This window comes from Bacteroides faecis, assembly GCF_020091505.1.
Lineage (GTDB): Bacteria > Bacteroidota > Bacteroidia > Bacteroidales > Bacteroidaceae > Bacteroides > Bacteroides faecis.
In genome coordinates this window covers 4,324,270-4,381,940 of record NZ_CP081916.1, presented here as the reverse complement: position 1 = coordinate 4,381,940, position 57,671 = coordinate 4,324,270, and the positions used below count along the sequence as shown (strand labels likewise).

General features: G+C 42.0%; 29 protein-coding genes and 4 pseudogenes (2 of these 33 only partly in view). 24 read left to right on the top strand and 9 right to left on the bottom strand.

Going from position 1 to position 57,671, the window contains the following annotated elements; translation table 11 throughout:
- A protein-coding gene (locus K6V30_RS17255) for a right-handed parallel beta-helix repeat-containing protein (RefSeq protein WP_029425539.1) crosses the window boundary here: on the top strand, nucleotides 1-626 show its 3' end. It extends 1,204 nt beyond the left edge of the window; 626 of the gene's 1,830 nt are visible here — the last part of the coding sequence; its start codon lies beyond the left edge, outside the window; the stop codon is at nucleotides 624-626.
- Nucleotides 627-662: 36 nt separating this feature from the next.
- Complete coding sequence (locus K6V30_RS17250; protein ID WP_055270750.1) at nucleotides 663-2,873, top strand: alpha-L-rhamnosidase-related protein; 2,211 nt, start codon at nucleotides 663-665, stop codon at nucleotides 2,871-2,873.
- On the opposite strand, the gene K6V30_RS17245 is transcribed toward K6V30_RS17250, so the two are convergent.
- Nucleotides 2,855-3,388: a GNAT family N-acetyltransferase gene (locus K6V30_RS17245; RefSeq protein WP_022302044.1), complete on the bottom strand. Its 534-nt coding sequence runs from the start codon at nucleotides 3,386-3,388 to the stop codon at nucleotides 2,855-2,857. The genes K6V30_RS17250 and K6V30_RS17245 overlap by 19 nt on opposite strands.
- 230 nt (nucleotides 3,389-3,618) lie before the next feature.
- Between K6V30_RS17245 and K6V30_RS17240 the strand changes: the two genes are divergently transcribed.
- The 3 genes from K6V30_RS17240 to K6V30_RS17230 all read left to right on the top strand — a co-directional run bounded on the left by K6V30_RS17240 (nucleotide 3,619) and on the right by K6V30_RS17230 (nucleotide 11,783).
- Nucleotides 3,619-6,318 (top strand): alpha-d-galacturonidase, encoded by a 2,700-nt coding sequence (locus K6V30_RS17240; RefSeq protein ID WP_055270752.1) that lies wholly within the window; start codon nucleotides 3,619-3,621, stop codon nucleotides 6,316-6,318.
- A 151-nt stretch (nucleotides 6,319-6,469) separates the two neighbouring features.
- Entirely contained in the window at nucleotides 6,470-10,741 is a 4,272-nt protein-coding gene (locus K6V30_RS17235) for a beta-d-glucuronidase/beta-L-arabinofuranosidase (RefSeq protein WP_055270754.1), read from the top strand.
- Nucleotides 10,742-10,940: 199 nt separating this feature from the next.
- A complete protein-coding gene (locus K6V30_RS17230; protein ID WP_055270756.1) occupies nucleotides 10,941-11,783 on the top strand; it encodes an AraC family transcriptional regulator in 843 nt (280 codons plus the stop codon).
- Here K6V30_RS17230 and K6V30_RS17225 read toward each other — a convergent pair.
- Nucleotides 11,780-13,279 carry a sensor histidine kinase gene (locus K6V30_RS17225; protein WP_055270758.1) on the bottom strand — a complete coding sequence of 500 codons (1,500 nt, stop codon included), beginning with the start codon at nucleotides 13,277-13,279 and terminating at the stop codon, nucleotides 11,780-11,782. The genes K6V30_RS17230 and K6V30_RS17225 overlap by 4 nt on opposite strands.
- A 342-nt stretch (nucleotides 13,280-13,621) precedes the next feature.
- Nucleotides 13,622-15,136: a TlpA disulfide reductase family protein gene (locus K6V30_RS17220; RefSeq protein WP_055270760.1), complete on the bottom strand. Its 1,515-nt coding sequence runs from the start codon at nucleotides 15,134-15,136 to the stop codon at nucleotides 13,622-13,624.
- Nucleotides 15,137-15,286: 150 nt separating this feature from the next.
- On the opposite strand from K6V30_RS17220, the gene K6V30_RS17215 reads away from it, so the two are divergent.
- The gene (locus tag K6V30_RS17215; protein WP_010537937.1) at nucleotides 15,287-18,526 is read left to right on the top strand and encodes a glycoside hydrolase family 2 TIM barrel-domain containing protein; all 3,240 of its coding nucleotides are present in this window, start codon (nucleotides 15,287-15,289) and stop codon (nucleotides 18,524-18,526) included.
- A 51-nt stretch (nucleotides 18,527-18,577) separates the two neighbouring features.
- Complete coding sequence (locus tag K6V30_RS17210) at nucleotides 18,578-21,430, top strand: glycoside hydrolase family 2 TIM barrel-domain containing protein (protein WP_055270762.1); 2,853 nt, start codon at nucleotides 18,578-18,580, stop codon at nucleotides 21,428-21,430.
- 21 nt (nucleotides 21,431-21,451) lie between these two features.
- On the opposite strand, the gene K6V30_RS17205 is transcribed toward K6V30_RS17210, so the two are convergent.
- Entirely contained in the window at nucleotides 21,452-21,853 is a 402-nt protein-coding gene (locus tag K6V30_RS17205) for an ACT domain-containing protein (RefSeq protein WP_055270764.1), read from the bottom strand.
- 107 nt (nucleotides 21,854-21,960) lie between these two features.
- Between K6V30_RS17205 and K6V30_RS17200 the strand changes: the two genes are divergently transcribed.
- Together K6V30_RS17200 and K6V30_RS17195 are read left to right on the top strand one after the other, a co-directional pair.
- Nucleotides 21,961-22,647, top strand: coding sequence for a response regulator transcription factor (locus K6V30_RS17200; RefSeq protein WP_010537940.1), 687 nt, complete (start codon nucleotides 21,961-21,963; stop codon nucleotides 22,645-22,647).
- Nucleotides 22,644-23,732, top strand: a pseudogene (locus K6V30_RS17195) (histidine kinase dimerization/phospho-acceptor domain-containing protein); the annotation flags it as partial. The gene K6V30_RS17200 and the pseudogene K6V30_RS17195, both read left to right, overlap by 4 nt.
- Before the next feature lie 105 nt (nucleotides 23,733-23,837).
- Here the strand turns inward: K6V30_RS17195 and K6V30_RS17190 are convergent.
- Nucleotides 23,838-25,661 (bottom strand): reverse transcriptase domain-containing protein, encoded by a 1,824-nt coding sequence (locus tag K6V30_RS17190; RefSeq protein ID WP_055270625.1) that lies wholly within the window; start codon nucleotides 25,659-25,661, stop codon nucleotides 23,838-23,840.
- 582 nt (nucleotides 25,662-26,243) lie between these two features.
- Here K6V30_RS17190 and K6V30_RS17185 point away from each other — a divergent pair.
- Both K6V30_RS17185 and mgtA read left to right on the top strand, forming a co-directional pair.
- Nucleotides 26,244-26,519: pseudogene (locus K6V30_RS17185) on the top strand (sensor histidine kinase); the annotation flags it as partial.
- 119 nt (nucleotides 26,520-26,638) lie between these two features.
- On the top strand, nucleotides 26,639-29,290 hold the full coding sequence (mgtA, locus tag K6V30_RS17180; RefSeq protein WP_055270768.1) for a magnesium-translocating P-type ATPase: 2,652 nt from the start codon (nucleotides 26,639-26,641) through the stop codon (nucleotides 29,288-29,290).
- Between the two features lie 152 nt (nucleotides 29,291-29,442).
- Here the strand turns inward: mgtA and K6V30_RS17175 are convergent, their stop codons facing one another.
- Nucleotides 29,443-31,104, bottom strand: a complete 1,662-nt coding sequence (locus tag K6V30_RS17175; protein ID WP_224207174.1) for an IS1182-like element ISBthe2 family transposase — start codon at nucleotides 31,102-31,104, stop codon at nucleotides 29,443-29,445.
- A gap of 149 nt (nucleotides 31,105-31,253) precedes the next feature.
- Nucleotides 31,254-31,787 carry a hypothetical protein gene (locus tag K6V30_RS17170; protein ID WP_070101348.1) on the bottom strand — a complete coding sequence of 178 codons (534 nt, stop codon included), beginning with the start codon at nucleotides 31,785-31,787 and terminating at the stop codon, nucleotides 31,254-31,256.
- Nucleotides 31,788-32,103: 316 nt separating this feature from the next.
- On the opposite strand from K6V30_RS17170, the pseudogene K6V30_RS17165 reads away from it, so the two are divergent.
- From K6V30_RS17165 to K6V30_RS17125, 10 genes and pseudogenes are all read left to right on the top strand, one after another.
- A pseudogene (locus tag K6V30_RS17165) lies at nucleotides 32,104-34,867 on the top strand (glycosyl hydrolase); the annotation flags it as partial.
- A gap of 89 nt (nucleotides 34,868-34,956) precedes the next feature.
- Nucleotides 34,957-35,421: pseudogene (locus K6V30_RS25400) on the top strand (glycosylhydrolase-like jelly roll fold domain-containing protein); the annotation flags it as partial.
- A gap of 15 nt (nucleotides 35,422-35,436) precedes the next feature.
- On the top strand, nucleotides 35,437-36,894 hold the full coding sequence (locus K6V30_RS17160; RefSeq protein WP_022300939.1) for a sialate O-acetylesterase: 1,458 nt from the start codon (nucleotides 35,437-35,439) through the stop codon (nucleotides 36,892-36,894).
- Nucleotides 36,895-36,921: 27 nt separating this feature from the next.
- A complete protein-coding gene (locus K6V30_RS17155; RefSeq protein ID WP_055271735.1) occupies nucleotides 36,922-39,273 on the top strand; it encodes a DUF5703 domain-containing protein in 2,352 nt (783 codons plus the stop codon).
- Nucleotides 39,274-39,361: 88 nt separating this feature from the next.
- The gene (locus K6V30_RS17150; RefSeq protein WP_055271737.1) at nucleotides 39,362-42,016 is read left to right on the top strand and encodes a glycoside hydrolase family 2 protein; all 2,655 of its coding nucleotides are present in this window, start codon (nucleotides 39,362-39,364) and stop codon (nucleotides 42,014-42,016) included.
- A 159-nt stretch (nucleotides 42,017-42,175) separates the two neighbouring features.
- Nucleotides 42,176-46,594: a hybrid sensor histidine kinase/response regulator transcription factor gene (locus tag K6V30_RS17145; RefSeq protein ID WP_055271739.1), complete on the top strand. Its 4,419-nt coding sequence runs from the start codon at nucleotides 42,176-42,178 to the stop codon at nucleotides 46,592-46,594.
- A gap of 63 nt (nucleotides 46,595-46,657) precedes the next feature.
- On the top strand, nucleotides 46,658-48,340 hold the full coding sequence (locus tag K6V30_RS17140) for a hypothetical protein (RefSeq protein WP_055271741.1): 1,683 nt from the start codon (nucleotides 46,658-46,660) through the stop codon (nucleotides 48,338-48,340).
- 56 nt (nucleotides 48,341-48,396) lie between these two features.
- Nucleotides 48,397-51,495: a DUF6298 domain-containing protein gene (locus K6V30_RS17135; RefSeq protein ID WP_055271743.1), complete on the top strand. Its 3,099-nt coding sequence runs from the start codon at nucleotides 48,397-48,399 to the stop codon at nucleotides 51,493-51,495.
- Nucleotides 51,496-51,671: 176 nt separating this feature from the next.
- Complete coding sequence (locus tag K6V30_RS17130) at nucleotides 51,672-52,223, top strand: RNA polymerase sigma factor (RefSeq protein WP_010537951.1); 552 nt, start codon at nucleotides 51,672-51,674, stop codon at nucleotides 52,221-52,223.
- An 82-nt stretch (nucleotides 52,224-52,305) separates the two neighbouring features.
- The gene (locus tag K6V30_RS17125; protein ID WP_055271746.1) at nucleotides 52,306-52,557 is read left to right on the top strand and encodes a hypothetical protein; all 252 of its coding nucleotides are present in this window, start codon (nucleotides 52,306-52,308) and stop codon (nucleotides 52,555-52,557) included.
- 113 nt (nucleotides 52,558-52,670) lie between these two features.
- Here K6V30_RS17125 and K6V30_RS17120 read toward each other — a convergent pair whose 3' ends face one another.
- A complete protein-coding gene (locus K6V30_RS17120) occupies nucleotides 52,671-53,921 on the bottom strand; it encodes an MFS transporter (protein WP_010537953.1) in 1,251 nt (416 codons plus the stop codon).
- A 169-nt stretch (nucleotides 53,922-54,090) separates the two neighbouring features.
- Here K6V30_RS17120 and K6V30_RS17115 point away from each other — a divergent pair, with 169 nt between their 5' ends.
- The 3 genes from K6V30_RS17115 to K6V30_RS17105 are packed head-to-tail and all read left to right on the top strand — an operon-like array spanning nucleotide 54,091 to nucleotide 56,095.
- Nucleotides 54,091-54,858 (top strand): threonine/serine exporter family protein, encoded by a 768-nt coding sequence (locus tag K6V30_RS17115; RefSeq protein ID WP_010537954.1) that lies wholly within the window; start codon nucleotides 54,091-54,093, stop codon nucleotides 54,856-54,858.
- A gap of 1 nt (nucleotide 54,859) precedes the next feature.
- On the top strand, nucleotides 54,860-55,354 hold the full coding sequence (locus tag K6V30_RS17110; RefSeq protein WP_010537955.1) for a threonine/serine exporter family protein: 495 nt from the start codon (nucleotides 54,860-54,862) through the stop codon (nucleotides 55,352-55,354).
- Between the two features lie 12 nt (nucleotides 55,355-55,366).
- A complete protein-coding gene (locus K6V30_RS17105; protein WP_010537956.1) occupies nucleotides 55,367-56,095 on the top strand; it encodes a DUF6064 family protein in 729 nt (242 codons plus the stop codon).
- Nucleotides 56,096-56,189: 94 nt separating this feature from the next.
- Here the strand turns inward: K6V30_RS17105 and K6V30_RS17100 are convergent, their stop codons facing one another.
- Nucleotides 56,190-57,671, bottom strand: the 3' portion of a protein-coding gene (locus K6V30_RS17100; RefSeq protein WP_224207173.1) for an IS1182 family transposase. The gene runs 180 nt beyond the window's last position; only the last 1,482 of its 1,662 coding nucleotides appear in the window; its start codon lies off the right edge, out of view — the gene reads right to left on this strand; its stop codon occupies nucleotides 56,190-56,192.

Sequence of the window (57,671 nt, the reverse complement as noted above, 5' to 3'; positions counted from 1 at the left end):
GTGACATTGCCGGAAATGGATTGCTGGTCGGTAGCTTTTCTCCGGCTGCTCACGAAACGCATTTACCTTATGATCCTGCCGACCGTCGGGAAGTATGTACACATCAACAGATCGATAATTGCTATTTTACTGAAATTGGCAATGAAGATTGGGGATGCCTTGCCATCGCTGCGGGATATGTCAGCGATATCAATGTGGAACATAATGAGATCTGTGAAGTGCCGTATAGCGGTATCAGCCTCGGGTGGGGATGGACGCAGACGGTGAATTGTATGCGAAATAACAGAGTTCATGCGAATCTGATCCATCATTATGCCAAACATATGTATGATGTGGCAGGAATATATACACTTGGTTCCCAACCCAAAAGTTATGTAACTGAGAATTGTGTTCATAGCATCTATACACCCGGTTATGTGCACGATCCTAACCATTGGTTTTATCTTTATACGGATGAGGGTTCTTCTTTCATCACAGTCCGTGATAATTGGACGGAAGGAGAGAAGTACCTTCAAAATGCCAATGGTCCCGGCAATGTGTGGGAAAATAATGGTCCGAAAGTAGATACTGTTATTCGTGAGCGTGCAGGCCTGAAGGCGGAATACAGGGATTTACGGAATAATTAGAAGAAATATAAGAATCTGTTAGGAATAGAAAGAAAAATGAAAAATAGATGGATAATCTTATTGGGTGCATTGTCTTTGGCAAGTAGCACTTTTGCCCAAACCTGGATATGGTATCCCGGTGACTACGAAATTTGGTTGGGCAACCAGATGAACAACCGGCGTACAGAGCGTGGTGCCTTTTTTCCTCCCTTCTGGAAAACGGATAGTCACTATGTAGTCGTTGAATTCAGCAAGCAACTGAATCTTTCGGAACCGGAAGAGATTTTCATAGCTGCCGAAGGAAAGTACAATGTCAAACTCGACGGGAAACTTCAATTCGGTATGCCGGAAACGATGACTCTTCCTGCCGGAAAGCATAGTCTGAACATCAAAGTCTGGAATCAGGCTACTCCGCCCACCATTTATGTAAAAGGGAAGACTGTAAATTCTGATTCCTCCTGGCGTGTGACCTATGAAGATAAGGAATGGATTGATGAGAGCGGTAAAGCCAGCGATACCTCTGCTACCGTTTACATGGATGCCGGATGCTGGAATTTTGATGGTGCCACTCAGCGCCCTTCTCAATTCACTTTGCTTCGCGAACCTCATCAAGCTGTCTCTAAGACAGAGCAACCGGAGGGGGGAACTCTTTATGACTTTGGCAAAGAGACTTTTGGATATATCACTTTGAAGAATCTTTCCGGGAAGGGGCATATTGCTATATTTTATGGTGAAAGCCCGGAAGAAGCAAAGGATAAAGAGTTTTGTGAAACACTGGACAAGCTGTTCGTAGAATCGGGGCAAGTAACTGATCTTGCCATCCGTAGTACCTCTCCTTTAAACGATTCGGCTAATGCATATACGTTGGAAAACAGTAAAGCTTTCCGTTATGTTTATATCACTCATGAGCCCGGAGTACAGATAGGAGAAGTATCCATGCAATACGAGTATCTTCCTGAAGAATATCGCGGCAGTTTCCGTTGCAATGACGAGGAACTGAATCGTATCTGGAAAGTGGGTGCATATACCATGCATCTTACTACCCGTGAATTCTTTATCGATGGAATCAAACGTGACCGTTGGGTATGGAGTGGTGACGCCATCCAAAGCTATCTGATGAACTACTATCTTTTCTTCGATAATGAATCAGTGAAACGCACCATCTGGCTGCTTCGCGGCAAAGATCCGGTGACTAGTCATAGCAACACCATTATGGACTATACTTTCTATTGGTTTCTGAGTGTTTATGATTATTACATGTATAGCGGTGACCGACACTTTGTTAATCAGTTATATCCGCGCATGCAGACGATGATGGACTATGTATTGGGACGAACGAATAAAAATGGAATGGTAGAAGGACTGTCCGGCGATTGGGTATTTGTGGACTGGGCAGATGGTTATCTGGATAAAAAAGGAGAATTATCTTTTGAGCAAATACTCTTCTGCAGGAGTCTGGAGACGATGGCTTTATGCGCCGACTTAGTCGGAGATTCAGACGGAAAACAGAAATACGATAAACTGGCTTCTGCATTGAAGGCTAAACTGGAACCGACTTTCTGGAATACACAGAAACAGGCATTTGTACATAATAGTGTCAATGGCAAACAGAGTGATGCAGTCACTCGTTACGCTAATATGTTCTCTGTCTTTTTCCAGTATCTGGATGATAAGAAGCAACAGGCAATCAAGCATTCTGTCCTTTTGAACGACAGCATTCTGAAGATTACCACTCCTTATATGCGTTTCTATGAACTGGAAGCCCTCTGTGCTCTGGGCGAACAGGACGCTGTGATGAAAGAAATGAAAGCTTACTGGGGAGGTATGCTGAAAGAAGGAGCTACTTCTTTTTGGGAGAAGTATAATCCGGAAGAAAGCGGAACACAACATCTTGCAATGTACGGGCGCCCTTATGGAAAGAGCTTGTGCCACGCTTGGGGAGCAAGCCCTATTTATTTGCTGGGGAAATATTATCTGGGAGTGAAACCGGTAAAAGAAGGTTATAAAGAATTTAGCATTGCTCCGGCATTGGGAGGATTGAAATGGATGGAAGGCACTGTTCCTACTCCGAATGGTGATATCCAGGTCTATATGGATAGCAAAACAATCAAAGTAAAAGCAACGGAAGGCGAGGGATATCTGACAATCCGGAGTCGCCGCCAACCGAAAACAACTATTGGCAAGATGGAAAAGGTATCGGAAAATACCTGGCGCCTTTGGATTGATTCACCGGAAGAAAGAGTGATAAGCTATTTTAACTCGATATGATATACTACATGTCTGCAAAGTGCATGTCCCTGAGGAACAAGCGGATGGTTAAACTCTTTCATCCGCTCCATTCCTATTTTCTGCATTACCCGCTCCGAACGCAGATTGGGGAGGGAAGTAAACGAAAAGATTGTTTGGATATCTAAGTATTTGCGGGCATACTCCAAACAAGCCAATGCCGCTTCAGGAGCATAACCATGTCCCCAATACTCATGTGCCAGCCGCCAGCCGATTTCTACACCCGGAGCAAAGTCCACATCAAATGTAATCTGATGAAATCCCGTATAGCCTATAAAAGCATGATCTTCTTTACGCTCTACAGCGTACAAACCAAAGCCGCAAGTTTGGAACTCATTTTGGATACGATGATAAAAGGCCAATGATTCTTCGGGAGTCAGTGGGTTGAGAAAAAATTCCATCACATGAGGATCAGCATTCATGCGGGCAAAAGCTGAAATGTCTTCCTCTTTCCAATCGTGGAGAATCAATCGGGGTGTTTCTATGTAAATCTGCATAATGATAATGATAAATGGGGTACAAAGATATACTTTTGGATTTAAAAAGTTAAGATTTTATATTACTAAGCCGGAACTTTTTGAAATCATTATCTGTTTTATAAATATGACTGACATAAATAAACACCTTAATACATGCCTACTGATCTTATTATAATGAGTACAAACAGGGAGTTGCCTCGTCTTCTTATAGTATAGAAAGATCAAATTACACAATTTATATCAGAAGAATGAAAAATACCAAATTGTTCATGTTTGCGGCGTGCACACTTTTCTTAGCTGCATGTGGTAAGCAAACCGTGAAAATAATGACTCCGCCGGATGCATCAAACCGTGTCCAGTTCAGTGCGGAACAGTTACAGACTACCTTGGATAAAGCCGGTTATCAGGTAATGATGCAACAAGGGGATACCACATTCTCCGATCCGGAAATAAAGACCATATTGCTGACAGAAGTAAACGATACAACGCTAAAGAAAGAAGGTTTTCATATTACAACTACCGGTAATCTGACAAAGGTAAGTGGTAAGGACGGAAGCGGCGTTATCTACGGATGTCGTGAACTGATAGATCGTGTGAACGATTCCGACGGCAAACTCAACTTTCCGGAAGATCTGAAAGATGCCCCGGAAATGGTACTTCGTGGCGCTTGTGTCGGTTTGCAGAAGATGACTTATCTGCCGGGACACGGTGTGTATGAATATCCGTATACTCCGGAAAGTTTTCCTTGGTTTTATGACAAGGAACAATGGATTAAATACCTTGACATGCTGGTTGCCAACCGCATGAATTCCCTGTATCTCTGGAACGGTCATCCGTTTGCATCATTGGTCAAACTGGAAGATTATCCGTTTGCCTTGGAAGTAGACGAAGAGACGTTCAAGAAAAATGAGGAGATGTTTTCTTTTCTAACAGAAGAAGCGGATAAGCGTGGTATCTTTGTGATACAGATGTTTTATAATATTATCCTCTCTAAACCATTTGCAGAGCATTATGGACTGAAAACACAAGACCGTAACCGCCCGATTACCCCTTTGATTGCAGATTATACCCGCAAAAGTATTGCCGCATTTATAGAGAAATATCCGAATGTGGGACTGTTGGTTTGTCTGGGTGAAGCCATGTGCACAGTGGAAGACGATGTGGAATGGTTTACCGAGACCATTATTCCGGGTGTAAAAGACGGATTACAGGCTTTGGGGCGTACCGACGAACCGCCTCTTTTGCTGCGTGCACACGATACGGACTGCAAACTGGTAATGGATGCCGCATTGCCGATATACAAGAATCTCTATACGATGCATAAATATAATGGTGAATCATTAACAACTTATGAACCCCGTGGTCCATGGTCGAAGATTCATACGGATCTGAGTTCTTTAGGCTCCATTCATATCAGCAACGTACATATTCTGGCGAACCTGGAACCGTTCCGCTGGGGTTCTCCGGACTTCGTACAAAAGGCGGTACAAGCGATGCATAATGTACATGGTGCCAATGCGTTGCACCTTTACCCACAGGCTTCATACTGGGACTGGCCTTATACAGCCGACAAGTTGCCGAACGGTGAACGGGAATTTCAACTGGACCGTGACTGGATTTGGTATCAGACGTGGGGACGCTATGCATGGAACTGCCGTCGTGACCGTACAGATGAGATTGGTTACTGGAATCATCAGCTAGGTAAGTTCTACGGAACATCTGATGAGAATGCGGGCAATATTCGCATTGCTTATGAAGAAAGCGGAGAGATTGCTCCGAAGTTATTGCGCCGTTTCGGCATTACGGAGGGAAACCGTCAGACATTGTTACTGGGTATGTTTATGAGCCAGCTTGTCAATCCGTACAAATATACGATCTATCCGGGATTTTATGAAAGTTGCGGACCGGAAGGGGAGAAGTTGATCGAATTTGTAGAGAAAGAATGGAAGAATGAGCCTCATGTAGGTGAAATGCCTCTGGATATTGTTGCTCAGGTGATAGAACACGGTGACAAGGCAATAGCAGCGATCGATAAAGCAGCCACTTCCATCTCTTCCAATAAAGCCGAATTTGCACGTTTGCAGAATGATATGCACTGTTACCGTGAGTTTGCCTATGCGTTTAATCTGAAAGTGAAAGCTGCGAAACTGGTATTAGACTATCAGTGGGGAAAAGACATTAAGAAGCTGGAAGAAGCCATTCCTCTGATGGAACAAAGTCTGGAACACTATCGCAAGTTAGTGGAACTGACCGACGAGCATTATTTATACGCCAACAGTATGCAGACAGCCCAACGCCGTATTCCTATCGGCGGAGATGATGGTCATAATAAGACATGGAAAGAACTGCTGGTACACTACGAAAAAGAATTGGAGAACTTTAAAGCGAACCTTACCATGCTGAAAGAAAAGCAGAATGGCAATGCCGTGACTGAAACGGTAGAGATTGCAGCCTGGACTCCTGCGAATGTGAACTTAATATCGAATTATCCGACAGTTAAACTGGATGAAGGAACCTCTTTATTCACAGACCTTTCGGGTAAAATAGAAGCGATTGCTCCCGAACTGAAAGGAATGAAGGCATTCCGCTTCAATGGAAATGAACAACGGGAGAAAGGGACAAGCATTACTTTTGAAACGAATGATCCGGTCAAACTGCTGGTTGCTTATTTCAAAGACGATCAGAAGAAGTATGCAAAGGCTCCCAAACTGGAGATTGATGCTTCTGCTAACGATTACGGTCAGGCTGAACCGGTATTGACAAATGCCATTCATATTAGTGGAATGCCGTTGGCAAATGTACATGCATATAGCTTCCCGGCTGGAAAACATACGTTGATGTTGCCTAAAGGCTATCTTCAGGTCCTTGGATTTACAGCTGCGGAAATGAAAACTCGTAATGCCGGATTAGCCGGAGACGAAGAAACAATGGATTGGTTGTTTTACTAATGAGCACTTGTTGTAAGTCCATATTTAGTTTCAAGCAATGAAACTGTTTGTTTCTCGGTGTGAAACCATTAGTTTCATGCCTTGAAACCTTTTGTTTCGAGCAATGAAACTAATGGTCACAACTTAGATAAAGATGATAGATAAAAGTATAATGAAGAAGTTATTACTGACATTATTTAGTATAGTTACTGTATGCACTCTGCATGCGCAACGTGAAGAAGTTACGCAGGAACGGATGGAGCAGATTTATGAGGAGGTAAAGACGCCCTATAAGTACGGACTTGCCGTTGCCCCGACCGACAATTATCATAAGATTGATTGTCCCACAGTATTCCGTCAAGGAGACAAGTGGCTGATGACGTACGTCGTTTATAATGGCAAGACTGGAACGGATGGCCGTGGATACGAAACCTGGATAGCAGAAAGTGATAATCTGCTTGAATGGCGTACTCTTGGACGCGTACTTTCCTATCGGGAAGGAAAATGGGACTGTAATCAGCGTGGCGGATTTCCTGCGCTGCCGGATATGGAATGGGGAGGAAGCTACCAGCTCCAGACTTATAAAGGTCGTCACTGGATGACTTACATCGGTGGCGAAGGTACAGGGTATGAAGCCGTAAAAGCACCACTCTTTGTCGGACTGGCATCTACCAAAGGAGATATTTCCACGGCTCACGAATGGGAGTCTTTAGACAAACCTATTTTAAGCATTCATGATAAAGAGGCACAGTGGTGGGAAAAGCTGACCCAATATAAAAGTACTGTTTACTGGGATAAAGACAAAACCTTAGGGGCTCCGTTTGTGATGTTCTACAATGCGGGAGGGCGCCATCCGGAAACGGACTTAAAAGGAGAACGGGTAGGTATCGCACTCTCCAAGGATATGAAAACATGGAAACGCTATCCCGGCAATCCGGTCTTTGCGCACGAAGCGGACGGAACGATCACCGGAGATGCTCACATTCAGAAAATGGGCGACGTGTATGTGATGTTTTATTTCTCTGCTTTTGAACCCTCGCGCAAGTATAAAGCTTTTAATACGTTTGCTGCAAGTTATGATCTGGTCAACTGGACAGACTGGCATGGGGCTGATTTGATTATCCCGTCTAAGAATTATGACGAATTGTTTGCACATAAAAGTTATGTAATCAAACACGATGGAGTAGTTTATCATTTTTATTGTGCAGTGAATAATGCCGAACAGCGTGGTATCGCTGTTGCCACGAGCCAACCGATGGGACGTTCCGCAGTTCGCTTTCCGAAACCTGAAACAAAGAACCGTCGGATGATCACTGAACTGAATGAAGGCTGGAAAACTTGGTTAATTGACAATTCACAATTGACAATCGACAATTCAAAAGACCATTCAAAGGATAATCACCAATCACCGATTACCAACCGTCAATCATCAGTTATCGATTGTCGAATCCCCCATAACTGGGATGACTATTACGGTTATCGCCAACTAACTCATGGCAACCTGCATGGAACAGCCATGTACGTAAAAGACTTCTCTCTCGATAATTGTCAATTGTCAACTGTCAATAGTCAATTAAAAAGGTATTTCCTGCGTTTTGAAGGAGTGGGTACGTATGCTACTATTAAAGTGAACGGACATGACTTCGGACGTCATCCGGTAGGGCGTACTACGTTGACATTGGACGTGACCGATGCACTGAAACAAGGAACAAATCGTCTGGAAGTAAAAGCGGAGCATCCGGAAATGATAGCCGATATGCCGTGGGTATGTGGTGGATGTTCGTCAGAGTGGGGATTTAGTGAAGGCTCTCAGCCGTTAGGAATATTCCGTCCGGTAGTGCTGGAGGTAACAGATGAGATTCGTATTGAACCTTTCGGAGTACACATCTGGAATGATGAAAAGGCGGCTAATATATTTGTAGAAACAGAGGTGAAGAACTATGGTAAGACCGGGGAAACGATAGAGGTAGTTAATAAATTGAGTAATGAGGATGGAAAACAAGTATTCCGTCTGGTAGAGAAAGTGACATTGGCTCCGGGAGAAATGAAGGTAATTCGCCAACAGGCTCCTGTAGAAAATCCTGTTTTATGGGATACGGAGAATCCATATCTTTATAAACTGGCAAGTATGATTAAGCGTGATACTAAAACAACGGATGAGATTTCAACTCCGTTCGGTATCCGTACGATCAGTTGGCCGGTGAAGAGAAATGATGGAGATGGTCGCTTTTACCTGAATGGAAAGCCTGTCTTTATCAATGGCGTATGCGAGTATGAACATCAGTTCGGACAGAGTCATGCATTCAGTAAAGAACAGGTAGCTGCAAGAGTGAAGCAAATACGTGCGGCAGGTTTTAATGCCTTTCGTGATGCCCACCAGCCACATCATCTCGATTATCAGAAATATTGGGATGAAGAAGGAGTCTTGTTCTGGACACAGCTTTCTGCCCACGTGTGGTATGATACTCCGGAGTTTCGTGAGAATTTTAAAAAGCTGCTTCGTCAATGGGTGAAGGAACGTCGTAATTCTCCGTCAGTAGTGATATGGGGATTACAGAATGAGAGTACATTGCCTCGTGAATTTGCACAGGAGTGTAGTGAAATCATTCGTGAAATGGACCCCACAGCACGTACAATGCGTATCATTACCACTTGCAACGGAGGTGAAGGGACTGACTGGAATGTAATTCAGAATTGGAGCGGTACATATGGAGGAGATGTTACGAAGTATGGAAAGGAACTTTCGCAGAAGAACCAGTTACTGAATGGAGAATATGGTGCCTGGAGAAGCATTGATCTGCATACGGAACCTGCGGAATTCGACGCAAATGGTGTATGGAGTGAGAGCCGTATGTGCCGGTTGATGGAAACAAAGATTCGTCTGGCGGAACAGGTCAAAGACAGTGTTTGCGGACAGTTTCAATGGATTTTCAGCAGTCATGACAATCCCGGACGTCGTCAGCCGGATGAGGCATACCGGAAAATAGATAAGGTAGGCCCGTTCAACTATAAAGGACTGGTGACTCCGTGGGAAGAACCATTGGACGTATATTATATGTATCGTGCCAACTATGTTTCGGCAGCTAAGGACCCGATGGTATATCTGGTATCACATACTTGGGCGGACCGTTTTGAGAAAGGGCGCCGTCGGGCTACGATCGAAGCATACAGTAATTGTGATTCCGTATTGCTTTATAATGATATGTCCAATGAAAAAGTGACTTATCTGGGACGTAAAAAGAATAATGGCATAGGTACTCACTTTATGTGGGAGAATCGGGATATTCGTTATAATGTACTTCGTGCTGTAGGATATTATAAAGGAAAAGCAGTTGCCGAAGACATTCTTGTACTCAACGGTCTGGAACAATCTCCTCATTTCGGGATATTGTATCAGGACACAAAACCCCTATTGAAAGGTGAGGACGGATATAATTACCTGTATCGCATCAACTGTGGGGGAGATGATTTTACAGATAGTTTTGGTCAGTTATGGATGCAGGATAATACCAATTACTCCCGTTCATGGGCAGCAAGCTTCAACGAGTTGAATCCATACCTTGCAAGTCAGCGTACCACGAATGATCCGATTCGGGGAAGTCGTGACTGGAAGTTGTTTCAGCATTTCCGTTTTGGCCGCCATCAACTGGAATACAATTTCCCGGTAGCTGATGGAATGTATCGAATCGAATTTTACTTCACAGAACCTTGGCATGGAACAGGAGGCAGTGCTTCTACCGATTGTGAAGGATTGCGCATTTTTGATGTTGCAGTGAATGACTCTGTGGTATTGGATGATCTTGACATTTGGGCTGAAAGTGGTCACGATGGAGCTTGTAAAAAAGTAGTATACGCTATTATAAAAGGCGGATTATTGAAAATACATTTTCCGGAAGTGAAAGCGGGGCAGGCTTTGATTTCGGGTATTGCTATTGCTTCTGCCAATTCGGATTTGAAACCGACTCTATTTCCCGCATCAGACTGGAATTGGGAGAAGGCAAGTAAAGAAGTGATGGAGAAAACTCCGAAAGAATTGCTTCCCGAAGACAAAAATGCCCGTGTCAGCGTAGCTTACGAAGCGGAAGCTGCTGTATTGAAAGGAAAATTCCAGAAGAAAGAACACCGCAAACAGATGGGTGTTTTCTTTGGTAAAGGAAAAGGTAACAGTATTGAATGGAATGTTTCTACAGGATTGGCACAAGTCTATGCACTTCGTTTTAAATATATGAATACTACCGAAAAACCGATGCCTGTATTAATGAAGTTCATTGATTCGAAAGGAGTGGTATTGAAAGAGGATGTACTTACCTTCCCCGAAACACCGGACAAATGGAAGATGATGAGTACCACTACCGGTACATTTATTAATGCCGGACATTATAAGGTACTGCTTTCAGCAGAGAATATGGATGGTTTGGCGTTTGATGCGTTGGATATTCAGTAATTCCACTAATTTACAACACTAAAAGTAACGGGATACAAAGAAGTTTTATATAGCCTTCTGTATCCCGTTTCTTATTTTGTCCTTTTCTTATAAATAGAATATAAATGTTATTTTTTTAAGATTCGATGCTCGAATTTTAATTATCCTGAATGTGGATTTTAAATAATCTCTATATTTGGAATTAAAAACAAGATAGGCAATGGAAAGCGATATACCAAGGTACAATTTAACGGTTGATTATAAAGTGGGAGAAGGATTCGGGGAAAACTTGCTTGGGTATAAAAATATTCATTGTAAAATAGAGGCCGGTTTCTTTATTCTTTGTACGAAAGGGACAATACAAGCAACGATTAATGGGAATCACTATGATATTGTCGAAAACGATTTAATTACCTTACCACCTAATTATTTTATGGAAATTCATGAGTTTTCGTCTGATATTCATATTTATTACGCAGGCTTCTCTTTTCAGTTTATAGAAAATATTAATTTGATGAAGTCCACCCAACATCTGCTTCTGATAATCATGCAAAATCCGGTTATCAAATTATCTCCGCTGCAAGCCAATAGCTATAAGATGTTTTATGAATCATCGATTCTTGCATACACTTCGACCAGAACATTGGCTAACAAAGAGATTGTAAAAGCTGTTCTCACTATGTTTGTTGAGGGAGCGACCGAGGTTTACAAATTGCAGAATAAATGGTATATATCATCTCAATCGAGAAAATATGAGATATATCAGGAGTTCATACAACTGCTCATGAAGCATTATACTGTTCATCATAGCACCTCTTTCTATGCCAGTCACTTAGGACTTACTCTGCCTCATTTTTGTTCAACAATCAAGAAGGCAGCGGGGAATACTCCGTTAGAAATAATTGCTTCTGTTATCCTGATGGATGCCAAGTCTCGTTTAAAGTCAAGCAATGAGCCTGTGAAAAACATAGCTTTGTCCCTGGGATTCAATAATATCTCTTTCTTCAATAAGTACTTTAAGCAGCATACCGGTGTCACTCCACAAGAATATAGAGGACACTAATCCTCTGCTTGCCTTTTGAATGGCAGGGTTACACTAAAACAGCTGCCTTTCCCTACTTCTGATTCAACGAAAATTTCTCCTTGCAGATGTTCGACAATCGTTTTGCAGATAGAAAGCCCCAAACCGGTTCCCTGCTTAAATATATCTACCTTATAGAAACGGTCGAATATTTCTTTTTGGCATTCCTGCGGAATCCCCAAACCTGTATCTTCCACAAATATATGAACTGAGTCTGCACGAATAGAATCAACCGCATAACCGAAATGAATATACCCTTTTTCTGTAAACTTGCGGGCATTATTAATAAAATTACATACTACTTGTTTCAGACGTGTAGCATCTGTGTTGATATAGATATCTTCATCGGGTAATATTGCTCTAATATCGATTTCAGATGTAGATTTCACAGCCTGTTCTTTCTCTATATCCATCATTAAAGACTTTAGAGAACAGTCTGTGAAAGTAAATTTAATAGTATCTGATTCAATCTTGGATAAATCAAGTATGTCATCAATCAGCCTTAGTAAATGTTCGCTGTTGACACTGATTAACCTCACAAAATCAGCACGTTCTTCCTCACTTAATTCATCATAACTAGAACCGATTACATCAGAGAAGCCTACTATTGCATTCAATGGTGTACGAATCTCATGGCTCATATTTGCTAAAAAAGCCATTTTAAGGCGGTCACTTTCTTCTGCTTTCTTACGGGCCTCTATTAAAGTGTTTTCTATGTCTTTATATTCTTGAATACTCAGACAGATTCCCACCAATCGATAGGGATGTCCGGAGATGTTTGCAATATAAGTGGATTGGCCCTCAAACCATTCCCAGGTACCGTCTCCGCGGCGCAAACGGAATGGTACGGTTTTATCAAAAGTAGTATTGCCGCTAAGTTGCACAACAAAGGCATCGGTCATGGTTTGTCGGTCGTCCGGATGAATCATATTCACATATTCCTCCATTGTCAAAGTATTGTTTTCTCCTGCCGGAATACCTAAATGCTCAAAATAACGATCGTCAAGGGTAAATTCACTCCGGCTTATATCGTAATACCAGGGATATATTCTGGTTCTTTGTAAAGCGGTATTCAAGATATACTCTTGTGTTAGTTCTACTGTAATATTACGGAAAAAGAATAAGATCTTTTTTAATTTACTTTTTTCCCTAATTGTGGCAAATTCCCCCCTGATAGGAAATTGGGTACAATCAACCTGTTCTTGCATAAAAGTATGTTCAGGCAATGAATAAGTTTTTTCTCCTTGACGAATCTTTTGCAGGATAGTCGAGAGTATATCTTCCTTCTTGTTTAGTAGTTTAAATAAATGATTGGTAGGAAGAGGAAGTATCTCATTGACTGATGGGTGAACATGAAGCTCTGTTAGAGCTTGCCGATTAAGTTGAATGACTTCTCCACTAACATCAAATATGATAACTCCATCGGGTAAAATACTTAGTAATTCATCATAATAGAGCGTCTGTTTGTTCTCTTCCATTTCTTTTGGTTTTTAATGCAAATATATAGAATGACGTATATATTCATAACAAAGAAAGCTATTTCTTGGAATATAATGTCCTATTTATCAGATTTTTTGGAGCTAATTACAAGGCTATTTAAAATTGCAATACATTTAATGTTAATATGATATTCTCATTTTAATATTCAATGCTCCAATATTAATTGAGTGATTATTCGTATAGTGAATAATGCAGAAGAATAACAGAATGGAAACTTATAAAAAAGACGATTCTGCTTTGAGATAATTTTGGTTTTATAAGTAAGTTTACTGTGAAGGAATAAAAAAGAGGAAAACCATCCGTCTTCCTCTTTCCATTTATTATTTAGTGAGTTTTATACCATTTATTTGCCAGTCTTTTTCAGACGTTCCTTCCGTGAAGTTGAACCGTTTTGTATCGAAAGGCAGTGGCTCGAATGTGAGTGAGAACTCGGCTTCTCCGCTTTCGGGCAAAAAGAAATGTTCACCGGGAGTAAGCCCATCGGCCTTCTTTAGAGTGTATGATCCCCCTTTTTCATCTGTCAACTGGGCATTTGTACTTACTTGTATCCAATATTTAGGTATATAGTACGCATAGAAGTGGATGATTGTGGCCGTATCAGTTAGTTCTACTTGTTTCACTTCAAGAATATCAGTATTGGTTGATTCTGTAACCGGATGATTAACAATCTTTGCATTGGTCCCTTGAGTAATACTCATCTCGCGTTTGGGTACATCCAGATATCTGCGCATTTTAAGTTTTAGGCTACCCTTACCATATCCCGACCACATTCTCATGATTTTTCCTTCTGGAGAAATGAGAACATAATTGGGAATACCATTGACATCATATACCGCAGATAGTCCGGCATTCTGTTTCAGGTCGCTTAGGTTCTGCCAAGTCATCTCATGTTGTGCAGAAGCAGCCTTCCATCGGCTCTTGGTATCCGAGCTCAAACTGACAATAGTGAGCCGGTCTTTGTATTGTTCATGAATCTCTCTCATTTCGGGCAGAGCCATGATACAAGGTCCGCAACCGCTACTCCAAAAATCAAGAAGTATGAATTTCCCCTTAAAGTCAGCTAAATGGTGAACATTTCCGTCCAGATCGAAAAGATCGGAATCTGCCATTTCATCTCCTTCTTTTACTGTCTTTGGAGGAAAAAGATTGACTGTTATTTCTTGTCCTGTTATGGAAGCTTTCTGTTCTTCGTTCAATCTGTTATACAAAGCCAGTATTTCTTCTTTATCAGTAAACTTAGGATTGTACTTTACAGACATGCTTAAACCAAATAACTTATCCATCCAAATATTGGAAATAGGGAGTTCCTGCATCAGCTTCACTTCCCGTTTATCAATAATAGCCGATATGCTGTCCGATTTTGCCCGTATTGCTTTTCGTTCGGCTTCCGGAGCAGAACGCATATTGATAGCCAGGCGTTGGAATTCGTCCCATAAGTCACGTGAGTTTTCGATAAATCGATTATACTCTTGCTGTTCTTTCACCGGACTCTCTACTTTCCATGTGTAAATCAAAGTGTTTGTACCTGTTACTTTTATTTTGGCGTTGGGAGTTGCATAAATCTCCAGAGACATCGGAGGAAAATCCGCTTCACGGTTACACATAAGTGACAATTGATCCATACCACTTTCTCCTGCATTTCGCTTGAAAAAGAACGTTCCATTCCGTATTGTGTCCGAAGCAACGACACTTCCTACACGTCCATCCGTTAAAAACAAAGAAACCAGAGTTCCATCTTTCACTCCTTTTACATCGCCTTCAATTGTATACTCATTTTGTGCTTGCGAAGCGAGACTACTTAATAAAAGGAGGCTGCTGAATAGTAGTTTTTTCATAATAAAAATATTAGAATTAGTTATAAGTCACAAGGTAGAGCTTTTCATCATAGAGTGTTTCTTCTTTTATTATTCTTTAATATTTCTGTAAAAGAAAGGGGTACAAAATGCCCTTTCGTCCGTCTACTTGATATGAAGAAAAAAGAACGAATGAGAATATATACTTTACTGCTTGGCGCATTGATTGCTTGCCCGATGCAGGCACAAACAACGCATGACTGGGAGAATCATCATGTTCTCCAGATCAATCGTGAACCGGCACGAGCTGCTTTTATTCCTTTTTCCACGCAGAAAGGAGATTGTTCTATGTCTCTGGATGGAATCTGGAAGTTCCGTTGGACTCCTGTGCCTGATGAAAGAATCATAGATTTCTATCAGGCAAACTTCAATGATAAAAGCTGGAAAGATTTTCCTGTCCCTGCTAATTGGGAAGTGAATGGATATGGTACACCTATTTACGTATCTGCAGGTTACCCATTCAAAATAGATCCTCCGCGAGTGATGGGAGAGCCAAAGGCTGACTATACCACTTATAAAGAACGAAATCCGGTCGGACAGTATCGGCGTACATTCGTTTTGCCTGTCGGATGGGAAGCAGACGGACAGACTTTTCTGCGCTTTGAAGGAGTGATGAGTGCTTTTTATGTATGGATAAATGGCGAACGGGTGGGATATAGTCAGGGAAGTATGGAGCCTAGTGAATTTAATATTACCAGTTATTTGAAGACTGGTGAGAATCAGATTGCGCTGGAAGTTTACCGATATAGTGACGGATCATACCTTGAAGATCAGGACTTCTGGCGTTTTGGTGGTATTCATCGTAGCATTCATCTGATACATACACCTGATATTCGCATCCGTGATTATGCTATACGTACTCTTCCTGCATCTGCCGGTGAGTATAAAGACTTTATTTTGCAGATTGATCCTCAATTTAATATATACGGAGGTATGACCGGAAAAGGATATACAATACAAGGTATGTTGAAAGACGCGACCGGAAAAGTAATTGTAACGTTACAGGGAGAGGTTGAAGACATATTGGATTTAGAACATAAAGCCAGCCGGATGAATGAATGGTATCCGCAGCGTGGGCCACGTAAGATGGGACGTTTGTCAACTGTTATAAAATCCCCGGAGAGATGGACGGCAGAAACCCCTTATCTCTACAAGTTACACTTGGCTTTGTTAAATCCGGAAGGAAAAGTGATAGAGCAGACAGAACAGTCAGTAGGTTTCCGTTCTGTGGAAATTAAAAAAGGACAGCTACTGATTAATGGTAATCCGGTCCGCTTTAGAGGTGTAAACCGTCATGAACACGATCCGAGGACAGCACGTGTTATGAGTGAAGAAAGAATGCTTCAGGATATACTTTTAATGAAACAGGCGAACATCAACGCTGTCCGAACCAGCCATTATCCCAATGTGAGCCGTTGGTATGAACTTTGTGACAGTTTAGGGCTGTATGTGATGGATGAAGCGGATATTGAAGAGCACGGTCTACGCGGAACACTGGCTAGTACACCCGATTGGCATGCTGCATTTATGGATCGTGCAGTCCGCATGGCAGAACGTGATAAGAATTATCCGAGTATCGTGATGTGGAGTATGGGAAATGAAAGCGGTTACGGCCCCAACTTTGCGGCCATTTCTGCATGGCTACACGATTTTGACCCTACACGCCCTGTACATTATGAGGGCGCACAAGAAGTGGATGGTGAGCCTGACCCGAAGACGGTCGATGTAATCAGCCGTTTTTATACTCGTGTGAAACAAGAATATTTGAATCCCGGCATTGCAGAAGGAGAAGACAAGGAGCGTGCGGAAAATGCACGCTGGGAACGGCTGTTGGAAATAGCGGAACGTACTAATGATGACCGTCCGGTAATGACAAGCGAATATGCACATTCGATGGGTAATGCATTGGGAAACTTCAAAGAATATTGGGATGAAATATATAGTAATCCACGCATGTTGGGCGGTTTCATCTGGGATTGGGTAGATCAAGGTATTTATAAGGAATTGTCAGATGGACGTATCATGGTGGCGTATGGTGGAGACTTCGGTGATAAACCGAATCTGAAAGCTTTCTGTTTTAATGGCTTATTGATGAGTGACCGTGAAACGACTCCGAAATATTGGGAAGTAAAGAAGGTATATGCTCCGGTTCAGTTGGCAGTCAACAATGGGCAATTGATCATTACAAACAGGAATCATCATATAGATTTGTCTCAATATCGTTGCTTGTGGACACTGTCGATAGATGGCAAACAGAAGGAACAGGGAGAAATCGCATTACCGGAAATAGCTCCCGGAAAGAGCGAAGCGGTCGCTTTACCCGTTTTCCCTAGGAACTTAATGAAGACACGTTCCGATTGTCAACTAAAAGTAAGCATCGTTTTGAAATCTGATGCTCTTTGGGCGAAAGCAGGACACGAGGTAACTTGGGAACAGTTTTGCTTGCAGAAAGGGGATTTGTTATCTGCTGATGTAGTCAATAAAGGAACACTGCAAATAAATGAGGATGATAAAACTCTATTGATTAACGGACGAAGTTTTTCTGTTCAGTGGGAAAAGGGAGTAACCGGAAGTATGACCTCTCTTATATATAATGAAAAAGAGATGTTGGCTCATTCAGATGATTTTCCGGTTCAGCCAGTCACACAAGTCTTTCGTGCTCCGACAGATAATGATAAGAGTTTTGGAAACTGGTTGGCAAAAGACTGGAAATTGCATACAATGGATAATCCCCGGATTAACCTGGAGTCTTTCAATCATGAAGAACGTGCAGATGGAGCAATTATAGTCAGGATACGGACAACTAATTTATATAAGGAGGGGAGAGTAACAACGACATCAGTTTATACAATTTCCTCTGATGGAACCATTGATCTGAAAACTACTTTCTTACCACAAGGAGTGCTCCCGGAATTGCCTCGTCTAGGACTTGCATTTTGCCTGTCTCCGGCTTGTAATACGTTTACATGGTATGGAAGAGGACCGCAAGATAATTATCCCGATCGAAAGACATCTGCTGCAATAGGGCTTTGGAAGAGAACAGTAGCAGAACAGTATGTACATTATCCTCGCCCACAGGATAGTGGAAATAAGGAAGAAGTGCAGTTTCTTACGTTGACAGATAAACATAATAAAGGTATTCGTGTAGACGCTGTAGAAAATGTATTCTCTGCATCCGCTTTGCATTATACCGCACAGGATTTATATAAAGAAACACACGACTGCGATTTAAAGCCACGTCCCGAGGTCATTCTCAGTATGGATGCTGCTGTACTTGGATTAGGGAATAGCAGTTGTGGACCAGGCGTGCTGAAAAAGTATGCTATTGAGAAAAAAGAACATACACTGCATGTACGCATAAGCAAACTGTAAAATAAGATTTGATACAAATAAATAGTAACTAACACAATAATAAAAGTAATAATGAGAAAAGTAACCACTTTATTATCGACTTTAGCATTGGCAACTACGCTGGCTGCTCAAAATCTTCCGCAAACGGAACGACAATACCTTTCCGGTCACGGATGTGATGATATGGTAGAATGGGACTTCTTCTGTACTAACGGACGTAATTCAGGCAAATGGACAAAGATCGGTGTACCATCTTGTTGGGAGTTGCAAGGCTTTGGTACCTATCAGTATGGAATCACCTTTTATGGCAAAGCATTTCCCGAAGGCGTTGCTGATGAGAAAGGAATGTATAAATATGAGTTCGAAGTTCCCGAGAAGTTTCGCGGGCAACAGGTGAATCTTGTATTCGAGGCTTCAATGACAGATACCGAAGTCAAAGTAAACGGACGGAAGGTTGGTTCGAAACATCAGGGAGCTTTCTATCGTTTTTCATACAATGTCACTGATTTCCTTAAATACGGAAAAAAGAACCTCTTGGAAGTAACAGTGTCTAAAGAAAGCGAAAATGCCAGTGTGAATCTTGCCGAACGTCGTGCCGATTACTGGAATTTTGGTGGTATCTTCCGCCCGGTATTCCTGGAAGTGAAACCTGCCATTAATTTGCGACATATCGCAATTGATGCGCAAATGGATGGAACCTTCCGTGCCAATTGTTACACAAATATATCCAATGATGGAATGAGTATCCGTGCCCAGATTCTGGATAATAAAGATAAGAAACTGGTAGAAACGACTGTACCGGTGAAGGCAGGAGGGGATTGGACATCGTTACAATTAAATGTTCCAAATCCGGCTTTGTGGACAGCGGAAACTCCCAATCTTTATAAAGCTCAGTTCTCCCTGCTTGATAAGAATGGCAAAGTGTTGCACAATGAAACTGAAAAATTTGGTTTTCGCACTATTGAAGTACGCGAAAGTGACGGACTATATATAAATGGAGTACGCATCAATGTACGGGGTGTCAATCGTCATAGTTTCCGTCCAGAAAGTGGCCGTACGCTAAGTAAAGCAAAGAATATCGAAGATGTTCTTTTGATGAAAGACATGAATATGAATTCTGTTCGCCTGAGTCATTATCCTGCCGATCCGGAGTTTCTGGAAGCATGTGATTCTCTGGGACTTTATGTGATGGATGAATTAGGTGGCTGGCATGGCAAATATGATACCCCGACCGGAGTACGACTGATTGAAGGAATGATAGAGCGGGATGTTAACCATCCGTCTATTATTTGGTGGAGCAACGGTAATGAAAAAGGATGGAATACCGAACTCGATGGGGAATTTCATAAATACGACCCGCAAAAACGTCCGGTGATTCACCCGCAAGGTAATTTTTCCGGTTTTGAAACCATGCACTATCGTTCTTACGGTGAAAGTCAGAATTACATGCGTTTGCCGGAAATCTTCATGCCGACAGAATTCCTCCATGGTTTGTACGATGGTGGTCACGGTGCCGGATTGTACGACTATTGGGAAATGATGCGCAAACATCCCCGCTGCATCGGTGGATTCCTTTGGGTACTGGCAGATGAGGGAGTGAAACGTGTCGATATGGATGGTTTCATTGATAATCAAGGGAACTTCGGTGCTGATGGCATTGTAGGGCCACATCATGAAAAAGAGGGTAGTTTCTATACAATCAAGCAGTTATGGAGTCCGGTACAAATTATGAATACTTCTATTGACAAGCAGTTTGACGGTAAATTCTCTGTAGAAAACCGCTATGATTACCTGAACCTGAATACTTGTCGCTTCCTCTGGAAACAGGTGAAGTTTCCTACTGCAACAGATACTTCTAATACAACCACTCAAGTTCTGAAAGAAGGAGAGGTACAAGGAAGTGATGTGGCAGCTCATTCAACAGGGATACTGGATATTAAAACAACCATTCTTCCGAATGCTGATGCCCTTTTCCTTACAGCGATTGACAAATACGGTCATGAGCTATGGCGCTGGACTTTCCCTGTAGATAAATTGAATCAGACGAACGAAGTGTTTTCTCCTCTATCTGGTAAAGCAACATATTCAGAAACGGAAAATGAGCTGACTGTGAAAGCGAAGAATCATACTTTCATTTTCTCAAAGAGAGATGGCCAACTAAAAGGTGTATCAGTGAACAATCATAAGATCAGCTTTGCCAATGGACCTCGTTTCATTGGTGCCCGTCGTGCGGACCGTTCTTTGGATCAATTTTACAATCACGATGACGAAAAGGCAAAAGAAAAAGACCGTACTTATAGTGAATTCCCTGATGCCGCAGTATTTACCAAACTAGAGGTAAAAGAAGACGGAGGAAACCTGATTGTTACTGCAAATTATAAATTGGGGAATCTTGATAAAGCACAATGGACAATCAATCCCAATGGAGAGGCGGCATTGGATTATACGTACAATTTCTCCGGTGTGGTAGATTTAATAGGAATCAGCTTCGACTATCCCGAGGATCAGGTCATCAGCAAACGATGGCTGGGAGCAGGACCATACCGTGTATGGCAAAACCGTATTCATGGTACGCAATACGACGTATGGGAAAATGACTACAACGATCCTATTCCGGGTGAAACATTTACCTATCCTGAATTCAAAGGATATTTCGACAGCGTCTCCTGGATGAATATCCGTACAAAAGAAGGTACTATCAGTCTGACCAATGAGACTCCGGATTCCTATATCGGAGTATATCAGCCGCGTGACGGTCGTGACCGATTACTTTATACGCTTCCTGAAAGTGGAATCTCTGTCTTGGATGTGATTCCTCCTGTACGTAATAAAGTAAATTCCACAGATCTGTGCGGTCCTTCTTCACAACCCAAATGGGTAAATGGTCCGCAGACCGGTCGAATCATTTTCCGGTTTATGGAATAAATGAAATAAAAGGTACTCACATCACGTTGAGTACCTTTTTTGTAGTTCAAGAATAGCATTTAAAGCTTGTTCTGCTTTCTCTTCAGGCACAAAAATATGGTCATGATAATACGCTGTCACAACATTTGCACTAATGTTTTTCTCAGCTAGTTTAGCTGAAAAGGCGGCTGTCAGACCAACTGCATCCAGACTGGAATGTACATTAAGTGTAATAAGCCTATAAACAGACTGGTAATGAATCTTCTTATTTACGGCATCTTGCTGTTCAAGAATGAAAGTTACCCCTTCTTTCTCGTGGAAAATCCCGATAGGGTTTAGTTCATACATTATCTTCCAATCAATTGTTGGAAAAGAACAAAAAACAAAATTACGTTCATCCAATACAGGTTCTATATTGGATAATAATATATCTAAATCTTTTATACTGACATAAATTCAACCGATGATAATTACACAAATATATGTAATAAGTGAGGAATAATCACTATTTTTGTTTCGTTATATATATTCTGATTAACGAATCCTTTCCTATGTATACAATACTAATTATAGAAGATGAACCCAGAGTTGCAAGTTTACTGATGAACGGACTGGAAGAAAATGGTTATCAGACAATGGTAGCTTATGACGGATTAATGGGATTACGGCTTTTTCAGGCACATACATTCAATCTGGTTATATCTGATATTGTTTTGCCTAAGATGGATGGATTTGAACTGGCAAAAGAAATTCGTAAGTCCAATCCCAATATTCCTATATTAATGTTGACGGCATTAGGTTCAACGAACGATAAACTGGACGGTTTCGATGCCGGTGCAGATGACTATATGGTAAAACCGTTTGATTTCAGAGAGCTGAATGCCAGAATTAAAGTTTTATTGAAACGTGTTACAGGAAATGTACCGGAGTTACCACAGGAACTTGTTTATGCGGATCTGCGTATTGACCTTCAGCGGAAAGACGTAGAACGGAATGGCATATTCATTAAACTTTCTCCCAAAGAATATAACTTGCTGCTATATATGGTCGAAAATGCTGAAAGGGTATTGAGCCGCGTTGAAATAGCAGAGAAAGTATGGAATACCCATTTTGATACGGGAACAAACTTCATAGATGTATATATCAACTATCTCCGTAAAAAAATAGATCGGGATTTCGAACCAAAACTTATTCATACCAAAGCCGGAATGGGCTTCATACTGACTGACAAATTATGAAAATCAAGACAACACTGACTCTACAATATGCAGGACTGACAGCCGCGGTATTCTTCGTATTTGTTATAGCTGTCTATTACGTAAGTGAGCATTCACGCAGTAATGCTTTCTTTCGTAACTTACAAAGTGAAGCTATAACCAAAGCTCATTTATTCCTTAACAATCAAGTAGATGCAAAGACTATGCAGTCTATTTACCTGAACAATCAGAAGTTTATAAATGAGGTAGAGGTAGCTGTCTATACAACAGATTTTAAAATACTATATCACGATGCTCTTCAAAACGATATAATCAAGGAAACACCGGAAATGGTGGAACGTATTCTGAAACGAAAAAACATCAGTTTTTATGTTGACGAATATCAGGCAATAGGACTTGTGTATCCGTTTGAAGGAAAAGATTACATTGTCACTGCCGCAGCTTATGATGGCTATGGATACGCCAACCGGGATGCACTGAGAAATATGCTCATTCTATTATTTATCGGCGGATTGACAGTGTTGGCAATTGTCGGTTATATTCTTTCCCGAAGTACTTTGAAGCCAATACGAAATATAGTAAAAGAAGCGGAGAAGATTACCGCATCCCATATTGACAAAAGGTTACCTGTAAAAAATGAACAGGATGAGCTGGGAGAGTTAAGCATTACATTCAATGATTTGCTGGAACGTTTGGAGAAGTCTTTCAACTCACAAAAGATGTTTGTCAGCAATGTATCCCACGAATTACGTACTCCTATGGCTGCTCTCACAGCCGAACTGGATTTAGCCTTGTTGAAAGAGCGAACCTCCGAACAATATCAGGCAGCCATTGGCAATGCATTACAAGATTCACGACGAATTATAAACCTGATAGACGGATTGCTGAATCTTGCAAAAGCCGATTATCAGTCGGAACAGATAACAATGGAGGAGGTCCGTCTGGACGAATTATTGCTGGATGCCAGAGAGCTAGTATTAAAAGCTCATCCGGATTATCATATTGAACTAGTATTTGAGCAGGAAGCTGAAGAAGATAATGTGCTGACTGTAATCGGAAACAGTTATCTGTTGACTACTGCTTTTGTAAATCTGGTTGAGAACAACTGGTAGGCTAAGCACCCAGCGCCTTGTCATATTTCTATGATAGGTTTCCGAGTACTCGCCTCCGAACCGGACTTACAAGTCTCCCTGTATCCGGCTCTCCACTAATTAATTCAGTCTGATTCTTCGGTCGGGGTCTATCTTTGCATGACACTTTGAGCAGACAGCCAAAGTTTTTCGTCTTCGGGCTATCATTCTCTTTTCCCAGTCGGATTTACCTTTCAGGTCTTTAAGTTTGCGAACGTGATGCATTTCGAGTTTATCGGTAGCACCGCATAATTCGCAGACTTGGAGTTTCAGCCTTTCCATAAGGCTGTTACGTCCACCTGTTATGGAAACTGTCCGTGGAATAGTGTCACAGTAAATATTACCTGCAACCTTTTTGCGTTTGAAACCATCATGATAAAATGATTGGTAAAGTGTCTTACCCTTGCTATTTTCATATGCCACTTGGAAAACCTTATTCTTTTTATATTTCAGAAGGATTTTCTTTACAGATGATTTGTATTTGTTCGCAAATACCTTATACATACTGTATGACATAATGTGATAGAAAGAATTGATGACATAGCTATTATTGGCTATTGAGTAGTAATTATAGAACCCTCGGATTTCGGCATTGAACTGACTGACTATTTCCAAGTCATCCAAGTTCAGCATGTACGTTCTGACGATAGATTTCCAAACCTCTTTACCATTGACAACCGCTATTCTTGCGACCTTGTAATCAAAGAGTTTCTTCCGCATCGTTTCAAAATTCAGATACAAGACAGGCTTGTGTCCGAATGCCCTAACCGTTCTACCGAACTTATCCTTGCGTAAATCATTACACCTGCGGATAAATACGTCATATCCGAGAAATTTTGCTGGCTTTTGCGCATTGGTTATCAGTGTCTTTTCGTCTGACAGTTCCAGTTTAAGAGCTTCATTCAAATAGTTCTTAATATCCTCTTTTACTGTTTTACAGTCTTCCAGACTACCGGTAATTCCAATCAGAAAATCATCTGCGTATCTCACATATTTTAACCGTTTGATACTGCTGTCCATTTCATTACGTGCCGGATAGTTGTTCCGTTCTTCTCGTAGCCGCTTAATTTCAGCGGTCATCTGTTCCCTTACCTTTACATCTTTCTCATTCTTTTGCTTCTTTGCCAGTCGGTATCTCCGCTGTTCGTAGAGCTTGTATCGAGCATCGCCTTTTCTCGTTACCCCTTTATTAAACCGATTGGTGTATTCCTTGATGTACTTGTCGAGCTTGTCAAGGTAGATATTAGCCAGTATTGGGCTGATAATCCCGCCTTGTGGAGTTCCACTGTACGTTCTATGAAATACCCAGTCTTCCACATATCCGGCATTCAGGAACTTTCGGATAAGCCGCAAAAATCTTTCGTCAGCGATACGTTCCCGAAGAATATTAATCAATACGTCATGATTGATATTGTCGAAGAATCCTTTAATATCGCCTTCAATAAACCATTTCACGGCAGTGAATGTCTTTTGTATATCTATAAGAGCAGTATGACAACTTCGTTTGGGACGAAACCCATGTGAAGTATGTTCAAAACTGCCTTCATAGATTGCTTCAAGTATCATTCTAACTACTTCCTGTACCAGCTTATCATCAAAAGAGGGTATGCCAAGCGGACGTTTTTTCCCGTTTTTCTTAGGTATGTACGTCCTTTTGGACGGATTAGGCTGATAAGTCTCATTTTTGAGACTATCAATCAATTGTTCAACTCGGTCAATGCTCATTCCGTCAATGGTTTTACCATCGGCTCCTGCCGTCATGTTGCCTGTCTTGCTGTAAATATTCTGATAGGCTACATAAAACATTTCCTCATTAAACAGCACTCTATACAGCCGCTCAAACTTATAGTTCAAGTTACCGCTGTGTTTACTCAGACTGTTCAACACATTTTCTGGATTTCTCATGTCTCTCACATCTTCCTTTAAATTGTTAAACTTAATTAGCTGCTCCCCTTCGCCATGTACAGGACCTTACCCTGCTCAGACTACTATGGAAGCTCCGTTGCCATGCCGGATATTCAGGGGCAGACCCCATAGCCCTACAACTGGCTTTCCGGTTTAGGCAATCCCCGTTTAGAAATTTGACGACTATTTGGCTCGATAGATTGTCGGATACGACTTTCGTCCTTTACTACTTATGGTAGTTGCCTTGCGGTAAGTTTATGCTACTCCTGCTACCTGTCATCAGTGTAGTACCGCAACATAACGGTATAATTCCGAAGAATTATTCAACTGTCTTCCGTCATTGCCCAAGGATACGACTGCTCGGACTATCGTTCAACCAATACAGGCTTTATCCTCATATCTATCATTTTAACTTGCCATTCGGTCGCAGCCTGACAGTTGGCTGACTTATGGCTTTACCAACGTGCTATGTTCCCTTGTGGGGTTTTCCCCTCCGGTTAGCGGTTGTTAATAGGCATTCTAAACACTTGCCCAGTCGCTTGCCAAAGCGACATTCGTCAAATTCCCTTTTACGGGCGCACCAAGTATTCTTCCAATCGGACTTCATCAGTCCTGATAGCTTATTGGGAGCAATGGGCGATCATCCGCTTATCCGATAATGGTGTAGGAATGTCCGATGTAGATAAAGAAAACCTATTCAAACTATTTTATCGTGGAGAAAACAAGAATATAGCTCCCGGAAATGGAATAGGTATGACTTTGACGCAGAAAATCATTCACCTTCACAAAGGAGAATTGACCGTATCCTCTCATAAGGATGAAGGCACTACCTTTGTGGTAAAACTCCCGCATATTTAAGAAATTCTAATTGTTTTCTAATACCACTCTAATCATTCTCTAACAGCTTCCTTGTGAAGTCCTCCTTACTTTTGCGTTGAATTAATAAATGCAGTTAGTAACTTAAAAAAAAAGAGAATATGGTATGGAAGAAAAGACTGCGCTCATCACAGTACACATTCAATTCAGAGAAAGTATTTTTGGTTGCCACACAACCCAGTAAGTCAATCTATTCCTACTTGCAGACCACAAAGCTTGGACTAACACAGGGAGAAGTTCAGGAGCGACAGTCCATTTATGGAAGAAACGAAGTTATTCATGAACAGAAAAAGAATCCGTTTATCCTGTTTATCAGAACGTTCATCAATCCCTTTATAGGCGTTCTGACCGGACTTGCCATCATATCCCTGTTATTGGATGTACTGATGGCTGAACCGGGAGAACAAGAATGGACAGGAGTAATCATTATATCATCAATGGTTTTATTTAGTGCTGTCCTGCGTTTCTGGCAGGAATGGAAAGCAAATGAAGCTACGGATTCTTTAATGAAGATGGTAAAAAACACTTGTCTTGCGAAACGCGCGGGAGAACGGGAAGAAGAAATTGATATTACAGAACTTGTTCCGGGAGATATTGTGTATCTGGCAGCCGGTGATATGATCCCCGCCGATATACGGATTATTGATTCAAAAGACTTGTTTATTAGTCAGGCTTCACTGACAGGAGAGTCCGAACCGATAGAAAAGTTTCCGGAAGTACAGGGACAGCAATTCAGGAAAGGAAGTGTCATTGAGTTGGATAATATCTGTTATATGGGGTCTAATGTGATTAGTGGGGCAGCAAAAGGAATTGTTTTTGAAACGGGAAACAAAACCTATTTGGGTACGATTGCTAAAAGTCTGGTCGGGCATCGTGCTACTACAGCTTTTGATAAAGGCATTAGTAAGGTTAGCTTTCTATTGATTCGTTTTATGTTGGTTATGGTCCCATTTGTGTTTTTTGTAAATGGTTTTACGAAAGGAGACTGGTTCGAAGCTTTCATTTTTGCTATATCTGTTGCGGTCGGTCTTACTCCCGAAATGTTGCCTATGATAGTAACTGCCAACCTTTCTAAGGGAGCGATTACTATGTCAAAGAAGAAAACAATTGTAAAGAACCTCAATGCTATCCAGAATTTTGGAGCGATGGATATACTCTGCACCGATAAGACCGGTACGCTGACCTGTGACAAAATTGTGTTGGAGAAGTATATCAACGCAGATGGGAGCGATGATAACAGTAAACGTATTCTTCGTCATGCGTACTTTAACAGCTATTTTCAGACTGGTCTGAGAAACCTGATGGATAAAGCAATCCTTTCCCATGTGAGAGAACTGAATCTGGAACATTTGAAGGACGACTATACCAAAGTGGATGAAATACCTTTCGACTTTACACGCAGAAGAATGTCTGTTGTAATAGAAGACAGGCAAGGGAAACGGCAGATCATTACTAAAGGAGCGGTAGAAGAAATTCTCGATGTCTGTTCGTATGCTGAGTTCAACGGGCAGATACATCCTCTGACTGATGCCTTGAAAACTAAAGCGCAAAAGATAAGTGAAGAAATGAACCGGCAAGGAATGAGAGTATTGGCGGTTTCCCAGAAAAGTTTCATCGAAAAGGATTGCAATTTTGCTATCGAGGATGAAAAAGAAATGGTGTTGATCGGCTATCTCGCTTTTCTTGATCCCCCGAAACCTTCTGTCGCTGAAGCTATCGAGCAATTATATACACATGGAGTGGTAGTTAAGATTTTGTCGGGGGACAATGATATCGTGGTGAAGGCCATTGCCCGTCAAGTAGGGATTGACACTAGTCACTCCCTTAGCGGGTTAGAAGTGGAGGAAATGGATGATACTGCATTGAAAGAAGCAGTAAAGAACACCACTTTATTTTCCAAACTCACTCCATTTCAGAAGACATATATTATCTCTCTGTTGCAGGAGCAAGGTAACACGGTAGGCTTTCTGGGAGATGGAATCAACGATGCAGGTGCTCTACGCCAATCGGATATTGGCATATCGGTCGATTCGGCAGTAGATATAGCCAAAGAAAGTGCGGATATCATCCTGCTGGAAAAAGACCTGATGGTATTGGAAGATGGCGTACTAGAAGGGAGGAAGACGTTTGGCAATATCAATAAATACATAAAAATGACTGCCAGTTCCAATTTTGGTAATATGTTCAGTGTGATGTTCGCCAGTGCGTTTCTGCCATTCCTGCCTATGATGCCTATACACTTATTGATTCAGAATCTACTTTATGACATATCGCAGACAACCATTCCATTCGACCGGATGGACCCGGAGTTTCTGAAGAAACCGCGTAAATGGGATGCGTCCGACCTGAGCCGTTTTATGATTTATATAGGGCCTATCAGTTCCATTTTCGATATAATTACTTATTTGGTTATGTGGTATGTGTTCAGCTGTAACACTCCCGAACATCAAACGCTATTTCAGACTGGATGGTTTGTAGAAGGTTTATTATCACAGACATTGATTGTCCATATGATACGAACAAGAAAGATCCCGTTTATACAAAGCCGGGCAACCTGGCCCGTTATGGGATTAACACTATTAGTTATGGCGATAGGAATTATAATACCTTTCACTTCTTTCGGGAGGTCTATCGGACTGACGGCTCTCCCTTTGGGCTATTTCCTTTGGCTGCCAGGCATTTTGCTTTCCTATTGTATCTTGACACAACTGGTAAAAAGCTGGTATATCAGGAAGTTTGCACGCTGGCTATAGTGTTCGGGTTGTTTATCCCACAAATTAATTATGGCAGTAATCACTAAAGTTACACTGCGCTAGTTTATATAACTTTTTGTTATGGGGCTGTGTCAAAACTAAGGCACATCCCCTTCTTTTTTTAATATAAAATAGTCGTTCCTCTTTTTTGTCTATGCGACTATTTTTTCAGTAATTAGGTAATAAGGCTTAATATTCGTCGTATTTTGAGTCACACGTGGTCTGATAAAGATAAATATAGTGTGTGCACTCCTTCTCTTTCCTGCTTTTAGTAGTTTTGTACACATCTTTTTGATATTAAAAGCTATAGCAAAGAAGGCAAAGTCCATTGTAACCTTGTCTTCTCCCACATGCCGGAACCTTTTGTATGCCATGTTGTGTTTCATTTGTCCAAAAACTGCTTCCGGTTCTATACATCGCCTTCCCCTATGCCTGATGCCTTCTTCCGAGAGTAACCTTTCCCGTGCCTGCCGTTTGTATTGGTTTAACCGGTGGTTGACTTCTATCATACGGTTCCCCCGAGCTTTAAAGCAACTGCCACACAAAGGACACCCTTCACATCTTTGTGCTTTATATCGGGCACTTTCGGTGATGTATCCGCTTGCTGTTTTGTCACGTCTAGTTCCTATACGGTTCATGTGCTGCCCCATAGGACAAACGTAATAATCCTCCCCCGCATTGTAATGGAGACTCTCCGCATGGAATGGATTGGGGGTATAACGGGGACGCTGTTCTTTATGGAAGTAGTTGTACTTGACAAAGGCTTCTATCCCATTATCTTGCATGAACCGATAATTTTCTTCCGAGCCGTAACCGGAGTCTGCCACACCGACAGTTGGTAAGCGGTTATAGCGTTGCTCAAAGGAGTGGAAGAAAGGTATGAGGGTCAGTGTGTCGGTTGGGTTGGGAAACAGTCGGAAGTCTATGAGGAATTGGTTCTCGGTACCTATTTGCAGATTATATCCGGGTTTGGTCTGTCCGTTTCTCATGGCGTCTTCTTTCATGCGCATGAAGGTGGCATCAGGATCGGTCTTGGAGTAGGAGTTGCGTTCTCCAAGAGTATCAAGATGGTTGTCGTATTCTATCAACTTGTCACGGTACTCCTCAAGTTCCCGGACCTGTTTCTTCTTTTCCCGGATGACCTTCTTTTGTTCCTTGTCCTTTGTTACAGGCTGGTGTTCCAGCACCTCTTTAAGTTCATTCACTATATCTGAGAGCATGGCGGGAGTGAACTCTACGGGTGTATCTTTCATGGAGTTCTCTTGGGCTATGACTTCATCCACCTGCTCCAGGAGAATGCGGATCTTATCCATCAGCTTTGTACGGTTCTTTTCGACTGTCTTGCGCCAGACAAAAGTATATTTGTTGGCTTTGGACTCAATCTTGGTACCGTCGATATACTCTACGTCAAGGCTGATGAAACCTTTGTCGGCAAGGACAAGAACCAACTGCGTGAATACGGTATTTATTTCCTCTTTTACACGGTTTCGAAAACGGTTGATGGTAATAAAATCCGGATGTTCATTACCGGAAAGCCAGATATAATGAATATCACGTAGGAGAAGATTCTCTATTTTGCGGCACGAATAGATATTGTTCATGTAGGCGTAGATAATCACCTTAAGCATCATTTTAGGATGATAAGGACAACGACCGGTTGCTTTATAAAGCTTCTTGAAATTGTCAAGATTGAGATTATCAACAACAGTATTAACTATGCGAACCGGATCGTTCGCTGCTATGTTTTCATCAATTCTTCCGGGAAAAAGAACGGTTTGGTTGGGAAGGTAAGGACGAAAATGTAACTTTGCCATAACGAAAAACTTTATGCCTAAAGATACAAAAACTTTGGGTAATAACAAAGCCCGGGCTTGTGAAAGTCTGGGCTTTGTGCATAAAAAAAGGTTGTGCCAGCGTTTTGACACAACCTCGCTTAATTGGTCGCTAAGATAGTAATAAATTATCATTTAATTGCTTCTTCGAATAAATTATATGCTTTCATGACTTTCTTAGATGCTCCGCTTTTGATTTTATAATCAAAATAGCCTTTAGAAGTTTCAATTCTAATTGCAGTCATTTTATTATCTTTAAAAACAGATAAATCTCCTAATAATAAACGCACTCCCCATAAATCCATGCCTAATGCTCCAACTGTCCCCTCACCATTTCCAGATATGTAATCTGAAACTTTGAATACATAAGGATTTTCTTCTTCATCGAGAAAGATTACTTTTGATCCTTTATTTACATATCTTGATTCTGCTGTTAACCATTTCAATAAAATAAAATTCAAACCATTTTCAAGACCAAAACATATCCAAATATTTTTACCGGTCTGAGTTCCTATGAAGGCTTCAGATGAAATTTTCTCATAGGATGTATATACAACTTTATCTTTAGTGAATTTATCTATTCTATTGACTGAAATTTTTTGCGCTTGAACACCAATATTAAATATCAGAAATAGTAATAATAGGAGGAAAATTTTTCTTTTCATATTATTTTTTGTTACATTTAAATTTAGCATGTATCTTTTCACCATTCAAAGTGATCTGTAATTCACAATAATCCCACCATAAATCTTTTACATAGCATTTCATGTACTCTTGATCTTCGGTATAAAATGTTAGGCAGATTATTGATTTCGGAGCTACAGCACGCCCTAGCAATCCACAATTAGTATCTCGGATAGAAGATGCAGTGAATAGTAAGTAACAGACCAACTCATTTTAGGAAGATGACAAAAGAACAAGGATAGTGAGTACAAAACAGTCCCTTTTTCGTCTTATCTATACGTAAAAATATAGATTAGAATGAAAAGCCGACTGAAACAACAAATATTTGCATTCTTTTTATTGGCATGTACTGCTATATCTCCTGCCAATGCTTTGCAAACACATTCACTTCGTGAACTATTTCAGAATCCATCGGATGAAGCAAAGCCTTGGACTTTTTGGTACTGGATGTTTGGTGCTGTATCCAAAGAAGGTATTACTGCTGATCTGGAAGCAATGAAGCACGCCGGATTGGGAGGAACTTACCTGATGCCAATCAAAGGCGTCAAAGAAGGACCGCAATACAAAGGTAAAGCGCAACAGTTAACTCCCGAATGGTGGGAAATGGTACGTTTTAGCATGGAAGAAGCCGATCGTTTAGGGTTAAAGTTGGGGATGCATATTTGTGATGGTTTTGCATTGGCAGGCGGTCCCTGGATGACTCCGAAAGAATCGATGCAGAAAGTAGTCTGGAGTGATACAATCGTCGACGGTGGCAAAATCAAAGAATTGTATTTGCCACAACCGGAAGCTTATGAAGGATTTTATGAAGATATCTCTTTATTTGCCCTACCTGTAAAAGAGGAAGTGGCAGATGTCATGCCGGCTAAAATTACTTGTACCAATATCGCTAAAGGAGATCATATCGACGCCAAGAAAACCGTAAACATGGATGATGCCGGAGTAATCCGTTCATCTTATCCTTGCTATATTCAATATGAATACGAACAGCCTTTTACTTGCCGCAATATTGAAATTATTCTAAGTGGTAATAATTATCAGGCACACCGTCTGAAAGTAATGGCAAGTGATGATGGAACGAACTATCGTCTGGTGAAGCAACTCGTTCCTGCACGTCAGGGATGGCAGAATACAGATGAAAATTCCACCCATACAATACCTGCCACAACCGCCCGCTATTTCCGCTTTTACTGGACACCTGAAGGTAGCGAACCGGGAAGCGAGGATATGGATGCAGCCAAATGGAAGCCAAACTTGAAAATCAAGGAACTGCGCCTTCATCAGGAAGCCCGGTTGGACCAATGGGAAGGTAAAGCCGGACTGGTATGGCGTGTCGCTTCTTCGACAAAGGAAGAAGAAGTAGGAGGGAAGGACTGCTATACCCTTTCACAGATTCTTAATCTGACGGACCAATTTAAAAACAATTCGAAGAGCAATTTTAAAGAAAGAACATTAACCGCAACTCTTCCTAAAGGTAAGTGGAAAATACTCCGCATGGGACATACCGCCACCGGACATACCAACGCCACCGGCGGAGGGGGAAAGGGGCTGGAATGCGACAAGTTTAATCCTGTGACAGTCCGTAAGCAGTTCGACAACTGGTTTGCACAAGCTTTCGTAAAGACAAATCCGGAGGTTGCACGCCGTGTATTAAAATACATGCATGTGGATAGCTGGGAATGCGGGAGCCAGAACTGGAGTGAGACTTTTGCAGCCGAGTTCAAAAAACGCCGTGGATATGATTTAATGCCTTACTTGCCACTACTGGCAGGCATCCCGATGGAAAGTGCCGAACGAAGTGAGAAGATTCTACATGATGTCCGCACAACGATAGCGGAACTTGTTGTGGATGTTTTCTATCAGGTATTGGCCGATTGCGCCAAAGAATATGATTGCCAGTTTTCTGCCGAATGTGTAGCACCTACCATGGTCAGTGACGGCTTGCTGCATTACCAGAAAGTAGACCTTCCTATGGGAGAATTTTGGCTGAACAGTCCTACTCATGATAAGCCGAACGATATGCTGGATGCCATTAGCGGAGCGCATATCTATGGCAAGAATATTATTCAGGCGGAAGGTTTCACGGAAGTACGCGGAACTTGGGACGAACATCCAGCAATGTTGAAAGCATTACTGGACCGTAACTATGCTTTAGGCATCAACCGCCTTTTCTTCCATGTATATGTTCATAATCCTTGGTTAGACCGCAAAACGGGTATGACTCTGGATGGCATCGGCCTTTTCTTCCAACGTGACCAGACATGGTGGAACAAGGGAGCAAAAGCATTCTGTGACTACATAACCCGTTGCCAATCATTATTGCAATACGGACATCCAGTAATCGACATAGCTGTCTTTACGGGTGAAGAAATTCCAAGACGTTCAGTATTGCCGGAACGTTTAGTTCCGTCTCTTCCGGGAATTTATGGTGCCGAACGGGTGGAAAGCGAACGTATTCGTTTGGCGAACGAAGGACAACCCTTACGTGTGCGCCCGGTAGGCGTAACACACTCTGCAAATATGGCCGACCCTGAAAAGTGGGTAAATCCACTTTGTGGATATGCTTATGATAGCTTTAATAAAGATGCGTTACTCCGTTTGGCAAAAGCAGAAAACGGTAGAATGACGCTGCCCGGTGGAGCCAGTTATAAAGTTTTGGTATTACCTCTTCCCCGCCCAATGAATCCGGAACCTGTATTATCTCCGGAAGTACAGAAAAAGATCAATGAATCTAAAGAGGCAGGTGTGTTGATCCCTTCTCTTCCTTATATGGAGGATGATTTCTCTGCATATGGATTAGAACGTGATATGATTGTACCGAAAGATATTGCATGGACACATCGACGCGGTGAACTCGGCGACATTTATTTCATTGCCAATCAGCAGGAAGAAACACGTACATTTACTGCAAGCATGCGCATCGACAGAAAACCGGAATGTTGGAATCCGGTAACGGGTGAAATGAATATCCACCCTGTTTATCAGATAAAAGGTAATCGGACGGAAGTTACCCTTACATTGGCCCCTAATGAATCTGTATTCATAGTATATCCCATAGAGAAAGCTAATGAAAGCAAAGGAAAGGAAGATATTCTGCAAAAAGTACAAAAGAGTAAAAATAGCCCGGCAAAAGAGTTGCTGGATATAAGTTTGGATGCAGAAGAATACACCGTAACATTTGTCGCTAACGGTCAAACAGTTACCCGAAAAGCCCTTTTCGATTGGAGTAAAGAAGATAACGAGCGGATTCGTTATTATTCCGGAACCGCTATCTATAAAACCACTTTCCCTTGGAAGTACAAAGAGCAGAAAGACCGACAGGTGTATTTGCATTTGGGAACAGTTTACAATCTGGCTACAGTTCGTGTGAATGGAATAGACTGCGGTACGGTCTGGACAGCTCCCTACCGGGCTGACATTACAGCAGCCTTGAAAAAGGGAACAAATGAGCTTGAAATCGAAGTAACAAACACATGGGCAAATGCACTGAAAGGGACAGATGAAGGGAAAGCACCCTTTGAAGGCATCTGGACAAATGCGAAATACCGGAAACAGGAGAATACATTACTTCCGGGCGGATTGCTTGGTCCACTATATTTGGAACAGAGTAATTAATATAACAACATAATAATGAGAAGTTCAAGATTCAAAATAAGCATTCTATTGACCGGTTTTCTGCTGGCTATATGCTTATCAACACGTGCAGAAGTAAAGTTGCCTGCTATTTTCTCTGACGGTATGGTAATGCAACAAAAGACAAACGCTAACCTTTGGGGAACAGCCACTCCCAACAAGAATGTAACAATAACTACCAGCTGGGACGGAAAGCAATATGTAGCAACAGCAGACAAGAACGGAGCATGGAAGCTGGCAGTCCCCACTCCCGAGGCAGGGGGCCCTTATACTGTAACCTTTGACGATGGAAGTCTCAAAACACTAAATAATATTCTGATAGGCGAATTATGGCTATGCTCCGGTCAGAGCAATATGGAAATGCCGATGAAAGGTTTTAAAAACCAACCTGTAGAGAATGCCAACATGGATATTCTTCACAGCAAAAATAGTAATATCCGCCTGTTTACAGTAAAACGTACTTCCACCATGATTCCTCAGAATGATGTAGTCGGTTCATGGAAAGAAGCAACTCCTGTCAGTGTCCGTGATTTTAGTGCGACAGCCTATTATTTCGGAAGATTAATCAATGAAATTTTAGAAGTCCCGGTAGGGCTGGTAGTAGCAGCTTGGGGTGGTTCTGCCTGCGAAGCATGGATGACTGCCGATTGGTTGAAAGCGTTCCCGGATGCAAAGATACCTCAATCGGAAGCAGATATAAAATCCAAAAACCGTACTCCGACTGTGTTATATAATGGCATGTTGCATCCACTGATCGGTATGACAATGAAAGGAGTGGTCTGGTATCAGGGAGAAGATAACTGGAATCGTGCCCATACCTATTCGGATATGTTTACTACATTGATTAACGGTTGGCGTGCCGAATGGAAACAAGGCGATTTTCCTTTCTACTACTGTCAGATAGCTCCATATGACTATAGTATCATCACGGAAAAAGGCAAAGAAGTGATAAATTCAGCCTATCTGCGTGAAGCGCAGGCGCAAGTGGAACATCGTGTATCTAACAGCGGCATGGCTGTACTGCTGGATGCAGGAATGGAGAAAGGGATTCATCCCGCAAAGAAACAGATTGCCGGAGAACGTCTGGCACTTCTTGCACTGACAAAGACATATGGTGTGGAAGGGGTGAACGGAGAAAGTCCTTATTATAAAAGTATTGAAATCAAAAACGATACCATAGTCGTTAGTTTCGAACGTGCAAATATGTGGATCAGTGGCAAGAACTGCTTTGAATCGAAAAACTTCCGGATAGCAGGCGAAGATAAAATATTCTATCCGGCTAAAGCATGGATTGAACGCAGCAAGATACTTGTAAAAAGTGATAAAGTCCCGCATCCGGTAGCTGTCCGTTATGGATTCGAGAATTATGTGGAAGGAGATGTATATTGTGACGGTCTGCCGTTAGGGTCTTTTCGTTCAGACGATTGGTACATTCCCGAATATAAAAAAGATTAGCTATGAGCTGAATTTGACGAATAGAATATGAATCGATTTTATCTGATTATAATAATGGTATTTGTTGGCGTGTCGGCTTTTTGTAGCCAGCATGCCAATGTCGTTTGGAACACTCCTAGTCGAAATTCCTCCGAATCTATGCCTTGCGGTGGCGGTGATATCGGCATGAATATATGGGTGGAAGAAGGTGATCTGCTGTTTTATGTAAGCCGTAGCGGTACATTCGACGAAAACAACTGCCAACTGAAACAAGGACGTTTTCGGATTCGTCTGTCTCCCAATCCTTTGAAAGATGCAAAAGATTTCCGTCAGGAGCTAAAACTAAAAGATGGGTACGTAGAAGTATCAGCAGGAGGTACACGGATACAGTTGTGGGCAGATATTTTTCATCCGGTAGTTCATGTGGAAATAACCAATGCACAACCTTTGCAAACAAAAGTCTCTTATGAGAACTGGCGATATAAGGAACGAATGATCAGAAAAGGAGAGGGGCAACAATGCTCTTACAAATGGGCACCTCCGAAAGGAACTGTTACCAACGCCGACTTTGTTTCTTTATCTTCCAAAAAGGAATTACCCGGAATGACGGAAGAGAGAAACTTGCTTCTATTCTATCACCGGAATCCCGAACAAACCGTTTTTGACATTGCTGTGGCCCAACAAGGAATGGAAAATGTGGAATCTCAAATGATGAATCCTTTAAAGGACCTAACTTTCGGTGGTTATCTTTTTGGAAATAATTTGGAATTTACGGATACAACAGACAGTATCTATGCCGGTACAGATTACCGTGCTTGGAACTTCCACTCTTCAAAGGCTTCTCGGAAAGAACAATTTTGCATCGTTCTGCACACAGACCAGACGGAAACGGTCGATCAATGGGAACAAGGCTTAAAAACTACTTTGCAAAGGATTGCCCCACAGGGAAAGATATCATCAAAAATTGTATCACAAGACAAAAAGCAGACCCGCGCATGGTGGAACTCCTTCTGGCAACGCAGCTTTATTGAAGCAATCGGAGAAGCAGAAAATAAGGATGGCAACGATGTAGAAGAAATCACCCGAAACTACACTCTTTTCCGCTATATGCTGGGCTGCAATGCCTACGGCAGTGTCCCTACCAAGTTCAACGGTGGATTATTCACCTTCGATCCTTGCCATATAGACGATAAACAGGCATTCACCCCTGATTACCGGAAATGGGGAGGAGGTACGATGACAGCACAGAATCAGCGACTTGTATACTGGCCGATGTTAAAAAGCGGAGACTTCGATATGATGCCCTCCCAATTCAATTTTTACAACCGGATACTAAAAAATGCAGAACTTCGTAGCCAAGTGTATTGGCAGCATGACGGAGCATGTTTCTGCGAACAAATAGAAAACTTTGGCTTGCCCAATCCTGCGGAGTATGGCTTCAAACGTCCGGAATGGTTTGACAAGGGATTGGAATATAATGCTTGGTTAGAGTATGAGTGGGATACCATACTTGAATTTTGCCAAATGATACTGGAAACCAAAAATTATGCAAATGCAGACATTACCCCGTATTTACCCTTAATTGAAAGTTCGCTGACATTTTTCGATGAACATTATCGGCAGCTTGCTTCCCGTCGAGGACGGAAAGCGTTGGACGGCAACGGACATCTGATCCTGTTTCCGGGTTCTGCCTGCGAAACGTATAAGATGACCAACAATGCCAGCAGTACAATCGCCGCTTTGCGGACCGTACTGGAAAACTATGGAAAGAAAAATGAAATGCTGAAAACAATTCCTCCAATTCCATTGCGATACATAGAGGTCAAGGATTCCTTGAATCCCACAGCACCTCCCGAACTGAAACAAACGATTTCTCCTGCTGTAAGCTGGGAACGAATCAACAACATAGAGACTCCGCAACTGTATCCCGTATTTCCCTGGCGCATTTATGGAGTAGGAAAAGAGAATCTGGAATTAGCCCGCAATACTTATTTCTATGATCCGGAGGCTATTAACTTTCGCTCTCATATCGGATGGAAACAAGATAATATTTGGGCAGCCTGTCTGGGATTGACCGAAGAAGCCAAAAGGCTATCTCTCGCCAAACTCTCAAACGGGCCACATCGCTTTCCTGCCTTTTGGGGACCGGGATATGACTGGACACCCGATCACAACTGGGGAGGTAGCGGTATGATAGGACTTCAAGAAATGCTATTACAGACTAACGGTAATCAAATACTCCTTTTCCCCGCATGGCCCAAAGAATGGGATATACATTTCAAACTTTATGCACCGGGTGAAACGACAGTAGAAGCAACCTTAAAGGATGGAAAAGTGACAGAACTGAAAGTATCACCGGAAAGTAGAAAGAAAGATATCATTATAATGATTGAGAAATAGAAAAAACAGGGCTGCGATTTCCAGAATATGATTACGCGAAGTAAAACCGTGAAATCTGTGCCTTTAAACATAGATAAACAATTAAATTATGAATAAAAAACTGTTTCCAATTTTATCAGCTTTTCTGTTGCTATTCTCACTGATAGAGAAAGGACAGGCAACAGAAACCTACCGTCCCGAAACATCGGTTGCCGGATTCATCCAGCTTCCCGGTAGCGGGCGACAAGTGTATAATTTCAATCCGGGATGGAGATTTTTCAAAGGAGACATTCATGGCGCGGAATCCGTCGACTTTGACGACCGTTCGTGGACGATTGTTTCCACTCCTCATACGGTAGAGTTGATGCCTGCCGAAGCTAGCGGATGCCGCAATTATCAAGGCCCCGCCTGGTATCGCAAACATTTCGTACTCCCTGCAGAAACCAAAGGTAAACGGGTACTGATCCATTTTGAGGCAGCTATGGGAAAACAAGTTCTTTACCTGAATGGAAAGCGTATTCAAGAGCATGTTGGTGGTTATCTCCCTTTTACTTTGGATCTGACAACCAATGGTATACAAGCAGGAGATTCTTGTCTGCTTGCCATTTTCGTCGACAATAGCAATGACAAATCCTTTCCTCCCGGTAAACCCCAATACACCTTGGATTTCGCCTATCATGGCGGCATCTACCGTGATGTGTGGATGATAGCCAAATCGCCGGTATCCATTACCGATCCACTTGACTCCCAAACCGTTGCAGGAGGCGGAGTATTTGTTCATTTCGACAAGATCAGCGAAAAGAGTGCACAAGTCTACGTAAATACAGAATTGCAAAATGATAATCAACATACCGAAACCGTTACTGTAGAAACAACCCTGACAGATGCTGATGGAAAGGTAATTAAACGAACTTCCGGCAAACTTTCTCTGAAATCGGGAGAAAAGAAAATAATCCGGCAACAGATAGAGGTAAAAAGCCCTAAGCTTTGGTCACCGGATGCACCTTATTTATATAAAGTCCAGTCGCGCATTAAAAAGGGCAATCAGTCTATTGATGGAGGCATTACACGTATCGGTATCCGTTTGGCGGAATTTCGTGGCAAAGATGGTTTTTGGCTGAACGGAAAACCTTTCGTTCAGCTGGTAGGAGCCAACCGCCATCAGGACTTCGCTTATGTAGGCAATGCTCTGCCTAATTCTCAGCAATGGCGGGATGCTAAACGTCTGCGAGATGCCGGTTGCACTATTATTCGGGTGGCACACTACCCCCAAGATCCTTCCTTTATGGATGCCTGCGATGAACTCGGAATGTTCGTTATCGTAGCTACTCCGGGATGGCAATACTGGAACAAGGATGTGAAATTCGGAGAATTGGTTCATCAAAATACCCGCGAAATGATCCGTCGTGACCGTAATCACCCGTCTGTCTTGATGTGGGAACCTATTCTGAATGAAACCCGCTATCCACTCGATTTTGCCTTGAAAGCGCTCGAAATAACCAAAGAAGAATTTCCTTATCCGGGACGTCCCGTGGCTGCTGCCGATGTACATTCAGCTGGTGTGAAGGAGCATTACGATGTCGTTTACGGTTGGCCGGGAGACGATGAAAAGGCAGATAAACCGGAACAATGTATCTTTACCCGTGAATTTGGAGAAAATGTGGACGATTGGTACGCCCATAACAACAATAACCGTGCAAGCCGTAGTTGGGGCGAACGTCCGCTGCTGATACAGGCACTTTCCCTAGCTAAAAGTTATGATGAGATGTACCGTACTACCGGCCAGTTTATCGGTGGTACACAATGGCATCCGTTCGATCATCAGCGTGGCTATCATCCTGATCCTTATTGGGGAGGGATATACGATGCCTTCCGCCAAAAGAAATATGCTTACGAAATGTTCCGTAGCCAATCACCCGCCAGCCTTCGGCATCCGTTGGCAGAATGTGGTCCAATGGTATTCATCGCTCACGAAATGTCACAGTTTTCTGACAAAGATGTAGTGATATTCAGCAACTGCGACTCGATCCGTCTTTCTATTTATGACGGAACAAAATCATGGACCCAACCTGTAGTACATGCCAAAGGGCATATGCCGAATGCTCCTGTTGTCTTTGAAAATGTATGGGATTTCTGGGAAGCACGCGGATATAGCTATACACAAAAGAACTGGCAGAAAGTTAATATGGTTGCCGAAGGTATCATTAACGGTAAAGTAGTATGCACACAAAAGAAAATGCCTTCCCGCCGGTCTACCAAACTTCGCCTCTATGCGGATACTCAAAAAGTTAATCTAGTAGCAGACGGTTCGGATTTCATTGTGATAGTTGCCGAAGTAACGGATGATAGTGGCAACGTACGTCGTCTGGCAAAAGAAAATATCGTATTCACGGTAGAAGGTGAAGGGCAAATCATTGGCGACGCTACGATTGGTGCCAATCCCCGTGCCATAGAATTTGGTTCAGCTCCTCTGTTGGTTCGCTCTACACGAAAAGCCGGGAAGATTAAAGTAAAAGCTCATGTACAATTTGAAGGAACACAGGCTCCGACTGCTGCTGAACTGGAATTTGAAAGCGTTCCTGCAGAACTTCCTTTTTGCTACGATGAAAAATACTGTACCAGTCAGGAAACATCTTCATCAACTCCGAAAACCGGTTTATCCAAAGATACAACCAAAGGTAAGGTACAACTGACAGAGGAAGAACGGCAGAGAGTGCTGGATGAAGTGGAGCGGCAACAGACTGAATTTGGAATAGAAAAATAAGTCTGTTCAAGAACCTCCGGTCGTCTTGAATGACAGAGATTAGCTATTAACCAAGTTAGATTAGTTAATAGCTAATCTAGTTTATTACCTGCTTATTTGAATTTTATTCGAAAAATAGTATCTTTGATGCAAGATCCATTTCCACTAATACGATATACAATGAAGAGACACTTCTTTTTGATATTTCTTTTTCTCTTGATTACGAGAATCTGTGCTTCTGCCTACCCTAACATGATTGTAGAACATTATACAGCCGAACGAGGCTTACCCAATAATATCGTCAATTGTACATTAAAAGGGCAAGATGGATTTGTATGGTTCGGCACTTGGTACGGATTATGCAGTTTCGATGGTACCAAATTCCGTTCCTATGATAATCATGACGGATTCTATTCCGCAGATATTCCTCCCCGTAAAATTCAACGTATTGTAGAAGACAGGAATGGATTCTTGTGGATCAAGACTATTGACCGCAAACTCTATTTGTTTGATAAGAAACATGAGAGTTTTCATGCAGTGTATGATGACGTAAAAGAATATTCTGAAAACATCCAGATTATCAAAATTCAGACAACAGAAGACGGAGACGTGTTGCTGCTGACCAAAGATAAGAGCCTGTTGCGTGCAAATACAGATTCAAACGGTAAAATCACCATGAAGCAACTGCACGATTCGCGTCCCAATGTCAACGTCTACGATTTACGTCTAAAGCATAATGTATTTTGCGAAACAGCCGAGTTTATCAATTGGATCGGTATGGATTATCAGATTCTTTCACTGCGGAAAGGCGAAGCTCTGAAAGATAAACCTGTCGACTTTATTCAGAAAAAAGTATCTGCCAACCCGGATCAGTTCACTTGTGCTTCGTACAATTCCAAATTTCTGTGGCTGGGAGATAAGAACGGGCATATTTATAGTGTCGATCCACAAAATGGAGTCGTCAACCGCTACGAAATACCGGATATCAAACAGTCGATTTCCAATATATTGGTCACAGAATCGGGATTAATGTATATTACTACTGTAGACGGTGCATACGAGTACAACATCGGTTACAAACAGTTGACGAAACTTCCATTCTCCATTGCAGGAAAAAAAGTAGGGATGATATTCAATGACAAGTATGATAAAATATGGTTTCAGGAAGGCAATCAGGCTTTGACATATTATGATCCTTTGAACAAAAGTAATCACCGTTTTGCTTTCCCTAACCAGAATGCTATCGGTAACTTTGAAAAACAGGATGCCGGTGAACAAGGTATGTTCTTCCTCACTCCCGGAGGAGAAATCCTGCTCTTTGACAGAGAGAAACTGGAAATGATCCGCATTAATCAATTGAAACCTTTTTCCGACGATCTTCCCGATCAGCTTTTCTTCCATCTATTGTTGGATAAGGATGAGATTCTTTGGTTAGCTTCTACAAGTAGCGGAGTGTATAAAGTCAATTTTCCCAAAAAGCAATTCCAGTTACTGACAGAAGTTTCTCCTGTTCCCGTTGGCACAGAAAAAGCGACTTCATGGAATCAGGGAATACGTGCGCTTTATCAGGCTAAGAATGGGGATATCTGGGTGGGTACTCGTTGGCAGGCACTGTACCGCTTGGATAGCAATGGACAGATAAAACAGGTTTTTACTGATAAGAACTATCTGGTAGGTGCCGTGTATCATATTATGGAGGATAAAGGAGGGAACCTGTGGTTTTCTACCAAAGGAAACGGGCTTGTCAAAGCCGAACCGGATATGAACTCACCGCACGGTCTGCGCTTTACCCGCTATAAAAATGATCCTAAGAATCCGAATTCTATCAGTAACAATGATGTGTATTTCACTTATCAGGATAGTCAGGAACGTATCTGGGTCGGTTTGTTGGGCGGAGGTCTGAATCTGATTTCCAAAGAAAACGGAGCGATTGTTTTCAAGCATAAATACAATGGACTGAAACAATATCCCGCTTATGGTCTGTACATGGAAGTCCGCACGATGACGGAAGGTGAAGACGGGCGTATTTGGGTAGGAACGATGGATGGTCTGATGTCCTTTGACGGACACTTTACAACTCCCGAAGAAATTCAGTTTGAAACCTTCCGGCAAGTTAGCGACCGTTCCAATGTAGCTGACAATGATATTTATGTATTATACAAAGACTCTGACTCACAAATTTGGGTGAGCGTGTTCGGAGGCGGTTTGAATAAGCTGGTCCGTTATGATAAAGAGAAACATGAGCCGATCTTCAAATCTTATGGCATGCGTGAAGGGATGAATAATGACGTAGTCAAATCCATCGTTGAAGATAAAAACGGGAATTTATGGTTTACTACCGAGATCGGTTTGTCTTGCTTTAATAAAGCAACAGAGCAGTTCCGTAACTACGACAAATACGACGGTTTCCTGAATGTTGAGTTAGAAGAAGGCAGTGCGTTACGTGCATTGAATGGAGATTTGTGGCTTGGTTCACGACAGGGAATTTTGACATTCTCTCCTGATAAACTGGAAACACAACATACCAACTATGATACGCGTATTGTAGACTTTAAAGTATCCAACCGCGATCTGCGTAGTTTGAATGACTGCCCGATTCAAGAATCTATCACATACACCGATGCGCTTCAATTGAAGTACAATCAGTCTATGTTCACGATAGAATTTGCCGCATTAAATTTCTATAACCAAAATCGGGTATCTTATCGCTACATACTCGAAGGATACGAGAAAGAATGGCATTATAACGGCAAAAACCGCATTGCCTCTTATACAAATGTACCTCCCGGAGATTATGTGTTCCGTGTTGAAACGATGGATGAAGCAAATCCTGAACTCGTTTCTACGTGCACGCTGGCAATCACCATTCTCCCACCATGGTGGCTGAGTTGGTGGGCAACTCTTATCTATGTCATTTTGGGTATTGCCGCACTCTATTTCGGTTTGCGACTGGCTTTCTTCATGATTAAGATGAAGAATGACATTTATATTGAGCAGAGAGTCTCGGAAGTGAAAATTAAGTTCTTTACTAATATCTCTCACGAGCTTCGTACTCCTTTGACACTGATAAAAGGCCCGATACAAGAATTGAAGGAGCGGGAAGAATTGTCTCCGAAAGGTCTGCAATATGTGGAACTGATGGAAAAGAATACGAATCAGATGCTACAACTAGTCAATCAGATTCTTGATTTCCGTAAGATTCAGAATGGCAAGATGCGCTTGCATGTATCATTGATCGACTTCAATGAAATGATAGCTTCTTTCCAGAAAGAATTCCGAGTACTTTCGGAGGAAAATGAAATCAGCTTCACTTTCCAGTTACCGGACGAACCGATCATGGTATGGGCGGATAAAGACAAACTGAGCATTGTTATCCGTAATGTCATATCGAACGCGTTCAAATTTACTCCTTCCGGTGGAAGTATTTATGTAACTACCGGATTGACAGATGACGGGAAATCATGTTATGTAAGGGTAGAAGATAATGGCGTCGGCATTCCACAAAGTAAACTGACTGAGATTTTCGAACGCTTTTCGCAAGGAGAAAATGCAAAGAATCCTTATTATCAGGGTACAGGCATTGGGTTGGCACTTTCCAAGGAAATAGTAAACCTGCATCACGGCTTAATCCATGCCGAAAGTCCGGAAGGGCAGGGGGCTGTGTTTACAGTAGAATTATTGTTGGACAAGGATCATTATCGTCCATCTGAAGTAGACTTTTACGTCGGTGATACACAGAGTACTCCTGCTGCCACAGGCAAGGATATGGAAATTGTCCAGGAAAAGGAACCGGAAGAAGAATTGGAAATTGATACTTCACTACCGACTCTTCTGCTGGTAGAAGATAATAAAGACCTTTGCCAACTGATAAAACTGCAATTAGAAGATAAATTCAATATCTACATAGCCAATAATGGAGTGGAAGGCTTGAAGAAAGTACATCTGTATCATCCGGACATCGTTGTGACTGATCAGATGATGCCGGAAATGGACGGACTGGAAATGTTACAATCCATCCGGAAAGATTTCCAGATCAGTCATATTCCTGTTATTATTCTGACTGCCAAAAACGATGAAGGAGCCAAGACCAAAGCTATTACTTTGGGGGCGAATGCCTATATAACCAAACCATTCAGCAAAGAATATCTGCTGGCACGGATCGAACAGTTGCTCGGCGAACGGAAACTGTTCCGCGAACGTATCCGTCAGCAGATGGAAAACCAGACGACAACGGAAGAAGACAGCTACGAACAATATTTGGTAAAAAAAGATGTGCAGTTCCTTGAAAAGATACATCAGGTAATTGAAGAAAACATGGACGACAGTGATTTCAATATTGATACGATTGCTTCCGGCATTGGTTTGAGCCGTTCGGCATTCTTTAAAAAACTGAAAAGCCTTACCGGACTGGCACCTGTCGACCTGGTAAAGGAGATTCGGTTAAATAAGTCTGTCGAACTGATTAAAAATACGGATTTGAGTGTTTCGGAAGTGGCGTTTGCTGTCGGGTTCAAAGATTCGGGCTACTATAGCAAGTGTTTCCGTAAGAAATATAATCAGACTCCCCGTGAATATATGAACGAATGGCGGAAAGGATAGAAATACCGATTACAAAATTCTTTCTTAATCGTCTTTTTTAAAAACCTATTAAGATTCGAAAGAATGAACAAGATTAAGAAAGTATTATCAGCATGGATGTTGGTTGCCTGCGTACTACCTGTGGCAGCTCAATATCCAGTAATCCCCGACTCGGCAAAAGAAAGAGGAGCAAAACAAGAAGCGGAGTTCGAACAAAAATCAAACGCGGCATGGGAAAAAGCCTTGCCGACAGTTTTAGAAGAAGCACAAAAAGGACGTCCTTACAAACCTTGGGCTTCCAAACCGGAAGATTTGATAAAAAGTAATATTCCGGCTTTCCCCGGTGCCGAAGGTGGTGGGATGTATACTCCCGGCGGTCGTGGAGGCAAGGTAATTGTGGTTACTTCTTTGGAAGATTCCGGTCCCGGTACCTTCCGCGAAGCCTGTGAAACCGGCGGTGCCCGGACCATTGTCTTTAATGTATCAGGCATCATTCACTTGAAGAGTCCGATCAGTGTACGTGCTCCTTATGTAACGATTGCCGGTCAAACTGCCCCGGGAGATGGTATTTGTATTACCGGGAATTCTTTTCTAATCGATACACATGATGTAGTGATTCGTCATATGCGTTTCCGCCGTGGTGCACAGGATGTTGCTTTCCGTGACGATGCAGTAGGAGGAAATGCAGTCGGCAACATTATAGTAGACCATTGCTCGGCAAGTTGGGGATTAGATGAAAATATGTCTATTTACCGCCATGTCTACAACCGGGATGAGAGTGGGCACGGACTGAAATTACCTACTGTAAATATTACCATTCAGAATTCAGTATTCTCAGAGGCATTGAATACGTATAATCATGCTTTTGGTGCTACTATCGGAGGGCACAATAGTATGTTTTGCCGTAACCTTTTCGCTTCCAACATCAGCCGTAACAGTTCGGTAGGTATGGACGGTGACTTCAATTTCGTTAATAATGTTGTTTTCAACTGGTGGAATCGCTCGGTAGATGGAGGTGATCATAATAGTTTATATAATATGATCAATAATTACTTTAAGCCCGGGCCGATTACTCCACTGGGAAAACCTATTTCTTATCGTATTTTGAAACCGGAAGCAGGGCGTGACAAGAGCAGACCTCTCTCTTTCGGAAAAGCTTATGTTAACGGAAACATTATTCATGGCAATGCCCAAGTGACGAAAGATAACTGGGATGGCGGAGTTCAGCTTGCCAATGAAGTTGATGCTGAAAAGTTCTTACCGCAAATCAGGGTGGACGAACCCTTCAAAATGTCACCTGTAACGATCATGGATACCCAAAAGGCCTACAACTTTGTATTGGATAATGTAGGTGCTACTTTCCCGAAACGGGATGCAGTAGATACACGTGTCATCAAGACTGTACGGACAGGAAAAGCTATTTATGTGAAAGATGCTCCGGAGTTTGTTTCTCCTTATGTGAAAAGACGTTTGCCGGCAGACTCTTACAAGCAAGGTATTATCACCGACATCCGTCAAGTAGGCGGACTTCCTGAATATAAAGGAGAAGCCTACCTTGATTCGGATGGTGACGGTATGCCGGATGCGTGGGAAATTGCCAACGGATTGAACCCGAATGATCCGACTGATGCTGTGAAGGACTGTAATGGAGACGGCTATACCAATATCGAAAAATATATCAACGGTATAGATACGAAGAAGAAAGTGGACTGGACAGATCTGAAGAACAACTACGATACATTATCCAAACGGAAAAGTTTGTTTTAACCGTATAGGTAAATGATCTTTCAGGATTGAATAAATAGAAAACAAAGTTTATTGTAATGAATATGCAATTAAGAACTATCCTTTTAGGATTACTGAGTCTAGGGTTTGTGCAGGGATATGCGCAAACCTTTGCTTTGCAGGTTAAGGATGACCGGATCACATACCTGGATGATGAACAGGGAAACCGGATTCTTGATTTCTCATACTGCGGTTACAAGAGTTCCGAACAGGATATTCCAGATGTTCGCAATACCGTGTTTGTATCTTGGACAGCGGGAGATAATACAGCACGTATTCAACGTGCTATTGACTATGTCGCCTCATTGGTTCCTGATGCTTCCGGTTTCAGAGGAGCCGTTTTATTGGATCAGGGAGAATTTTCATTATCCGAAAGTCTTCGTATAGCTGCCTCCGGCATCGTATTGCGAGGAGTGAATAAAGAGAAAACGATACTGCTTAAAAAGGGGGTGAACAGAGGTGCCCTAATCTATATGGAAGGGACAGATGATCTGAATACACTGGATACATTACAGGTTCTCTCGAAATATGTTCCCGTAAATGCAAGAACATTGGAAGTCGCTTCGGGTACTTCTTTGAGAAAGGGAGATCGGGTAATGGTGAACCGTCCCTCCGAAAAAGATTGGATTGCTTCATTAGGATGCGATATTTTCGGAGGAGGGATCGGTGCTTTGGGATGGAAAGAAGGAGATATGGATCTCTCTTGGGACAGAACTGTGACAGAAGTAAACGGTAATCAGATAACACTGGATGCTCCGCTAACAGTAGCATTAAATGCTACATATGGTACTTCTACTGTCACCGTTTATCAATGGAACGGACGTATCCGGAATTGTGGTGTAGAGAACATGACCTTGATTTCCGACTACGATAAACGTTATCCAAAGGATGAGGATCACTGCTGGACAGGAATTTCAATTGAAGATGCAGAAGACTGCTGGGTACGCAGAGTAAATTTCAAGCATTTCGCAGGAAGTGCCGTCATCGTTCAACGTACCGGCTCCCAAATCACGGTTGAGGATTGTATCTCACGGGAACCTGTTTCTGAAATTGGAGGAATGCGCCGCTGCACTTTCTATACTTTGGGGCAGCAGACGCTCTTCCAGCGTTGCTATTCTGAACATGGCATTCATGACTTCGCTGCCGGATATTGTGCTGCCGGACCTAATGCTTTTGTGCAATGTGACTCGTATGAATCATTAAACTTCAGTGGCTCAATTGACGCATGGGCATGTGGCTTGTTGTTTGATGTGGTCAATATAGACGGCCATAATCTGAGTTTCAAGAATCTGGGACAGGATAAGAACGGAGCTGGATGGAATACGGCCAATAGTCTGTTCTGGCAATGTACTGCTGCTGAAATAGAGTGTTACACTCCGGCAAAAGATGCAATGAACCGTGCATACGGTTGCTGGGCACAATTCTCCGGCGACGGTGAATGGGCTCAATCGAATAATCATGTGCAGCCCCGTAGTATTTTCTATGCTCAGTTAGAGGAGCGTTTGCAAAAGAAATGTGCAGAACGTGCCCGTATCCTGCCTCGAAATACAAGTGCAACAAGTAGCCCGACTGTTGAAGTTGCTATGGAATTGGCTAAAGAGGCTTATAATCCCCGTCTGACACTGGAGCAGTGGATTGAACAAGGAGCATTTGCTTCTTCGACAGCTACGACCGGACTGAAATCAATCGATGATATCAAAGAGAAGAAAATAATTTCGAATAAGAAGACATCGGTACAGTCCGGAGTGACTATTGTAGACGGACGTATCCAGATGGACGGTGCTTTGCTGGTAGGAGGTAGCCACACTACCCCTTGGTGGAATGGAAAACTTAAAACCAATTTTCTGAAAAAGGCAAGTCCTGCCATCACCCGCTTCGTTCCGGGACGTGAAGGGTTAGGACTGACAGACCGCATTGATTCCGTAATCGACTTTATGAAGCAAAAGAATATATTGGTATTTGATCAGAACTATGGACTTTGGTATGACCGTCGCCGGGATGATCACGAACGTGTCCGCCGCCGTGACGGAGATGTATGGGGACCTTTCTACGAACAGCCTTTCGGACGTAGTGGTCAAGGTACAGCTTGGGAAGGATTGAGCAAATATGATCTGAATCGTCCTAATGCATGGTATTGGTCACGCCTGAAAGAGTTTGCAGAAAAAGGAAACAAAGAAGGACTGCTGCTATTCTATGAAAACTATTTCCAGCACAATATTCTGGAAGCAGGTGCACACTGGGTAGATTGCCCGTGGAGGAGTAGTAACAATATTAATCAGACCGGATTTCCGGAACCCGCTCCGTTTGCCGGAGACAAACGAATTTTTGTTGCAGATATGTTTTATGATATCACTCATCCGGTTCGCCGCGAGTTACACAGACAATATATCCGTCAGTGCCTGAATAATTTTGCGGATAATCCAAATGTCATTCAGTTGACAAGTGCCGAATTTACAGGTCCGCTGCACTTTGTACAGTTTTGGTTGGATGTGATTGCCGAATGGGAAGCTGAAAGCGGCAAGAAAGCCAAAGTAGCATTGAGCACAACGAAAGATGTACAGGATGCTATTCTTGCCGATCCGAAGCGTGCCGCTGTAGTAGATATTATTGATATCCGGTACTGGCATTATAAAACGGATGGCATCTTTGCACCGGAAGGAGGGAAGAATATGGCTCCCCGCCAACATATGCGTAAAATGAAAGTCGGAAAAATCACTTTCACTGAAGCCTACAAGGCTGTCTATGAATATCGTCAGAAATTTCCGGAGAAAGCTGTTACCTTTTATGCACAGAATTATCCGGCGATGGGGTGGGCTGTACTCATGGCCGGCGGTTCATGTCCTGTAATTCCGTGCACAGATAAAGCTTTCCTGAAAGATGCAGCAATCATGGAAGTGGAAGAAACCAATACTGATGATTATAAGAGAATAGTAAAATCTGATATTGGAAGTATCATTTATTCCAAGTCCGGAACAGAAATTCCTGTTCAATTATCGTCCGGAAAGTATAGTCTAAAGTATATTCACCCCAGTTCCGGGAAGGTAACTATGATTGATAAATTACTTAAAATCAACGATGTATACACATTAAAAGTACCAGATAAGAAAGAAGGAATTTATTGGTTCCATAAACTTTAAAACAAAAAATCCCGTTGATCAGTCATCAACGGGATTTTTCTATTTTATAGGTAATTTCTAACAAAAGAGTGTTATAAAACATGATACTTATTTTTTCAACCTACAAACCAGATTTTACCTGTAGTTGAGGTCAAGACTGCTTAGCTTTGCAACATCAAATCAATCGAATTAATGCTATGATGGAACAGACTAATAATTCAACCGAAACTTTACTCGCTTCTTTCCAAGCGGGAAATATGGCAGCTTTTTCGCAGCTATATGATTTGCACATCAACATTCTTTTTAATTACGGATTGAAGTTGACCATTGATAAGGAGTTGCTGAAAGATTGCATTCACGATATTTTCGTAAAGCTCTACACCAAAAAGGATGAATTAGGAACTATTGATAACTTGAAGTCTTATTTATTTATTTCATTAAAAAACAAGTTATGCGATGAACTTCGCAAACGTATGTATATGTCTGATACAACTGCAGAAGAAGTGAATGCAATAGCACCCACAGATGTAGAAGATGATTATATGGAAGAAGAACAACGCCAAAATGAGTTTTCGTTGGTGAAGCGTTTACTAGACCAACTTTCTCCTCGTCAGCGTGAAGCACTTACGTTATATTATATAGAAGAGAAGAAATACGAAGATATTTGCGAGATTATGAATATGAATTATCAGTCTGTACGCAACCTGATGTATCGCGGATTGACAAAGCTGCGTAGTCTGGCAAGTTAATTTTAGTAAAAAGGATAATTAGTTGAGTACATGTACAGGGTAACAGCGTCCTATTTATGTAAACGCTTAAAAAGGATGCAATATGTGCTCTAAGGTAAAGGATTTTTTGACGGATGATGATTTCATCAATTATGCGCTGGGTGTAACACCGGAAGCAGTTTCCCAATGGGAAACTTATTTCATGGAGCATCCGGAACAAATAGCAGATGCAGAAGAAGCCAAAGCAGTATTGCTGGCTCCGGCAGATGTTACCTGCGATTTTTCACTGGTCGATAACCAGAATTTAAAGGATAGAATTGCTAGTAGTATAAAAGATTTTTCGAACATTTTGTAGTTAGATTAGATAGAAGTTAGGTTAGTTAAGGTTAGTAAAAGGATTGACGCAGTCTTTCACAATGGCTTGAGTGATCAAGTATTGTGAGAGACTGCGTTTTTATATTTATCTTATCATATGTATTCTTTTCGAATATCGAAGCCCTTACTAAAACTCACAATCAACACAATGCAACCACCCAATACACCAATTATCATATAGGCTATACGAATATCAAAAGCTTGTGTTATTGCACCGATAAGCAACGGTGCAATCAGTGAGCCTATAAAACTGATGCTCGACAGAATAGTAAGTGCAATGCTAACAGGCGTTTTTGATTTAGCTCCCACAAAGCTGTATAAAGTAGGTACGATACACGAAATTCCCAATCCGACAAGCATAAAGCCTAATGAATTGATAATGACTTTCATGACCATTGAATCAAAAGTATTGCCCAGTAAAGCGGAAATAAAGAAGCCGATACAAATAAGGCTGCCTGCCAATTGCAATACCTTCTTCTTTCCCCAAAGCTGATATGCGTAATTGGTCAGGAAGCGTCCTGCCGCCATCATTACCATAAATACCAGAAAGCCGATCTGCAATGATTTAGGGACATTGACTACCGATTCAAAATATACGGCACTCCAGTCGAACATAGCGCTTTCTACTATCAATGCGAATAATCCTACCAGCCCTAGTTGGAGAAGGAGTATTTCCGGCTTCCGAAATAGCAGACGGAACACATTGGGCGTTTCCACTTCGACCTGAGAAGCTGTTCCGGAGTTTGGAAGTGACTCCTCATCCTCTCGCAAGGTTGCTTCCTGTAGATATTTTCGCCCCGCCAATACAATAAGAAGAATGATAGCAGATATCAGCATATAATGCCAGACGGGAGCAACTCCCAACCATATCATAACAAAACCGATCAATGCGCCGGTACAGGCTCCCAAGCTCCATCCTCCGTGAAAAGTAGCCATAATTGTTTTGCCATACAAACGTTCCACTTCAATGCCTTGCGTATTGAATGATATATCGCATAAATTCCAGAAGACACCGAAACCAAATAGCAGGAAACCCAGCAAATAAACCTCATGAGCCAGTCCCACACAAAGCAAAGAAATAGCATAACCAAGAATGCTGACTTGTACCATCGTACGGCTACCTAGCCTGGAGACGAGATATCCTGCCAAAGGAATGGCCACGAACTTCCCTACAGGAATCATAAATAGAATCAGTCCCCAATAAAAAGCGTAATTGGCTGCAAAAACATCCTTAAAGTCAGGAATACGGCTTGCCCAACTTGCCATGCATAGTCCCTGAGCAAAGAAAAAGGTCAATATGGCAAAACGTATTTTCTCTTTCGGATATGTAAATTGGTTGTTCATGAGTTTCTTATTTTTATGTTCGCAAAGGTATTTAAATTTCGTATTCTGTCTTCTTTACCGATGAAGAAAATCAGCGATTAAGTATTTTCTTTCTGAAAATATGCAGGATTTAGGTGCTTGCTACTACTCTTTTTTGTACTTTTGCAGCCGATTTAAAAAATTCACATACATGAAGACAAGCGAATCTTTATTATCTATAGGTAAATTCATAGCAGAATATTCAGCTCATCTAATGGGAGCGGGAGTGCATACATCACGCGTTGTACGCAACTCCAAGCGTCTGGGAGAAGCCTTTGGCTTAGATGTTAAACTGGGAGTATTTCATAAGAATATTATTCTTACAATCATCGACAAGGAAACGAACGAAGCTTGCAATGAAGTAATAGATATCCCTGCACATCCTATCAGTTTCGAACATAATTCAGAATTAAGCGCCCTCAGCTGGGAAGCAGTGGATCATCATTTGTCGCTGGAAGAACTGAAAGAGAAATACAAAAAGATTATTTCCGCTCCGATGATGCATCCTCTTTTTGTCCTGATATTGGTCGGTTTTGCCAATGCATCATTCTGTAAACTGTTTGGAGGAGACCTGATTTCAATGGGAATTGTTTTTTCTGCCACTCTTACGGGATTATACCTGAAACAACAGATGCAAAAGAAGAAAATGAATCATTATATTATATTCATTGTCTCAGCTTTCGTCGCATCCTTATGTGCTTCTACCGCTTTGATTTTTGATACAACTTCCGAAATAGCTCTGGCAACCAGTGTACTATATCTCGTACCCGGTGTTCCTTTGATCAATGGAGTCATTGATGTCGTCGAGGGATATGTTCTGACAGGATTTGCCCGTTTGACAGAAGCTTCTTTGCTTATTGTCAGTATAGCTATCGGCCTTTCCTTTACATTATTAATGGTAAAAAACAGTTTAATTTAATATGGTAGCACTTGATATTCTTTCTGACGGTTTCTTTGCAGCAATAGCAGGTATCGGATTCGGCGCAATCTCCGATCCTCCTTTGCGTGCTTTCAAGATGATTGCGATATTGGCAGCATTAGGCCATGCGTGTCGTTTCTGCCTGATGACTTACCTAGGCGTAGACATTGCTACAGCTTCTTTATTTGGTGGTTTGGTAATAGGTTTCGGCAGCTTATGGCTGGGAAAGAAAGTCTATTGTCCGATGACAGTACTTTATATTCCGGCATTGCTTCCGATGATTCCCGGAAAGTTTGCCTACAATATGGTTTTCTCGCTTATCATGTGTCTGCAGACAGTGAATAAGCCGGAAATGCATGACAAGTATATAGAAATGCAGGAAATGTTCTTCTCCAATTCTTTGGTAGCAAGTACAGTCATTTTTATGCTGGCAGTAGGAGCAACATTCCCAATGTTTATTTTCCCACGCAGAGCCTTTTCGTTAACAAGACATTAATAAACTACTTTTATGGAGATTTTTTGGAGAACAATAGCATATTATAATTCGGCTACCTGGATTTTACAAATAGTTGTCATTCTGATAGGTATCGTGCTGACTGCATTACTCATCAAGAAACCACGTCCGTGGGTGAAGATGGGAATGAAGCTCTATATGATAGGACTTTATTCATGGATTTCTATTGTATATTACTATATATATTGCGAAGAACGTAGCTATAACGGAGTAATGGCGATGTTTTGGGGAGTAATGGCCATCATTTGGGTATGGGATGCCATTACGGGATATACCACCTTCGAACGTACGCACAAATATGACGTATTGTCCTACGTCTTGTTGGCAATGCCTTTCATATATCCTATGGTATCGTTAGCACGCGGACTTTCTTTCCCGGAAATGACTTCTCCGGTGATGCCTTGTTCCGTAGTTGTATTTACGATTGGTTTATTATTGCTCTTTGCTTACAAAGTAAATATGTTCCTGGTACTTTTCCTCTGTCACTGGTCATTGATAGGGTTGTCCAAAACTTATTTCTTCCAGATTCCCGAAGATTTTCTTTTGGCTAGTGCCACCATTCCGGGTCTGTACCTTTTCTTCAGAGAGTATTTTCTGAACAACCTTCATGCAGACACCAAACCGAAAGCCAAATATATAAACTGGCTTCTGATTACGGTTTGTGTCGGACTGGCTGTATTACTGACAACCACAATGTTTCTGGAACTGGTACCGAAAAACTGATTCGGAACAAAAATATATAAATACATGAGGTTGTGTCAAAACGTTGGCACAACCTTTTTTTTACGTTTTACAGTCCTGCTATATTTTCTTTTGCTTATGATGCTTTTTTCTGATTCATTTGGTAAGACGTTGCTATCTTCCACTTGTAGCGGTTTATAAATAGCCCAATAAGCATAGATTTAGCAAATGTAATGAGTCCCTTTCCTGCCTTTCTCAGTTTTGCACACATCTTTTTGATATTAAAAGCTATGGCAAAGAAGGCAAAGTCCATTGTCACCTTGTCTTCTCCCACATGCCGGAACCTTCTGTATGCCATGTTGTATTTCATTTGTCCAAAAACAGCTTCCGGTTCTATACACCGCCTGCCTCTATGCCTGATTCCTTCTTTTGAGAGCAACCTTTCCCGGGCTTGTCGTTTGTATTGGTTTAACCGGTGGTTGACTTCTATCATACGGTTCCCCCGTGCTTTAAAACAACTTCCACGCAAAGGACAGCCCTCGCATCTTTGTGCCTTATACCGGGCACTTTCGGTGGTGTATCCGCTCACCGTTCTGTCACGTTTGGTTCCTATGCGGTTCATGTGCTGCCCCATCGGACAAACGTAATAATCCCCTTCCGCATTGTAATGGAGACTTTCCGCATGGAACGGGTTGGACGTATAACGGGGACGCTGTTCTTTATGGAAGTAGTTGTACTTGACAAAGGCTTCTATCCCGTTCTCCTGCATGAACCGGTAATTTTCTTCCGAGCCGTAACCGGAGTCTGCCACACCGATAGCAGGTAAGCGGTTATAGCGGTGCCGGAAGGAGTGGAAAAAAGGAATGAGGGTCAGCGTATCGGTAGGGTTGGGAAACAGTCGGAAGTCTATGATGAATTGGTTTTCAGTGCCTGTTTGCAAATTATATCCGGGTTTGGTCTGCCCATTCCTCATGGCGTCTTCTTTCATGCGCATGAATGTGGCATCAGGATCGGTCTTGGAATAGGAATTACGTTCTCCAAGGACATCAAGGTGATTGTCGTATTCCATCAGCTTGTCACGATACCCTTCAAGTTCCCTGACCTGTTTCTTTTTCTCCCGCAGGGTTTTCTTTTCTTCCTTGTCCTTTGTTGCAGGCCGGTGTTCCAGGGCTTCTTTAAGTTCATTCGCTATGCCCGAGAGCATGGAGGGAGTGAACTCCACGGATGTGTCTTTTACGGAGTTCTCCTGTGCAATGGTTTCATCCACCTGCTCCAGAAGGATGCGGATCTTATCCATCAACCTTGTACGGTTCCTTTCGACTGTCTTGCGCCAGACAAAAGTATATTTGTTGGTCTTGGACTCGATCTTGGTACCGTCGATATACTCCACGTCAAGACTGATGAAACCTTTGTCGGCAAGGACAAGAACCAACTGCGTGAATACGTTGTTTATTTCCTCCTTTACACGGTTACGAAAACGGTTGATGGTAATAAAATCCGGATGCTCATTACCGGCAAGCCAGATATAATGGATGTCACGCAAAAGAAGCTTCTCGATTTTACGGCAGGAATAGATATTGTTCATGTAAGCGTAGATAATGACCTTGAGCATCATCTT

Excerpts from the sequence above, each read along its gene's own strand:
- K6V30_RS17115 (WP_010537954.1), top strand. The coding sequence starts at position 54,091 with ATGAAGACAAGCGAATCTTTATTATCTATAGGTAAATTCATAGCAGAA.
- K6V30_RS17120 (WP_010537953.1), bottom strand. The coding sequence starts at position 53,921 with ATGAACAACCAATTTACATATCCGAAAGAGAAAATACGTTTTGCCATA.
- K6V30_RS17235 (WP_055270754.1), top strand. The coding sequence starts at position 6,470 with ATGAAGAAGTTATTACTGACATTATTTAGTATAGTTACTGTATGCACT.
- K6V30_RS17245 (WP_022302044.1), bottom strand. The coding sequence starts at position 3,388 with ATGCAGATTTACATAGAAACACCCCGATTGATTCTCCACGATTGGAAA.
- K6V30_RS17155 (WP_055271735.1), top strand. The coding sequence starts at position 36,922 with ATGAATCGATTTTATCTGATTATAATAATGGTATTTGTTGGCGTGTCG.
- K6V30_RS17135 (WP_055271743.1), top strand. The coding sequence starts at position 48,397 with ATGAATATGCAATTAAGAACTATCCTTTTAGGATTACTGAGTCTAGGG.
- K6V30_RS17145 (WP_055271739.1), top strand. The coding sequence starts at position 42,176 with ATGAAGAGACACTTCTTTTTGATATTTCTTTTTCTCTTGATTACGAGA.
- K6V30_RS17230 (WP_055270756.1), top strand. The coding sequence starts at position 10,941 with ATGGAAAGCGATATACCAAGGTACAATTTAACGGTTGATTATAAAGTG.
- K6V30_RS17125 (WP_055271746.1), top strand. The coding sequence starts at position 52,306 with ATGTGCTCTAAGGTAAAGGATTTTTTGACGGATGATGATTTCATCAAT.
- K6V30_RS17140 (WP_055271741.1), top strand. The coding sequence starts at position 46,658 with ATGAACAAGATTAAGAAAGTATTATCAGCATGGATGTTGGTTGCCTGC.
- K6V30_RS17250 (WP_055270750.1), top strand. The coding sequence starts at position 663 with ATGAAAAATAGATGGATAATCTTATTGGGTGCATTGTCTTTGGCAAGT.
- K6V30_RS17130 (WP_010537951.1), top strand. The coding sequence starts at position 51,672 with ATGATGGAACAGACTAATAATTCAACCGAAACTTTACTCGCTTCTTTC.
- K6V30_RS17220 (WP_055270760.1), bottom strand. The coding sequence starts at position 15,136 with ATGAAAAAACTACTATTCAGCAGCCTCCTTTTATTAAGTAGTCTCGCT.
- K6V30_RS17225 (WP_055270758.1), bottom strand. The coding sequence starts at position 13,279 with ATGGAAGAGAACAAACAGACGCTCTATTATGATGAATTACTAAGTATT.
- K6V30_RS17215 (WP_010537937.1), top strand. The coding sequence starts at position 15,287 with ATGAGAATATATACTTTACTGCTTGGCGCATTGATTGCTTGCCCGATG.
- K6V30_RS17175 (WP_224207174.1), bottom strand. The coding sequence starts at position 31,104 with ATGGCAAAGTTACATTTTCGTCCTTACCTTCCCAACCAAACCGTTCTT.
- K6V30_RS17110 (WP_010537955.1), top strand. The coding sequence starts at position 54,860 with ATGGTAGCACTTGATATTCTTTCTGACGGTTTCTTTGCAGCAATAGCA.
- K6V30_RS17150 (WP_055271737.1), top strand. The coding sequence starts at position 39,362 with ATGAATAAAAAACTGTTTCCAATTTTATCAGCTTTTCTGTTGCTATTC.
- K6V30_RS17240 (WP_055270752.1), top strand. The coding sequence starts at position 3,619 with ATGAAAAATACCAAATTGTTCATGTTTGCGGCGTGCACACTTTTCTTA.
- K6V30_RS17210 (WP_055270762.1), top strand. The coding sequence starts at position 18,578 with ATGAGAAAAGTAACCACTTTATTATCGACTTTAGCATTGGCAACTACG.
- mgtA (WP_055270768.1), top strand. The coding sequence starts at position 26,639 with ATGGTATGGAAGAAAAGACTGCGCTCATCACAGTACACATTCAATTCA.
- K6V30_RS17105 (WP_010537956.1), top strand. The coding sequence starts at position 55,367 with ATGGAGATTTTTTGGAGAACAATAGCATATTATAATTCGGCTACCTGG.
- K6V30_RS17170 (WP_070101348.1), bottom strand. The coding sequence starts at position 31,787 with ATGAAAAGAAAAATTTTCCTCCTATTATTACTATTTCTGATATTTAAT.
- K6V30_RS17160 (WP_022300939.1), top strand. The coding sequence starts at position 35,437 with ATGAGAAGTTCAAGATTCAAAATAAGCATTCTATTGACCGGTTTTCTG.
- K6V30_RS17200 (WP_010537940.1), top strand. The coding sequence starts at position 21,961 with ATGTATACAATACTAATTATAGAAGATGAACCCAGAGTTGCAAGTTTA.
- K6V30_RS17190 (WP_055270625.1), bottom strand. The coding sequence starts at position 25,661 with ATGAGAAATCCAGAAAATGTGTTGAACAGTCTGAGTAAACACAGCGGT.